Source organism: Hymenobacter sp. CRA2 (assembly GCF_002007105.1).
Classification (GTDB): Bacteria; Bacteroidota; Bacteroidia; order Cytophagales; family Hymenobacteraceae; genus Solirubrum.
Map to the genome: position 1 here is coordinate 56817 of NZ_MVBC01000015.1, position 56318 is coordinate 113134.

Consider the following 56318-nt stretch of genomic DNA (forward strand, 5'->3'; position numbering starts at 1 on the left):
TGCGTCAGCTCGGCACCCACGTCGTTGAGGGGCAGAAAGAACTTGCGCCGCTTGCTGGAAAGAAAGTTCAGGCACTCGTTGGTGGCGATGCGGTAAATCCAGGTGAAGAGCGAGGCATCCTGGCGGAAGTTTTCCAGGTGGTTCCACACCTTGATGAACACGTCCTGCGTGAGGTCGTCGGCGTCGTCGTGGTCGATGACCATCTTGCGCACGTGCCAATACACCTTGCTTTGGTACTTGCGCACCAGCTGGTTAAAGGCCACGTTGCGGGTGGCGGGTTCCCGGAACTTGAGGAGGATTTCCTGATCTTCCAAGCGGGCGAGGAGGGGAGAGGTGGAGGCGGTTGGCGTGGTGGGTTAGAGGCTGCCGCCGCCGCAAGGTTTAAGCCAACTGCATTTTTTTGCGCCCCGAAGCCGCGGCACACTTTTGAGCTTGATGAGTAGCTGCCATATTGTGGCGTTGGACAGGCGGCTGCGCGCAGTCGCCTCGTCCTGCTTTACTCGCACAAATACGCTTGCATAATCGATTCGCTGCAATGGATATCAACGAAGAATACCTGGCGGCTTTTTTCGGCCGCAATGCCGATTACTACCTTGGGAAGTGGCGCGCCTGGCAGGGCGGCCAGCGCATCAGCTTCAACGGCGGCGCCTTTTTTGCGGGCATCTTCTGGGTTCTGTACCGCCGCATGTACTGGGTGGCAGGCTTGATTATGCTCTGCCTCGTGGCCGAAGCGGAGGCAGAGGAGTGGCTGCTGCATCGTTTCAGCTTTCCGCTGGCGCCCGAAAGTCAAAGCCGCACCATCGTAGTCAATGTGCTGTCGGCCACCATTCTTTCGGCCTGCGCCAACTGGATGTACCTGGCCTACGCCCGGCGTAAAATCACGAAGGTGCTGCGCACGGAGACGTCCGAAGAAGCCATTCTGCGCAAGCTGCGGCGGCAGGGCGGCACCAGCTGGACGTTCTTCATCGTGGCCGCGGTGCTCGTCGTCGGAATTATGGGGCTAATCTGCCGGTATCCGCAGTATTTTCAGTAGCCCCTGGCGCGGGTATTTTGCGCACTATTGAATGAGAATAACGAAGGCATGATATGGCGAAATGCTACTTTTGGCCTTGCGACCAGTCTTTCCTCCTCCGCAGCTATGAGCAACATGATTCAGTTCGTCGCCAACCACGACGACCTCAGTACCGACAAAGGCTTCCAATTTAAGTTTTACTGCGACAAATGCCGCAACGGCCACATGTCGCGCTTTCACCCCAACAGCGTCGGCATTGCCGGCGAGCTGATGCGGGCCGCGGGCAGCCTGTTCGGCGGCATGTTTTCCGACGCGGGCAACGCGGCCTACCACGTGCAGCGTGCCATCGGCGGCAAGGCCCACGACGAGGCCCTGGACAAAGCCGTGCAGGAGGGCAAAACTTACTTCAAGCAGTGCACCCGCTGCGGCCACTGGGTATGCCCCGATGTGTGCTGGAACCACCAGGCCGGCCTCTGCGAAGACTGCGCCCCCGACGAGCACGAAGAGCTGGCCGCCCAGCAGCGGCAGGCCGCCCGCGAACAGATCTACACCAAAACCCGCGAGCAGAACTACACGCAGGAGCTGGATTTCCTGAACAAAGGCGGGCTGGTGCAATGCAGCAACTGCCAGACCAAGCTGGCCGCCGACCAGAAGTTCTGCCCCAGCTGCGGCACCTCCAACGCGGTGGCGCAGGCCCAAACCAAGGGCCGCTTCTGCGGCAACTGCGGCGCCGGCCTCAAGGCCGAGCAGAAGTTCTGCGCCGAGTGCGGCTCCAAGCAATAAACTGCTGCTGACCCGGCGCAAAAAAGCCCGCTTGCCGTCTTGGCAAGCGGGCTTTTTTGCGCCGGGCTACCGGGTGTAGGAAAAGCCCACCGTCAGGTTGTAGTTATCGGGGTTCTTGCCGGCCAGCACGCGGCTTTCGTGGGTGTAGTTGCTGGTGGCGTTGACGGCCAAGCGCTTGGTCACTTTGAACGTGACGGTGGCCAGCTGGCTTACGCGAAAGTCCGACAGCGTGGGAATGGATGGCTGGTAGTAGGTAAACGTCGACACGGTGAACTGCCGGAGCGTGTAGAGCAGCTTCAGCCGCAGCGAGTTGCGCGTGACGATACGCCGGCTGCCATCGACGTAGTAGGTGGCTTCGCGGATAAGCAGGTTGCTCAGGGCCACTTCGCGCGTGCCCAGCGAGTCGCGGTAGAACGACCAGCCCGGCCCGGCGCCCACCTGCACCCGGTCCTGAATGCCGCGCAGGTTGCTGCGCTCGTAGCCGCCGAGGCCGTAGGCGCGGAAGTGGCCTTTCCAGTAGTAGGGCGTGGCATTGATCAGGGCTTCCCGCTCCTTCAGCTGCCGGTCCTGCTTGCCGTACGTAAACGTGCCCGTCAGCGGCAGCCCGAAGTGCAGGCCGCGGGTGATGGTGGCTGAATGGGTGGTGGTGAGCAGCGTGCGGTATACACCCCCGGCCGACAGGGCGCCCGTGAGCGTGCCCGTGTAGTGAATAATCGTCGTGTCGGGGCGCTGCGCCTGGGCCGGAAGGACTCCCAGAACGGCGGCGCACAGGGCAAAGAGAAACGGGACAAGCAAGCGAAGCATACTGCAAAACAAGGCACTGCTGCCGAAAGCGGGCTATGCAGCCAGCCGGCGCGGCCTAGGAAGAGGTAGTCGAGCATACCTGCAGTGGCACAGCATTGAGTTGGAAACTAGCGAGATGGGTTGCCGGTGTGACGGGTGGCCGCCAGGCAAAGCAGCTTTTCAGATGGCTTGTAACCAGCGCGGCCGAACTTCGCACAGCGTTTCGCCTGTCGGGCTTACCGGCAACGGCGTTTTCTTCGTTGCTTACCAGCCTGTCTTACCCCGAATTCCTCAACTATGCGCCCCATTTTCTTGCTGCTGTTGCTGTCGTGGTTGAGTGCCGGTTCTGCCTGGGCGTTGCGGATACGGGAAGTACGGGTGCTGGGCGCTGCGCCGCCGGCCCGCTACCAGAAGCTGGAGCTGGGCGTGGCGCTGAACCCGGCTCGGTTCAACAATCCCTACGACCCCGCCGAAATCCGCGTCACGGCCGAGTTCATATCGCCCGAGGGCAAGGGCTACTGGGTGCAGGGCTTCTGGTACCAGGATTTTAAGCGCTGCCAGAACTGCCCCGCCCAACGCTCCCCCCAGGACACCTGCTACTACTGCAACGACTGCCCCGAAAACCCGAAGTACCTGCAGCCCGTGGCCACGCCGTTGCCCTGGCGGCTGCGCTTTGCGCCGCCCACGGCCGGCAAGTGGCGCTACCGCGTGGTGGTCATGCACGGCGACACCACCATCAGCACCGAGCCCGTGACCGTGACGGTGGCGGCCTCGGCTAACCCCGGCTTCGTGGGCAAGCACCCCAACAACCGCAACTTCGCCTTTGCCGATGGGAAAGTGTTTTTTCCATTGGGCCTGAACGTAACCAACACCTGGAACAACGGCCCCTACAACCGCTTGCCCTATCGCGACGCCCGCGTGGGCATTCAGCGCATTGCTGAGCAGGGCGGCAACTACGCCCGCGTGCTGCTGATTCCGGCCCAGTTCGGCATCGAGGGGCCCGACGGCCCGGCCGGCAGTTATGACCTGCGGCAAAACCGGGCCTACGACTTCGATGAGGTGCTGGAGCTGGCCGCCCGGCGCGGAGTGTATCTGCAAACGGTGCTCGTCACCCAGGACGAGCTGTTCGACTCCGAGAGCTTCGGCCGCGCCTGGCCCAAGCACCCGTACTACCAGCGGCTGCCGCCCGGCTCCCCCAACACGCGTTTCTTCGCCGATTCTGTGTGCCGGCAGCTACTGCGCCAGCGCATCCGCTACATCATGGCCCGCTGGGGCTATTCGCCGGCCCTGTTCGGGGTGGAGCTGATGGGGGAGGCCGACTGCTTCGGCGCGGGCACCAACGACCAGTTCTGGGACCGGGACAACCCGCGCCTGCTGCGCCGCTGGGCCGATGAAATGCTGGCTTACGCCCGCAGCCTCGCGCCCCAGCATCTGTACACCATCAACGTGGGCTATGCGTTCAGCGGCAACTACCCGCTCTCCGATACAAGCGCCGCCCCGTACTACTCGCCGCAGGTGGATTTTGTGCAGGACCACTACTACAGTTCCGACAAGAACGTGGAGTACCAACGGGCCTTTATGGCCCGGCGCGCGGCCGGGCTATATCCCTCGAAGCCCTATTTCGTGGGCGAGTTCGGCCTGGAGCAGAACGGCTGTTGGTACGGCTCCTCCAACTTCACCCGCAAGCTCTACCCGCCCGGCCTGCTCTACCACGACCTCAACGAGCTGCACAACACCCTGTGGTCGTCGGCATTCAACGGCTCGGGCGGCACGGCGATGTACTGGTGGGCCAACCAGGTGTTTGGCCTGTGCTTCGGCGGGCAGTACCACTACCTGAAGCCGCTGCAACAGTTCCTGAACGCCTGCCCCATCTTCGAGGAGCGTTACGAAGCCGTGGCCAGTCCGTGCCCGGGCGACGCCGGCCCCAAAGACGCCAAGCACGAGCCCACCTCGCCCGGCAACTGCATACCTATCTGGACGGTGGGCCGAGAAGACGGTGCCAACCCTGCCTTCCTGCCCACGGGTGCGCGCACCTCCACGCCCATGCTGGAAGTGTACGCCCTGCGCAGCCCGGCGCGGGTGGTGGGCTGGGTGCACAACCGGCACAACTACTGGTACAAGCTGCCCCACAGCGCCGGCCCGAAAGAGAATGCTGCCTGCAACGCCCTCAACGACAACCAACCCAGCACGCCCGATAGCATTCCGGCGCTGGTGGGCCAGCAGGTGACCATTGAGCGCCGCGTACGCCCCGGCCGCTACCGCTTGGAGTTCTTCAGCACCTACCCGTTCTACGACGTGAACCGTGATGGCAAAAAAGACCAGGGCGGCGTGATTCCACAGTTCACCACCGAGGTGCGCGCCTCCGCCGACAGCGCCCTTACCTTCACCGTGCCGCCACTACGCCCACTAGGCACCGCGCCCTACGCCCCGGATTATGGCTTCAAGGCTACCTGGCTGCCCGAAGCAGCACCGAAGCCGGCGTCGGCAGCACCCCGCAAGCCGTCTACCGCCACGAGGAGGGCCGCAACGGCGTCCCGGAAAGCCACGCCGGCAGCTCAGAAAAAAGGCAGCTCTTCGCCGCCAAAACGACCAGCTGGTCGGAAAAAGTAACAGTGTCTAGGCCATCGAAAGCCTACTTGGGTAATGCCAACAGTTGGGGCAATACGCAGTCCTGCGGCAGCATTGCATCGGGGCATTACTTCCATATGGACTGCTTCCATAGCCACTGCCATAGGTTCGGAAACGCTAGAACGTGCTGCCAAGCTCACCGCTCGGCAGCACGTTCCGTGGTGCCCGAGTCCCTTATTTAGCCGCTATTTAGCCGCTGCGGTATACCAGTTGCGCAGCCGCACGTCAATTTTCTTATTAGCCGCGTTGACGGTTTTCTTGAAGCTTTCCACGTCGCTCAGGCCGTTCTGGCCCCGGTAATGGTAAGGGTACACGATGGCCGGCTTGAAGGCCAGTACGCCCTGTGCGGCCTGTTGCACGTCCATGGTGTAAGGCAGGTTCATGCACACAAACGCCACGTCGATGTTCTTGAGGGCGCGCATTTCCGGAATGTCTTCTGTGTCGCCGGACAGGTACACGTTTTTACCGCCCAGCGTCAGCACGTAGCCGTTGCCGCGGCCTTTGGTGTGCATCGCGTCAGGTGCCTCGGGCAGGTTGTACATCGGTACGGCCGCCACCGTCATACCCAGCGTGTCGAGCCGCTGGCCGTTGCGCAGGACGCGCCGTTGAGCCTTGTACTCGGCCGGTAACTTCTCGGCCACGGCCGGCGGCACCACCAGTAGGGCCTTGCTCAGGGAAAGGCCGGCCAGCGTCTTCGGGTCCAGATGGTCGCCGTGAATGTCGGTAATCAGGACCACGTCGGGCGCGGCCAACCCGGCGTAGCCCTCGGCCCCGCCGTAGGGGTCCACGTAGATGGTTTTGCCGTTCCAGGTAAACACCACGCTGCCGTGCGTGATGGGTTGCACCGTAAGCGGGCCTTGCTTGGTCGTAATCTGGTCGGCGGCCACCCGCGAGGCGGCCGGTGCCGTTTGGGCCGATGCCCGAATAGTGAACGTAGCCAGAGCGGCCGTAAGAACAAGGGCAGACTGCATCTTCATGTAGACTGGTGGGTTTGGAGTTGGTGCTTGGAATTTGAGGATCAGGGGCGGTAGCCGCCATACTGGAAATGGTGATAGTAACCGGGTCGCCACCCACAAGTTTAGTTCGCCAAACCGCCGCAGCCCCCGTGCTGACCTCCGCGGCCGCTGTTCCCTGAACTGCAGCACGCCACCGCGCCGGACGGGGGCTGCCAGCATCCGACAAGCCAAAGTATATTGGCGACGCCGTAGGCTATCCGACCGTGCCCATTATGAAAGTCAGTTCCCTGGGGCTGTGCCTCGCCCTATCGTGGTTGGCCCTTGGCGTCCGTGCCCAGAGCCCAAATCAGAGCCTGAAAATTCTCAAGCCCACGCTGGGCTCCCGAAACGACTACTCCAAAGCCGAACAGGCGGCGTGGGAAAAAGCGCTGGCCACTAATGCGCAGCTGGAGGCGGGCAAGCTGAGCTACGAGAAGCTGCCGAAGGGTGAACGGCAGCGCATCGATCAGCTGGAGGATGGCGCCGGCCCGCTGACGCAGGGCCCCGGCTGCAGCTGGTACTGCGGCGGGCAGATGTACAAGGTCACGGCCAGCTCCCAGCTGCAGAACAAGGATGCCTACAAGCCCGACAACCTGCACGACTTCAGCCTGCTGACCGCCTGGGTGCCGAATACCGCCGCCGGAGTCATCGGGCAACGCATCAGCTTTTACTTCAAGCCTCTCTCGCCGCGGGTCAACCAAATAACCATTTACAACGGCTACCTCAAAAATCAGGAGCTGTACCAGGCCAACGCCCGCGTCAGGAAATTCAAGCTCTATCTCAACGGCACGTATTACGCCACCCTGGAGCTAGCCGACACTTCCGCCGCGCAGACGTTCAGCATTGCCCCAGTCCGCTCCACGGTCAAGGGCAAAGACCTGGTGCTGACGCTGGAAATTCAGGAAGTGTACAAGGGCGACAAGTACCCCGACGTGGCCGTGAGCGAAATCAACTTCAGCGGCCTCGATGTGCATTAGGGGCGCGATGAGTAGGGCAGTGGATGAAATACGGCTGAACTGCTGATTACCAAAAGAAGCCGCCCCGGCTGCCTGCTGGCAACCGGGGCGGTTTCTTTTTGATCCGAACCGGAATTACTTGCGGCGGGCCATTACTTTCTCCACGGCGGCCACAATGGCCTGCTCGTTGAGGCCGTACTTTTCCATCAGCTCGTCGGGCGTGCCCGATTCGCCGAAGGAGTCGTTCACGGCTACCATTTCCAGCGGCAGCGGCTCTACGCGGGCCAACAGCTGAGCAATGGAGTCGCCCAGGCCGCCGTTCATTTGGTGCTCCTCGGCCGTCACTACGCAGCGCGTCTTGCGGACCGAAGTCAGCACGGCTTCCTCGTCCAGGGGCTTGATGGTGTGGATGTTGATGATTTCGGCGTTGATGCCCTTGTCAGCCAGCAGGTGGCCGGCCAGGATGGCCTTCCACACCAGGTGGCCGGTGGCGAAGATGCTCACGTCGGTGCCCTCGTTCAGCATCACAGCTTTGCCGATTTCAAACTTCTGGTCGGCGGGGGTGAAGTTAGGCACCACCGGGCGGCCGAAGCGCAGGTACACCGGGCCTTCGTAATCGGCAATGGCCAGGGTAGCGGCTTTGGTCTGGTTGAAGTCGCAGGGGTTGATGACGCACATATGGGGCAGCATTTTCATCATGCCCACGTCCTCCAGAATCTGGTGGGTGGCGCCATCTTCGCCCAGGGTCACGCCGGCGTGCGAGGCACAGATCTTCACGTTCTTGCCCGAGTAGGCAATGCTCTGGCGGATCTGGTCGTACACGCGGCCCGTCGAGAAGTTGGCGAAGGTGCCGGTGAAGGGAATCTTACCGCCGATGGTCAGGCCGGCGGCCAGGCCCATCATGTTGGCTTCGGCAATGCCCACCTGGAAGAAGCGCTCCGGGAAATCCTTCACGAAGGCGTCCATTTTCAGGGAGCCGATGAGGTCGGCGCAGAGGGCCACTACGTTGGGGTTGGTCTGGCCGAGCTGGTGCAGGCCGGCACCGAAGCCGGAACGGGTGTCTTTTTTCTCGGTGTAGGGGAAGTCTTTCATATTGGAAGGGAGGAAGTTTCAGTTAGAAGAAAAGTGGCCTGCTTGTGGTGTCACGCAGACCAAAGTAGATAACCACTCTGTAGGGCCGGAATGCCGCGTCAGTGCGCCATGGTTATTTCCCAAAAATGCTGACCGACGTGGTTTGCCCACTACGGATGGTGAACGGCCGCACGTCCGTAAACCGGCTGCCCGTGGCGTTGCTGGTGCGGTACACCAGGCGGTACGGGCCCGGCTGCATAGGCAGGTTAATCTTGGACGAACCACCCTGCGGCAGGTCGTACACCCAGGTTTGCGAGTCGTCCTGGTTGAGGCGGTAGATGCTGCCGTAGCCTTTCAGGTCGCTGATGATGTTCAGGGTGCCCGGCGCGTCGTAGGTCACCGTGGTTTCCTGGCCCTGCTTCACGGTGATGCGCCGGATGATGCGCGGCAGCGTAAGGATTTCCACCTCGTAGTTGCCGGCCAGCAGCTTCTGCTTCGCCCCGAACGAGCGGGCCACCACCGTAGCCGGACTGGCCTGGGCGCGCACCACCGCCTGCACCACGCCGTAGGGGTTGGGCGAAAGGGGCGGGTTCTGCAGATTCAGCGTGCCCTGCGGGGTCTTGTAGGTCAGCACGTTGGCCTTGCCGGGCCGGATAGCCAGGTTTTGCTGGCGCACCGGCGGCACGGTGTTGATGACCAAGTCGTAGCTCTGCAGCGCGTCGATGTCGAGTACGTCGGGCTGGCCCTTGGCGTCGCGCCAGTGCACGTAGTTGTACTCCGGTTGGTCGGTGACGTTGTTGAGGAACGTCATGTTCACGTTCGACTCCACCGGCCGGCCCGTTTCGTCCGTCAGGTTCACGGCTACCGTGGTCTTGGCCAGGGTCTGGGCAATGACGTCGCCCAGGATGGCGCGGAACGTCTTCACGTCGGCCGCGTTGTAGTACTGGCCCAGGCACTTGAGCTGCTCGCCAAACTCGCGCTCCGCCCCGATACCGATGACGAAGGGCTTCAGAAACACGTGCTTGCGCTGCAGGGCCAGGGCCGTGGCGCACGGGTCGCCCTTGCACGATTCGAGCCCGTCCGTAATCAGGATGAGCACGTTGCGTGCGTTGCGGTCGGCCGGAAAGTCGCCTGCCGACTGCAGCAGCGAGTAGGTGATGGGCGTGTTGCCCTGCGGCGTCAGGGCCTGCAGCTTTTGCTTGATGGCGGCCGCGTTTTTGCGGGCAAAGGGCACCTCCAGGCGCGAGTCCTCGCAGTTGTTGTCCTTGTTGGGGTACTGATGGCCGTAGGCGCGCAAGGCCAGCTCCAAGTTGGGGTAGGCGTTGAGCGAGTCGGCCATCTTGGCCAGCAAGGACTTGGCTACGTTCCAGCGTGGCTGCCCTTCCCACGGCGCGTTCATCGAGCCCGAGGCGTCGAGCACGAAGAGGATGCGCGTGGTTTTGGGCTGGCCCGACGGGGCGCCTTGCTGGGCACGCAGCGGCCCGGCCAGCAGCCAAAAGGCCGCCAGCAGAACCAGCTTCCAGGTAAGAATGCGTCGTGCCATGTGCGCCTCACCCCCCGGCCCCCTCTCCGGAAAGAAGAGGGGGAGCCTGACGATGCAGGTACGAGAGGAGCCTAATGGTGAAAACAGTATTTACGCCGCGGCCATCAATGCCATCCAGGCCAGTTGAAGCAGCGCGGGGAATGGTTTAGTAGTCCGATTTTTCCTCCACGATAAGCTGCTGCAGCGCTTTTTCCAGCTGCTCGTCGTTCGGGGCCACGCCGTGCCACTTGTGGCTGCCCATCATGAAGTCCACGCCGTAGCCCATCTGCGTGTCCATCAGCAGCATCACGGGTTTGCCCTGGCCCAGCAGCGACAGAGCTTCGTCCAGCGCCGGCAACAGGGTTTCAAACTGGTTGCCGTCGGCTTCGAGCACTTGCCAGCCGAAAGCTTCAAACTTGGCGCGCAGGTCGCCCAGGCCGCCGATTTTGTCGGTCGGGCCGTCGATCTGCTGGCCGTTGCGGTCCACTACCGCAATCAGGTTGTCCACCTTGTGGTGCGGGGCGTACATGGCCGCTTCCCACACCTGGCCTTCTTCCAGTTCCCCGTCGCCCATCAGCACGAACACGCGGCGGTCGTCGTTGTTGAGCTTCTTGGCCTGGGCCGCGCCGATGGCCACGCTCAGGCCCTGGCCGAGCGAACCGGAGGCAACGCGCACGCCAGGTAGGTGCTCGTGGGTGGCAGGGTGGCCTTGCAGGCGCGAGTTCAGCTTGCGGAAGGTAGCCAGCTCACTCACCGGGAAGTAGCCCGAGCGGGCCAGCACCGAGTAAAATACCGGCGAGATGTGCCCGTTGGAGAGGAAGAACATATCCTGGCCGATGCCATTCATGTCGAAGGGCTCGGGGTGGTGCTTCATCACCTTGAAGTACAGCGCCACCAGCAGGTCGGTGCAGCCCAAAGAGCCGCCGGGGTGGCCGGAGTTGACGGCGTGCACCATGCGCACGATGTCGCGGCGTACCTGGGAGGCAATCTGCTTGAGTTCGGCCACGGAGCGCGTGGGAGTGGCGGCAGCGGGAGAAGGAGAAACGGACATATAGGGGAAGAGTGAAAGAGCGAAAATGTGAAAAATCAGGCCGCTAACGGCATTGCGCACAAAGTCTTACGGCGCGAATGTGGGGCGGTAGCGGCCGTAGCGGCAGGGGGCTAAGTTCGGCCGGGGGCGCGGTTTGCGCAACTACGGCCGGGCTGAACCCTACCGAAAACGAAACCGGCGGGCCCTGGGAGGGTCCGCCGGCGGCCAAATTACTTAAGCAGCTGTTCGGCGTGGTTTTTCGTGTCGGGGCGGCGGATAATGCGCTCCACGCGGCCTTCCGCGTCGAGCACAAACGTGGTGCGTGCCACGCCCCAATAGGTGCGGCCGTAGTTCTTTTTTTCCTGCCACACGCCGTAGGCTTCTACCAGCTGCTTCTCGGGGTCGGCCAGCAGTGGGAAGGGCAGTTCGTACTTCTCGGCAAAGCGCTGGTGCGAGGCCACGTCGTCGGTGCTCACGCCGAGCACCTGGATGCCGGCGGCTTTGAGCTGGGCCTCCCCGTCGCGCAGGGAGCAGGCCTGGGCCGTGCAGCCGGGCGTATCGTCCTTGGGGTAGAAGTACAGGGCCACGCGCTGGCCGCGGTAGTCCGCGAGGTGGTGCGTCTGGCCGTTTTGGTCCTGGGCCGTGAAGTCGGGGGCTTGGTCGCCGGGGCTAAGCGTAATCATCGGGCCCAAAGGTAAACGGTTGGCCCGGATGTAGTGCGCGTCGGCCACGGCTCATAGCCGTGGCCGACGCTTTTATGAACTACGCGTAGTCTGGGCTACTGCACGGGCGCCCCGCGTGGGGCCCCATGGTGCTAGGCCGTTTCCTGTTCGGGCTGCTGCGTGTAGATGAGGTTGCCCACATCGAAGCCCTTTTGCGCGGCCATTTCGATCAGGTTGCGCAGGGTGGGGTAGCCCAGATGCGGCGTGCGGCTCAGCACCCATAGGCCCGTGCGGTCGGGCGTACCCACGAGGGCGAAGCGGTAATCCTCGTCGAGCACCAAAATCCAGTAGTCGCCCTCGAAAGGCCACTGAAACTGCACTTTCAGCTTGGCGTTGGTCTCGGCATCGACCACGCGGGCCACGCCCCGTACCTTTTTAGCGGGTGCATTTACAGAGTCCTTGTGGCAGGTGTTATGCACCTCAATTTTGCCATCGGCCATGGGGCGGTACTCGGCCGTGACGTGGGTGCAGCGCTTCTCAAACCGTTGCGGCAGGCGGGCAATTTCGTACCACAAGCCGGCGTAGCGACGCAAATCGACGTGCGAGACAGTATCCAACTCTGGGTACCGGCGGCGGGTAAGGGCGTACACGGTGGCCCCGGCCAGCAGGGTGGCGGCGGTCCAAATAATAGGCTTACGGATGCGAGGGGTGGGCATGAAGGTGTGGGTTAGGTGTGGACAGGCCGTGTACGCAGCCCCCGCGCAGGCGTTCGAAAATGGCGGCCTGCCTTGAGTCTGGCAGGCTGTTTGTTGCGGGGCGAGGGGCCATGTTCCGATGCTTGCCTAAATTTGCCGACTGGCAGTCAACCAACACGGGCACGGCCGACTCTTCTTACCCGCTACCGGGTAGTAGCATTTGATATTCACACCTAACGCATACATGGCTTTCGACGCTACCAAACAGCAACTCTTCCTCCACACCGAGCAGCAGCTGCGCGAGCAGGGCTTCGGGATTGAGCGCCAGGATCAGACGCGGCCCTGGGGCGGGTTCTTCGTCATCGACGAAACCCAGGCCCAGCAGTTCGCCGATACCTACTTCGATGGCCTGTCGGTCGAGGAGCTGCGCATCTCGGGCAAGCTCAGCCCCAAGATTCTGATTGTGGCGCCGCAGCAGCGCCTCTCGTGGCAGTACCACCACCGCCGCGCCGAAATCTGGCGTGTGGTGCAGGGCCCGGTGGGCGTGGTCACCAGCGACACGGACGCCGAAGGCGAGGTGAAGACCTACCAGGTGGGCGAGCAGATTACCCTGCGCCAGGGCGAGCGGCACCGCCTCGTGGGCCTCGACGGCTGGGGCATCCTGGCCGAAATCTGGCAGCACACCGACGCCCAGCAGCCTTCCGACGAGGACGACATCGTGCGCGTGCAGGACGACTTCGGCCGGTAGGCTGGTTTAGACACGAGTATAGAGAACTGAGAAGCGAGACGCGGCGACATCACCGCTGATCAATCAACATCCCAGTCAATAGAAAAGCCCCGCCGGATTGTTCCGGCGGGGCTTTTTGCTGTATGAAGCCTGAAACAGAAGAACGGGATTCGTCTGGCTTCGCAGGCCTTCTAGCTCTTGCCTAAGCCTTCAGCGCGGCCGTCAGCTTACGCACCCCCTCGAGCGCGTTGGCGCCGAGGTGCACGCGCAGGGTGCGGCGGTCGTAGCTGCGCAGGGCTTCCAGGTCGCCTTGGGCCTGGGCGTCCTTCAGCGTGCCGAAAGTGTAGGAGCGGCCGGGCAGGGGCAGGTCGGGGTTGTTGTCGGCGGTGAGCTGCAGGAACAGGCCGGTGTTCGGCCCGCCCTTGTGGTACTGGCCGGTGCTGTGCAAAAAGCGCGGGCCGTAGCCGAAGGTGGTGGCTGCGTGCAGGCGTTGCTGCAGCGTGGCGCGCAGCTCGTCGATGGCGGCGTTCAGCTCAGGCGTCTCCGTCAGGTACGCCTGAATGGAAACGTAGTCGCCGGGGTTGGCCTGGAAAAACTGCCCGAGCAGGCCTTGGGCATCGGCGCCGGTAGTCGGGCCGTAGAAGCTCAGCCCGTCGGCCGCCAGCGCGGTAGACTCCTGGGGCAGGCTGCCTTTTTCAGCTACTTCTTTCATCAGCTTGTCGGTGGCGGTTTTAGCCGCCTGCACGTTGGGCTGGTCGAAGGGGTTGATTTCGAGCACGGCGCTGGCTACGGCCGTGGCCACTTCCCAGCGGAAAAACTCCTGTCCCAGATCCAGCGCGTCGTGCATACGAATGCTGATAACGGGGTGGCCAGCAGCCTCCAGGGTCTGCAGTTTTTGCTGGTTGTCAGCGTCGGCGTCGCCTGCGTAGCCCACGTACACGAACACGCGGTCATTGCCGTACAGGCTCACGTCGGCCAGCGGCTCGCCGGCCACGGGCAGGATGCCCACGCCGTGCTTGCCGGTGCTTTCGGCAATAAGCTGCTCCAGCCACAGGCCCAGGTCGCTCAGGCCTGCGGGCGTGATGAGCGTAAGCTTGTCGCGGCCCTGCTGGGCTAGTACGCCCAGGGCCACGCCCAGCTCCAGGCCGGGGTTGCTGGTTACGTCGCCATTCGAGCCGTTGGCCTGCATCATGCCCACCGAGCGGCGCAGCAGCTCCTCGATGTCGATGCCGTAGAGGGCGGCGGGCACCAGCCCGAAGTAGGAGAGGGCCGAGAAGCGGCCGCCTACCTCGGTGAAGTTCAGGAACACGCGGCGGTAGCCCAGGCTTTCGGCCGTAGCAATGAACTTGGAGCCGGGGTCGGTAATAGCCACGAAGTTTTCGCCGGCCTTGTCGCCTTTGATAGCTTTGATCCGGTCGTAGAAATAGTCGCCAAAGGCCAGGGGCTCGGCCGTGGTGCCCGATTTGCTGGCCACGATGCACAGCGTGGTTTCCAGCGGTACGGCCTTTTCAATCTGCTGCACCGTGCCCGGGTCGGTGGTGTCGAGCACCAGCATTTCCAGGCCGCCTTCGGTCTTGGGGAAGGACTTCTCGAACACAATCGGAGCCATAGAGGAGCCGCCCATACCCATGACGATGACGTGGGTAAAGCCGGCGGCCTTCACTTCCTGCACAAACTGCTCAATCTCGCCCACGCGCTCCTGCATGGTTTCGGCCACGCGCAGCCAGCCCATGTAGGCCCGCAGCTCGGCCTGGGCCTGCGGGTCCTGCACCCACAGGTCGGCCTGTTTCTGCCAGAAACCAGCGGTGAAATTCTTGGCGTTGAATTCGGCAATTTTGGCGTCGACGGCGGCCTGGTACTGGCCCAGGTGCAGCTCGGCGGCGGGCACGGATTGTTGCGTTTCTCCCATCGGGGTATGAAGTAGAAAAAGAATGACGTAGGGGCAGGCCGCCCAGGCCTTCAACGAAAGGCCAACCGCGGCGGCTGCGGGGGTAAAAATGCACCTCCTTTCCGAAACGATGGGGCTGGAAGCAGAATTTTCCGCCGGCAGAGGAAGATGGTATTTAGCAAGGCCTTGACTGCCACCGCGTAATTTGCCGACTCTGCCGCAGTGCTGGTCAGTCTGATATGCGAATAAGTTGCGTTGTTTATTTGGGCTTTTTATTGCTGATGCCCGGGTTGCTGCGGGCACAATCGGTGCCCCCTCCTAAAGGCTACAAGCTGCACCGGGTGCGGCGGCTACGCCCCGCGCCGCTGCCGCCCGGCGGACTGGTGCCGTACGACGGCTACTTCGAGTGGGGGCTGTCCGATACGCTGGGCCGGGTGTACGTGCAGCCCACGTTTCAGAACGAGCTTAAAGCCACGGCCGGGCCCTTCTGGCTGTCGGAGTGGGGATCTGTCACCACCACTTATCGGCGCAGCAGCCGGTGGAAAAACCAGCAAGGCGAATGGGAAATCTGGCTGAATGCCCGCGGGCAGTATCTGGTCGTACCGGCAGGTTTTGCCGCCTACCGCCAGCCTGCGGGCCAAGCCGCTGCGCCGCCACCTCACGGCCCCGCTGTACCGTTTCGAATCGGCTCTGGACACGGCCGCGCGTGGCCGGCGCTATTGGCACAACTGGCCCAGGGGCAAGGGCTGGGTGTACTCGCTGGGCGCCGATCTGTTCGCCGTGCGCGGCCCCAGCGGCCCGCGGTATGTCCGGCAGCTGCACCGCCGTAACCGCCGCCATCCGGTGCCGCACCCGCCGCCGGCGTACGGGCCCGCGCAGGCCCTGTTCGACAGCACCAGCCGCCGCCTCACCCCATACCGTTACGACCGGTTGCTGCCTATCAGCGACGGACGCATCCGCTTTGAGCGGTACGCGGCGCGGCGCACCTACGGCTACCTGGACCCGCGCGGCCGCGAAGTGCTCGGGCCGTACGATGCCGCCGGGCCGTTTTCCCACGGCCGGGCCGTGGTCGTGACAGCCGGTGCCCCCACGCCCAACGACGACCAGTACGCGCTTATCGACACAACGGGCGCGTACGTGCTGGCCCCGCAGCCGCGGCGGCTGGACGGCCCCGATGCGCTGGGCTTCGTGCGCCGCGCGGTGCCCCGGGCCGGCAAGGGAAACGTGGCCGAGTACCTGCGACCCAACGGGCAGCCGGCTTTCCCCGGTCGCTATTTTGGTTGGGGCGACGAATTCAAAACCGATTCCGCGGCCGTGCCCGACACGCTCGGCCGGCCCGGTATTCTCTACAGCGACGGCCGCTGGCTGCCCCGGCCCGCGCCCGCCAAGCCCATAATCAGGGCCGCGCCCCGGCCCACGGTGCAGGAGGCGCTTAACGACCGGTTCCGGCTGATCAAAAGTGACGGCCAGCCGCTCAACGCCGAAACCTACGCCTGGGCCAAGGCGCTAGCTGGTGACTGGTTTGCAGCCCGCCCAACGCCCGAGGCGGCTATGCTGCTACTTACGCCCGCCGGCCAGCCCTACCCGCTGCCGCCCGGCTACGAACCCGATCTGATGGAGCACAGCGTGGCCAATGCCGCCGAAGTGCCTTTCGCCAACGGCTTGTTGAAAGTGCGCTGGGGTAAGCCTTTCCGGGAAGGCGGGGAGCCTCGGCGCGAAGCCTACATGACCCGCAGCGGCCGCATTCTTACCAGCGACCTGAAGGGCGATTAAGCTCAGAAGCTAAATAGGAAAGCGGGTAGGGTATTTTCGGATGACTCGAAAATACCCTACCCGCTCCGTTGCGGCGCAAGCCGACCTACAGCTGCAGGTTAATCACGCGCTCGTTGCCGGCCTGGTCGGTGAGGCGCAGGCGGGCGGGGCCGCGCAGGGCCGGGCCCAGCGTGTCGCCGCGCTCGGTGAAAAGCGTGGCGTTCTTGTTTTCGTAGCGCAGCAGCCGGAAGCGTCCCCCGATTTCCAGCTGGTAGCTGGCCAAGCCCGAAAGATTGTCGCTGACTTTGAATACCAGCCCGCCGGCGCGGCTGATGAGACGGGCCGAGGGCGGAATCGTGTCGGTGAGGATGCGGAACTGGCCGTAGTTGCGGGTGTTGAAACTGAGCAGCTCACCGTCCCACTGGCCGCCGGCCCAGCTGGCCGTGCCGCCACGAATGAGGTAAGCCGCCGCGTGGGCTTTGTCGGTTACGGGCTCGGCGGGCTTCAGCGTCACGCGCATGGCGTGCTGAATGGGCGTGCGTGGGTTCTGGATGGTCCAGGTCTTGTCCTTGAAGCCCGTTTGCAGGTAAAGCGTGTCGTAGTTGGTACGCGGGGCGAAAATTACGTTCACCAGGTTGTTGGCAAACAGCTGCTCCTCGCCGGCCGGAATGGCCGCCACCCGGTCGAAGCGCTGGTCGTTGGCAATGCCGGGGAAGCGCAGGTACTCAGGCAGGCCGGCGCGCAGGTCGTAGAGGTACACGGTCCGGCTCTGGTCGGTGTAGCTGGGCTTGAGCTGCAATTGCCGGTCGCCGCGCAACAGAGTTAAGTTGGGGGCTTGGCGCGTGGTGTCGTCCACGGTCACGCGCAGGATGTTGCGCAGCACGTCGTAGCGCAGCGTGGGCTTGCGCACAGTCGCTGAGCGCGTCTGCCAGTAGTCGGCGGGCACGCCGCGCAGCACCACGTGCAGCGGGGTGGTGTTGCCGTAGGCGTCCTGCAGGCGCATTTCCACGTCGTAGATTTTGCCTGGTTCCACCCGCAGCTTGCCCTTGGAGGGTCCGGTGTGGTAGATCGGCAGGTCGTTGCCGTCATCCACCCACAACTTCTCGAAGGTGCGCCGTGCACTCATCAGGTACTCGTAGTCGATGTGCTGGTTGACCACCCGCGTTTCGTCCGGAAAGCCGATGCCGTTGATGACGTGCCCGTACAGCGGTTGCCCGTTCACCTGCACGTCCACTTTGTACAGCCCGTTCTTGTTCCAGGCGTTATCGAAGCGGTCAAACGCCTGCAGCAGCAGGCCTACGGTGCCGTAAGCCGGAATGGTATCGGCCACCGAGAAGCCGGTGCCCGCCTTGCCTACGGGCGTAAACAGGCGCTTCTCGAAGCGGCCCTGCACCCGCGCATCAATGCTTAGCGGCTCCACGGCCATGCCCACCACGGTGGGGGCCACGTGGTCCTGAATTTCGCTGAAGCCGCCCCACTGCAGCGGGTTGAGCTGATTGTCCTTGGCGTCGCGCACTTCCCAGTGCAGGTGCGGCCCGGCCGAGCCGCCCGTGTTGCCCGACAAGGCCACGATGTCGCCGCGCTTCACCGGGAACTGGTTGGGCTCGAAGAACAGCTCCAGCTCGTAGCTGCGCTTCTCGTACTGGCGGCGCAGCATTTCCTGTGCCACCGGGCCGCGGAAGTGGTTGAGGTGTCCGTACACCGTCGTCAGCCCGTTGGGATGGGTGATGTAGAGCACGTTGCCGTAGCCGAAGCTGCTTTGCTTCATGCGCGAGATGTAGCCGTCGGCGGCGGCGTACACCGGCAAATCCACCCCGCCGTTGGTCTTGATGTCGAGCCCGCCGTGGAAGTGGTTGGGCCGCAGCTCGCCCATGCTGGCAGCCAGCAGGTTGGGCTTGCCGGGCTGAATGGGGAAGAGGAAGTAGTCTTTGAGCGCGCTGCTGGTATCAGGCGGGGCCACGGCCGACTTGGCGGCCTGGGGCTTGTCGGTTTTGGCGTCGGGGTCGGCGGAGCAGGAGAGGGGCAGCGCCGGCAAGGCCAGCAGCAGCAGCTTGGCAGCAAGATGATTCAACAACACAGAGGCAACAACGGGCTTTGAGCGGCCAATGGGGTGGAGCCGCGGAAAGAAAAAATCAGGTAGGCTAAAGCCAGAAGCTAGTTCCCCTCCTCCGTTGAGGAGGGGCTAGGGGTGGTTGAAAGGCCAGGGTTAGCAATCTAAAAAACAGATGACGTCCATACGTCAAGGTCAACCACCGCCAACCCCTCCTCAGCTGAGGAGGGGAACTAGCTTCTGGCTTTAGCCTCTTTAGCTTGTTATTTCACGCTCACGTCGAAGAACTGCTCGTCCTCGATGTAGCCCACCAGCTGGTCGCCGACTTTGATCGGGCCCACGCCGCTGGGCGTGCCGGTGAAAATCAGGTCGCCCATCTTCAGGGTGATGAACTGGGAGATGTAGCTGATGATCTTATTGAAGTCGTGCAGCATCAGCGAGGAATTGCCCTGCTGGCGCACTTCGCCGTTGACCTCCAGGCGGAAGTTGATGTTTTTCAGGTCGCTGAACTCCGAAACGGGCTTGAAGTTGGCGCCCAGCGGAGCGGAGCCGTCGAAGCCTTTGGCCAGCTCCCAGGGCAGGCCTTTGCTTTTGAGCTTGCTCTGCAGGTCGCGCGCCGTCAGGTCCAGGCCCAGGCCGATGGCATCGTAGTACGTGTGGGCAAACTGCTCCTCGATGTGGCGGCCGTTCTTGCTGATACGCAGCACCAGCTCTACCTCGTGATGAATGTCCTGGGTGAAGTCGGGGTAGAAGAAGGGCTGGTTGCGCTGCAGCAGCGCCGTGTCGGGCTTGGCAAAGATGACGGGGGCGTCAGGCACTTCGTTCTGGAGCTCGGCGATGTGCTCGGCGTAGTTGCGACCGATGCAGAGGATTTTCATGGGCGAAGAAATTCAGCGGAAAAACGGGCCCCGAGGGCGCTGTAAGCAAAAGTACAGGATTGAAGCCGCCGGCAAAACCGCGCGGCCCGCGCCCCGCCTTACGCGAAAGCAACTGAACGCGTTAGGCCGTAATACAACATTTGCCCCGGCGTGCGTCGTATAGCACGCACCCGGCCGGACCGGCGCAGAATGCGTATTCTCGCCCCCGGAAGCGGTATTTCACCCGTTTGCCAACCCCGACACTTCTTCACCCCATGTTCAAAAAATTCCTACTGGCCGTGGCGCTGTGCGCAACCGCCGGCTGCTCGTCCGTGCCGATAACCGGGCGCAACCAACTCAGCCTCGTTTCCGACCAGGAAATCAACACGATGTCGGCCGACGAATACCAGAAAGTGCTGCAAACCAGCCGACTGTCGAGCAACGCCAGCCAAACCGCCATGGTGCGCCGCGTAGGCCAGCGCATTCAGCAGGCCGTAGAAACGTACTTCCGCCAGCAAAACCAATCGGCCCAGCTGGAAGGCTACCAGTGGGAGTACAACCTCATCGAAGACCCGCAGGAAAACGCCTGGTGTATGCCCGGCGGTAAGGTGGCCGTGTACACCGGCATTCTGCCCATTACGGAGGATGAAAACGGCCTGGCCGTAGTGCTGGGCCACGAAATTGCCCACGCCGTGGCCCGCCACAGCAACGAGCGGATGAGCCAGCAGATGGCGGCGCAAGGCCTCGGCGGCGTGCTGTCGGCAGCCGTGGGGCAGAACCCCTCGGCCACCCAAAACGTGTTTCTGCAGGCCGTGGGCGTTGGCTCGCAGGTGGGCCTGCTGAAGTTCAGCCGTACCCAGGAGTCGGAAGCCGACCACCTAGGCCTGATTTTTATGGCTATGGCCGGCTACAACCCCGATACGGCCGTGTCCTTCTGGCAGCGGATGGCGGCCAAGCAGCAGGCCGGCAACATCGAGCTGCTTTCCACCCACCCCTCCGATGCCACGCGCATTGCCGCCATCCAACGCGAGCTGCCCGAGGCGCGTAAGTACTACACCGCCCGCTAACGGGCCTTTTTGCCAGTGCTGAAATCACCACACCTGCGCCTCGCCCTTGCCGCCGTCACCGCGCTGACGTTGGGGCTGGGCGCCTGCGAAACCACCAAGCGCGGCTTCCCCGAATCCAGTACCCCCGGCACGGAAAGCGAGGAAACGGCGGCTGCCAACCCAAACGTGCGTCAAAACAAGCGCGAGCGTAAGGAAACCGAAGACCTGCGTATCCTCGACTCGCCCAACCGCTTAGTCGGGGCCGTGGTGGAAAGCAAAGTCCAGTACAAAGTGCCGCGCGAGATACTGATGCAGAACTTCAACCGGCAGTTCAGCGACGGCACCGTCATCGACAAAGCGCAGGTGCGCCCGGTGCAGGGCTCGGCCAAGGAAAAACCGACGTATTTCCTCGTCGGGATGGGCCTGCGCAACGGCATGTACCGCGCCATGGCCATTCCGCTGGCGCTGTCCACCGACAACGAGCTGTACCTCAGCTCCGATGCGGAACGCTACGTGGTGGAGGGCCGCGGCTGCCAGATGTGCTTCTTCAACTTCGAGCGCGGCGCCATTGTGGGCACTACCTGCGAGGATAACTCCGGCGGCTGCAACCTCACTATTGAGCGCAAAAACACCTTTTTCCCGCCCAAACGATGAGCCGCAAGTGGATCATGCGCCTGGCACTGACAGCGGTAGCGCTGCTGGTCACCACCGACCGGCGCCGCCGGGCCGAGCCGCCCAAACCGCCTAAGCCAGTAGATGAACCCGGCGACGACAAATAAAACGCGGGCCCGCGTTGGTTATAAGCTGAACACTGGTTATTCAAATCTATGCTGCGTCGCTTGCTGCTGGTTGCCTGTGTGGGCGGGCTCGGCATTCTGCTCTATGTCGTCGTTGCCGCGCCCTTCATGGTCACGTGGGGGCACCCAAAAGACACTTGGGTAAAGCTGGCCATGCTGATTTGCCACTTCCCAGTGCCCGAAACGTCTGGGCCCGATGTTTCCCTCTGGCCACTGGTGCTGAACAGCGTTATCTGGGCGTTGGGCTTATATGCGCTTTACGCGGGGCTAAAGCAGGCCACACGGAGAATTGTCGCTTTGGCTAAACGGTAGCCGCTGCAAACTCTCGAACGCGCAGCGCCAACCCCGGCAGGTCGGCGCGCTCCAGGGCGTGTATGGTGTTCGGCAGCACCTCAAACGTGGCATTCTGCAGGTAAGCAGCGAACTGCCGCGAGGCCTCTACGCCGGCCGTGGTATCCAGCTCGCCCACCAGCACCTGCAGCGGTATGGTCAGCTGCGACAAGTTTAGCTCATTGAGCGGCGGAGCCTCGCCCAGCTCGCGCAGCATGGCGGCCGTGGCTTCCACCACCGCGTGCCACTCCGTAGGGGCGTGCGTGCGCTGCAGGTGCTCCACGTACTGCGGAATTTTGGCCTGCATCTTGGCCGGGTCCAGCATCCCGGTTTCCGTGGCCACCGTTTCGGGCGACCAGTCGAACTTGGTGCCATAGGTAGTGATGCTGCGGATGCGGCCCGGGTCGGTGGCGGCGCTGAGCACGGCCGCGTAGCCGCCCATGCTGTAGCCGAACACGTGCACATCGTCGAGTTGGTGCTCGGCCAGGAAGTAGCTCACCTCGGCCGCAAAGTGCGTCATGGTGAAGTGCTCCGGGTCGAGCGGGCGGCCGCCGTGGCCCGGAAAGGAAAAAGTATGCACGGCAAAGTCGGCGGCCAGCGCGTTGGCCAGGGGCTGCAGCTGCTGGGCCGAGCCCAGGGCGCCGTGGAGGAGGAGAAGGGGCTGTTTCATGGCGGGGCTAAAGGTAGCGCGGGCCTGACCTTCCGCGGCTTCGGCCAAGCTACCCAAATGATGTGAGTAGTCTACGCCAAAACGGAAGGTCAGGCCCGCGTTGGGCTAGCCTGTTAGTTTATTCGCGGCTCAGTTGCCGGTCACCTGCCCCGCCAGTTGGGCCAGATCCAGCCCGTCGAAGGTGCCCGAGGTCATCATCAGCAGGTTGGCGTTGTGCCAGTCCTGCTGCTGCAGAAACTCAGCCAGCTGCCGGCTGTCGGTAAACACGCGCAGATCGGGGCGGTGGAAGGCCTCGGCCACCTGCACCTCGCTCAGCGGAGGCAGGCGCTTGTGGGCCAGCACCTGCGGGTTGAAGTACACCACGGCCACGTCGGGCGCATCGAAAGTGCCCTCGTACTGGGGCAGGAAGGCCGGGTTCAGCGAGCTGAAGGTGTGCAGCTCCAGGCAGGCCACCAGCTTGCGCTCCGGAAACTGCCGCTTCAGGGCCGCCGAGGTGGCTTTCAGCTTGCTGGGCGCGTGGGCAAAGTCCTTGTACACCACCGAGGAGGTGCCCTGCTTCACCAGCTCCAGCCGGCGCGCCGCACCACGGAAGGAGGCAATGGCTTCGTAGAAGTCCTTGCCCTTGATGCCCAGTTGCTTGCACACCTCGCGGGCGGCCGAAATATTGCGCAGGTTATGCTCGCCAAACACCTGAATCGGCACCAGCTCGTCCTTTTTGGTGATGAGGAAGGTCTGCCCGTTTTTGATGATGTTTTCGTGCGGGCCGTAGCCCACGTACTTCACGTCGGGGTTGGAGGGCACGCTTACCAGCTGGGCCTGCTCGTCGTCCTGATCGAAGATGAGCACGCCGGCCTTGGGCGTCATCCGGGCGAAAATGGCGAACTGCTCGCGGTAGATTTCCTCGGTGGGGAACACGTTGATGTGGTCCCAGCTGATGCCGGAAATCACCCCGATGTGGTGCTGGTAGAGGTGAAACTTCGGCCGGCGGTCCACCGGCGACGAGAGGTATTCGTCGCCCTCGATGACGATGATGGGCGCGTCGTCGGAGAGCTGCACCATCAAATCGAAGCCCTCCAGCTGGGCGCCCACGGCGTAGTCGAACCGGCGGCCGTGGTGGCGCAGCACGTGCAGAATCAGCGAGGTAATGCTGGTTTTGCCGTGCGAACCGCCGATGACGATGCGCTGCTTGTCCTTCGAGGCCTCGTGAATAAACTCGGGGAAGGAAAAGATGCGCAGGCCCAGCTCCTGGGCGCGGTGCAGCTCGGGGTTGTCGGGGCGGGCGTGCATGCCCACGATGACGGCGTCGAGGTCCGGGGTGATGCGTTCGGCATTCCAGCCCATCTCGGCCGGTAGCAGCCCGGCCTGTTGCAGGCGGGTGCGGGCCGGGTCGAAGATTTCGTCGTCGGAGCCGGTGACGTGCACGCCTTGCTGGTGCAGGGCCAAAGCCAGGTTGTGCATGATGCTGCCGCCCACCGCAATGAGGTGGACGCGCCGGTACGTGGGGTGAGCCATGCGGGCAGTCGGAGTACGCTACGTAGTGGAGACGCCGGCCATAAAGCCGGCCCGGCCGTAAACAGCCGGGCGGCAAAGATAGACTGCAGATATAAACAGATGATTTGAACGGATAAAACGGGTGTTTCCCAAGCAGGAAGCGGGTTTGGCCAGCCTATGGTTTGTTGGGCCGAATCCGTTTCATCCGCCAAGCCCATCTGTTTTCATCCGAGGCCGGGGAAAGTAGCGAAAACTACGTCCGCAATCAACGCCAATAAATAGCCGGCTCGGCCGTATTTTTGACACCCCTTTCCGTATTTTCGGACCGAGAGGAGCAGCCGCACGATGATGGACGAGAGCAATAGCCGCGTTAAACAACTGGCCGCCAGGGCCCACAAAGCCTGGAACCGTCCGGTGATGCCCGCCGCGCCCACCGGCAAACTGCCCCCGCAGGCCCTCGACCTCGAGGCCGCCGTGCTGGGCGCGCTGATGCTGGAGAAAGACGCGCTAACGAGCGTCATCGACATCCTCAAGCCCAAGAGCTTCTACAAGGAAGCCCACCAACAGATTTTCCAGGCCATTCTGAGCCTGTTCGACAAAACCGAGCCCATCGACATCCTGACGGTGACGCAGGAGCTGCGCGCCATGGGCACGCTCGAAATGGCCGGCGGCCCGCAGTACGTGGCCCAGCTCACCTACCGCATTCAGTCGGCGGCCAACATCGAGACGCACGCGCGCATCATCACCGAGCACGCCATCAAGCGCGAGCTGATTGCCATTGCCTCGAACGTGCACCGCGACGCCTACGAGGACACCCAGGACGTGTTTAACCTGCTCGATCAGACCGAGCAGGCGCTGTTCGAGGTGTCGGAGTCGAACATTCGCAAGAACTTCGACGACATGCGCAGCCTGATGGGCAAGGCCATCAAGGAGCTGGAAGAGAAGAGCAAGCAGACCGGCGGTCTTACAGGCGTCACGTCGGGCATGATGGCCCTGGACCGCGTCACGTCGGGCTGGCAGAAGTCGGACCTGATCATCATCGCGGCCCGCCCGGCCATGGGTAAGACGGCCTTCGTGCTGTCGTGCATGCGCAACGCGGCGGTGATGGACAAGAAAGCGGTGGCCTTCTTCTCGCTGGAAATGTCCTCGATTCAGCTCGTGAACCGCCTGATTTCGGCCGAGGCCGAGCTGGATTCCGAGAAAATCAAGAAGGGCAACCTGGCCGACTACGAGTGGCAGCAGCTCAACCACAAGATTGCCACGCTTTCGAACGCGCCCATTTTCATCGACGATACCCCCGGCCTGAGCATCCGCGAGCTGCGCACCAAGTGCCGCCGTCTGAAGTCGCACCACGACATTCAGATGATCATCATCGACTACCTGCAGCTGATGACCGGCAACGGGGACGGCAAGCCCGGCGGCAACCGCGAACAGGAAATTGCCTCGATTTCGCGCGCCCTGAAGGGCATTGCCAAGGAACTGAACATCCCCGTTATTGCCCTCTCGCAGCTCTCGCGCTCGGTGGAAACCCGCGGCGGCGACAAGCGCCCGCAGCTCAGTGACCTGCGCGAATCCGGCTCCATCGAGCAGGACGCCGACATGGTAATGTTCCTCTACCGCCCCGAGTACTACGGCATCACCGAGGACGAAATGGGCAACCCCACGCAGGGCGTGGGCGAGGTTATCATCGCCAAGCACCGTAACGGCGGCCTCGACAACGTGCCGCTGAAGTTTATCGGCCGCTTCACCAAGTTCCAGGACCTTGACGATATGGGTGGCGGTTTTGCGCCCGAGGCCAGCTACAACACCGGGCAGCTGCCGGCCAGCACCTTCGACGAGCCCGACCCGGGCTTCGCGCCGAACACCATCCGGCTGGGCTCACGCATGAACGACTCGTCGCCCTCGCCGCAGCCTTTCCCCAAAAGCAACTTTGGCAACGAAGACCCACCGTTTTAAGCCTCGGCCAGAAATTCGAACTTGTAACCCGCGCCGCAAACTGTGGCGCGGGTTTTTCTTTGCCGTAGCGGCTGGCGCCAGAGCCGTGCAGCCTACCGGCGGAGCCCTTGTCAGTGGCACTACCTCCCTAACCTTCCTGCCGATGGCCTTTTTTACGCGTGCTGACTTTCGGAAATGTGTCGTTGCCGGGCACCTGCTGCTGGGTATTGGCCTGGCGGCTGGGCCGGTTCCGGTCGGCGCCCAGGCCATAACTGCTGCCTCCAAGCAGAGCTCCGCGGCATTGCGCCAGACGCTACAGGCCAAGCTCGACGAGTTGCACCGCAACGGGCATTTTCCCGGTGCTACCGTGGGCGTGGTGCTGGCCGATGGCAGCAGCTTCGCGCTGGCTACCGGGCTGGCCGATAAAGAAGCCAACCGGCCCATGAAGCCGACGGACCTGATGCTGCAGGGCAGCGTGGGCAAGACGTACGCCGCCGCACTGGCCATGCAGCTGGTAGCGTCGGGACAGCTAAACCTGGATGCGAAAGTGGCGCAATACCTGGGCACCGAGCCGTGGTTCAGCCGCTTGCCCAACGCTCAGGATATTACCGTCCGCATGCTCATGAACCACACCAGCGGCTTGGTGCGCTACGAGTTCAAGGAGCAGTTTTTGAAGGACCTTAAGGCCCAGCCCGACAAGGTGTGGCAGCCCGCCGAACTGCTGGCCTACCTCTTCGATGCGCCGGCGCCCTTTGCCGCGGGGCAGGGCTGGGACTATTCCGACACGAACTACATCGTGCTGGGTATGATCATCGAGAAAGTAACCGGAAAAAATTATTACGACTTGGTGGCGCAGCGGCTACTGAAACCGCTAAAGTTGCGCCACACCGTGCCCACCGACCGCCGCCGGATTCCGGGCGTGGTGCAGGGCTACGCGGGACCCAATAACGAGTTCAGCGGCACCGATGCCATGCTGCAGAACGGCCGCTTCGTTATCAACCCGCAGTTTGAGTGGACGGGTGGCGGCATAGCCTCCACCACCGAAGACCTGGCCCGCTGGGCCAAGGCCATGTACGAAGGACGGGCGTTCGACGCGAAAATGCTACCCGAAATGCTGACCGGCGTGGCCGCGCCCATGCTCGGCAACGAAGCCAAGTACGGACTGGGCGTCATTCTGCGGCCCACCAGCCTTGGGCCGAGCTACGGGCACAGCGGCTTCTTTCCCGGCTACCTGACGGAAATGATTTACCTGCCCGAACAGAAAATGGCCCTGGCTGTGCAGTTCAACAGCAGCACGCCCAAAGCCATTGGTAAGTCGCCGTTCCGGTTCCTAGTGGAACTGGCCGAAGCAGCACAGTAAAGGCTGATATTCGCAGCGGCCACAGCCTTGATGCGACGGGGCCGCACGGGTAAACCGGTGGTAGATTTGTCTCTGACGGACGTTCAGCGCATGGTTGCGGCTAGTTAAGCAACATAGTTGTCCCCCGTTTCTAAGCGAACCGGCCCGGCCAGCTTCGTCACGAAGCTGGCCGGGCCGGTTTTACTTATTCGCTGCCGTGATTAAGCCGTAGCCACTACTTGCTGCTTGCGCGTCTTCTTACGCTCTTTCTTCAGGCGGTTCAGCCACATAATCACGCCCGTTACCGGGAACGTCACGCCGAGTACACACACCACGAGGGCAATAATCTTGGAGGGCATACCGAAGATGGCGCCGGTGTGCACCGGCTTGAAGGTGCGGCGTACGCGCTGGCCGAGGTTGCGGTCCTGGAAGTCCAGCTTGCCCAGCGGCCGGCCCGTGTACTGGTCGAGGTACAGCTCATCGGTGGCGCCTTCGTAGGCGGCGTTGGCCGTGGTGGTCATCACGCGCACGGCTTCGGCCGAGTCCTTCGGGAGGCTGATGGCGTAGGAGAGGGCACCCGGTACCTGCTGCTGGGCCACCGTGTAGGCCTGATCAAAGCCCAGTTTGCCTGCGCCAAGCACCACTTCCGACTTCGGGGCTTCGGGGCCCTTCGGGTTGGAATTCGTTACGGCGAAGATGCCGTTGTTGAACCACTCAAACGACCACGCCAGGCCGGTGAAGGCGAAGACGAAGAGGAACAGGGCCGAGTAGAAGCCGAGCACGATGTGCAGGTCGTGGTTGAGGCGCTTGAAGCTTGCGTCCCACTTCACCAGCAGGCGCTGCTTCAGGATTTTGCCCGTGGCCGGCCACCACAGCACGATGCCGGTGGCGATGATGAAGAGGAACAGCAACGTGCTCACGCCCACGATGAGCTTGCCCACCGGGCCGCCCACCATGCCGCGGTGCAGGGCCATCATGGTGAAGAAGAACGTGTCGCGGTACACGTAGGGGCCCACCACGGCGCCGGTGTAGGGATTCACGAAGTACTGCGGGCCGCGGCCACCCTCACCGCCTCCGCCTTTGCCACCTTTCTCGCCACCCTTGCCTTCACGGCCGCCTGCGTTTGCCTGCTCACCACCGCGGCCCGCGCGGTGCTCCCTGCCGCCTTCGCCGCGGCGCATGCTGCCCTCACGGCCTTCCTTGCCGCCAGGGCCACCGCCGGCCAGCGTAATTTCGGCCGTGCGCAGCGGGTCGGCGTACAGCTTGAGGCTGGTCACCTTGGCCTTGGGCACTTTGGCCTGCACGGCGGCCACCAGCTGGGCGGGCGAGAGGCGCTGCGCCCCGGCCTGCTCCACGAAGTAACGCTCCGGGTGCAGGGCCTGCTCCAGCTCCTTTTCGAAGACGAGCACGGCGCCGGTGAAGCACACCACGGCGATGATCAGGCCCGATATCAGGCTGAGGTAGAGGTGAATGTTGCGGAAGAAAATCTTCATGGCAGGGCTGCGGTGGCTAGGTGTGCCAAACCCACCGAGCCCGGTGGATAACCGGAGCCCGATGGGTTGGCGGCACTAAATCAGGGAGAGGTAAAGTTACAGCTTGTAGGAGAGCGTGGCCGAGAAGTTGCGCGGTGCGATGGGGTTCACGCTGTTGTCGTCGTGCAGGTTGTAGCTCAACTCATTCAGCAGGTTGGCGAGTTTCACCCGCAGCGAGAAACGCTGATAGGTGTAGCCCACCGAGGCATCCAGCTGCACGTAGTTAGGGATGGTGATGAGCTTGAAGGCGTCGCCGTTGGCCCAGGGCATACCCGTGGCGGGGTCGTAGGTGCGGGAGTTGCGGCCGGCCAGCTTGTCGCCCACGTAGTAACCGGTCACGCCCACGTTCAGCCCCTTCAGCGCCGAGTTGTCGAAGGTGTAGAACAGGCTCAGGTTGGCCGTATGCGCGGGGTTGTAGCGCAGGCGGCTGTTGTTTTCGTAGATGTTGCTCTTGGTGTAGGCCGTGTGGTTGTAGCTGTAGCCGGCAATGACCGACCAGCCCAGGTAAGGCTTGCTTTGCACGTCTACTTCCACGCCCTTGCTGGTTACTTCGCCGGCCAGCTCCTTCACGTTCGAGTCAAGGTTCTGCTTTACGGAGCCGTCAGGATTGAGCACCGGCTGGCCGTTGGCCAGTACCGGGCCGAGGTAGGTCTGGGCCAGGTTGCTGTTCACGATGCGGTAGGCCGTCACGTTAGCCGAGAGCAGGCCGTTGAACAGGTCGTTCTTGATGCCCACTTCGTACTGGTCGAAGGTCGACGGGGCGAGCGTCGCGCCGTAGGCGTCGCGGCCGGTGTTGGGCTGGAAGGAGTTCGAGTACGAGGCAAACACCGAGGTCGTCTTCAGCGGCTGGTATACCAAGCCGAGGCGTGGCGAGAAGGCGTTGTCGAAACGGCGAGTGGGCGCGTAGGTCACCGTGCCGGCTGCGTTGTTGTAGGTGAACAGGTCGCTCGGCGTTTCCTGGTAGCTCCAGCGCAGGCCGGCCAGCACCTTGAGCTTCTCCGAAATGCTCAGCAGGTCCTGCACGTAGAAACCGGCGCGGCGGGTATTGCCCTTGGTCAGGGTGTTGCGCAGCAGCGCGTCGTAGCCGGTCACGCGGTTGTTGGGCTGGCCCAGCACCTTGTTGGGGTTCAGAACGTTGATCGAATCATACGCCTGCGCAACGTAGGCCAGGGAGTTGGTCTGGTACTGGTCGGCATCGGCACCCACCAGCAGGGTGTGGCCCAGGAAGCCGGTGTGGAAGTTGCCGGTCAGGTCCAGCTGCGCCAGGTAGTAGTTCTCGGTGGTTTCGCTGCGCTGCAGGTTGCGGCCCCAGTCGCCGTAGAGGCTGGGCTTGGGGTGCTTGGGCGAGACGACCACGCTGCCGCGCTTCACCTCGGGCATGGTGCCGTTGTTGATGTTGGTGGGGCGGGCCGCCGAGCGCAGCTCGTTGTCGTAGCGCTGGAAGCCGCCCACAGCGCGGATTTGCCAGGCGTCGCTGATACGGCTGGTGAGCGTGGCGGTGGCGCTGGTCTGGGTGGTGGCGTTGCGGGCGTCGGGCAGGTTCAGGAAGCGGCTGCGCGAATCCAGAATCACGTAGTCGATGGCGCCAATGCCGAAGTCCGGCGTGCGGTTGTCACGCAGGTAGTCGCCCTCCAGTACCAGCGTGGTTTTGGGCGTGAGCTTGAAAAGCAGGGAAGGGTTCACATAGAAGCGCTCCGACTGCACCTCGTCGCGGTAGCTGTTGCCTCGCTCGTAGGTGGTGTTCAGGCGGTAGGCCACCTTGTCGCTCTTGCCCACGGCGCCGTACACGTCCACCATCGGCTTCCAGAAGCCAAACGAGCCAACGCGCAGGCCCACGGCGCCGCCTTGCTCGAAGCGCGGCTTCTTGGTCACCAGGTTCAGCACGCCGCCGGCGGCCACGTTGCCGTATAGGATGGCGGCGCTGCCCTTCAGTACTTCCAGGCTTTCGAGCGAGGAGGCTTCGGGCATGATGCCGTTGTTGAAGCGGACCCCGTTCTTGAAGGTATTATTCGAGCCGTAGGAGAAGCCGCGGCTGCCCAGCTCTTCCTGGGTGCCGCCGGTGGTGCTGGTCACGTAGATGCCGGGTGCATTCACGATGGCGTCGCTCAGGCGCAGCACCTGCTGCTGCTCCAGGGTTTCCTGGTTGATGGTCACCACGGCCTGGGGCAGGTCCAGCGGGCGGATGGGCATTTTGCTCACGCCCGTGGGCCGTTGGTTGATGGTGCGCGCCTCGGTGATTTTGACTTCGGTCAGCTGGTTGGTGCTCTTCACCAGCGTCACCGTCGGTACGCTCACGGTACCGCGGGTGGGCACTTCGATTTCCACTTCCTGCGTCACGTAGCCCAGGTAGGCAATGGCCAGCGTTTGCTTGCCTGCCGGCAGGCGCAGCCGGAAGGAGCCGTCGGCTTCCGTGCTGGTGCCAATGGTGGTACCCTTCACCATCACCGATACTTGCTCGGCGGACTCGCCATCGGCTAGTGCCACGCGGCCGACTGCTTGGCCGTGAGCGGGTTGGGGGGCGGTGGGCTCGTCGCCACCGGGTTGGCTGATATAGCTAAGTTTGGTCTGGGCAGTGACGGCCAAAGGAGCCATTGCCAATAGCAAGAAAGGTAGGGAGCGGGTCATTCAGTTATTTAGACTGATTCAAAAGTGATGCAAAGCAACGCACTGTTTAGATTCCGTCCAAACAAACCTCGCTACAAATTGAAACTTTTCTAAATAAGCTGATGAAAATCACCTTGAACGGTAGTCGCCAAAAAGAGAACCGCGCCGGAACCAGTTGGCCCGACGCGGTTTAGGTGTCATCAGAAAGGTTACGCCAGCTAGACCGTTGCCGCCACCAGAGCCAGCTCGAAGGCTTCCGCGAGCAGCTGATAGGAGCGGAGCCGATCCTCGAAGTCGGCCGTGATGGTGACCACCACGATTTCCTCGACTTGGTAGCTGCGGGCCAGCTCGGTAAGCTGCCGGTGTAGCTGTTCGGGCGTACCGCTCAGGATGCGGCCGCGGTTGTAGGCCAGCCGGCCGCGTTCCTCGTCGGTATACGGGTAGTCGCGGGCTTCCTCGTAGGTGGGGAAGGGGCCGCGACGGTTCTGCTCGATGCGCAGCATCTGCAGCTCCATGGCGGCGCGCAGCTCGTTGGCCTTCTGCTCGGTATCGGCGCAGAGCACGAACACGGCCACGTTGGCGGTGGGCTGCTGAAAAAACGCCGACGGCTGAAACCGGTCGCGATACAGCTGCATGAGCTTGGGGCCGCTGTTGGGGTTGATGAACTGCGCGAAGGAAAACGCCATGCCCAGGTGAGCCGCGAACAGGCCGCTCTGGCCACTGGAGCTGAGCAGCCACGGCTCGGGCACGGTGGGCGCCTGGGGCATGGCCTTTACCTTGGCGTGCACCGTGTCGGGCACTTCCTCGTCGAAGAGGTAAGCCTTCAGGTCCATCAGCTGTTCGGCAAATTCCTCGTCGCTGAACTGGTTGCCGGGGTTGAGCACGTGCGCGGTAAAGCGGTCGGAGCCGGGCGCGCGGCCAATGCCCATATCGATGCGGCCGGGGAAAAGCGTTTCGAGCATGCGAAAGTTCTCGGCCACCTTCAGGGCGGAGTAGTGGGGCAGCATCACCCCGCCCGAGCCCACGCGGATGCGCTCCGTCTGGCCGGCCAGATGAGCAATGAGTACTTCCGGCGTGGTGCCGGCCAGAAACTGCGTGTTGTGGTGTTCCGAAACCCAAAAGCGCGTGTAGCCGAGGCGGTCGGCCAGCTGGGCCAGCTGCACCGTTTCCAGAATGGCTTGTCGGGGCGTGGCGCCGGGGCGTACGGGCGACTGGTCGAGCACGCTCAGGCGGAGGGGCGGGGTGGTTTCCATAGCTGCGGGGTGAATGGCTAGGGAAGCATAACCGTCGGGCCCGGGCGGTGGTTCAGCCGATGTCCTTGCCCATTACCCGCACCGGATGACGTACCGTCCGCCCGATATTGCGCTCTATGAACTCCTTCGCGCCCCAAGCCGTGCTCCTCGATTACTTTCGTCAGCACCTGTCGGATGCCACGGCGGCGCAGCTCACGGCTATCGAGGCCATATTTGAGCCGCGCCATCTGGCCCGGCACGAAGAGCTGGTGCGCGCGGGCGACGTCGCGCGCGTGGGCGCGTTCGTAGCGCGCGGGTGCCTGCGTTCCTTCGTGGTCGATGGCAAAGGCAAGGAGCACATCATTCAGTTTGCGCCCGAGCACTGGTGGATATCCGATCCGAACAGCCTCAGCCGCCGCGAGCCCGCCCAGTTTACCATCGATGCGGTGGAAGATTCCGAAGTGCTGCTGTTCGACGCGACCTTCTTCCGCAAGCTCAGCCAGATTACGCCGGCTTTCACCGAGTTCTTTCACCAGCTGCTGCAAAATAACGTGCGCACCCTGCAGCGGCGCCTGGTGCTCACGCTCAGCGCTTCGGCCGAGCAGCGCTACGTGGATTTTCAGCACACGTATCCCACGCTGGCCCGGCGCCTGCCCCAGCGCATGATTGCCGCGTATCTGGGCGTCACGCCGGAGTCGTTGAGCCGCATCCGCCGCGAGCTGGCGGGGCACTGAAGGGACGCTGGCTCCGCGGCCGCGTGAAAGGTAGGCGCGCGACGCAAGGTGCGTCGCGAAGTCGAAGTGCCTCAAAGTGCCTCAGTTAGCTATGAGAACCGGCTGGTGCGACGGGGGTAAACTGCTCGATCAGCTCCTGCCACTGCGGAAACTCCCCGTTCAGGGCTGCCCGGCTGGCCAGTTCGAAATCGGCGAAGTCAAAGCCTGGAGCCACCGTGCAGCTCACCAGGGCGAAGCCCGCGCCGTGCCGGACGCGGGCCCCAAACCACGCGCCGGCCGGCACGACGGCCTGAGGCACTTCGCCGCGGGCGAAATCGGAACCCAGAATGATGCTGGTAGCCTGCTGGCCGCTTAGCACGACGATTTCCAGCGGCTGGCCCTGGTGAAAAAACCACAGCTCGTCGGACTTGATGCGGTGGAAATGGGATTTGTCGGCGTTTTCCAGCAGGTAGTAGATGGCCGTGCTTACGTTGCGCGTCTGACCGACTTCATCAGCTGTGGTATGCGCCGAGCGATACGTTTCGCGGTAGTAGCCGCCCTCCGGGTGGGGCGTAAGGTGCAGGTGCCGGATGATTTCCTGAGCCGTCATGGAGTAAGCTGGAAGCGGATGGGAGCGGGAAGATACTGTAAGCCTGAGCAAGCTGCTGCGGCCGGGTGCAGGCGTGGTCTACCTGCTGCCGGCGGCCATTTCTTACCATACATCAAGGCGCGGGCCTACGGGGCGGGGTACCTTTGTCATGTACCAACTCGGAAGCTGCCCGATGGACCGCAAAGCCTTCCTGAAAGCCCTGGCGCTGCTTCCCTTTGCTTCGGCCATGAACCTGCAAAACCTTCATAAAGTATCCTCGTCGTTTCAGCGCAGCACCAAGATGCCCGTGCTCTTTATCGGGCACGGCTCGCCGATGAATGCGCTGGAAGACAACACGTTTACCCGCGCTCTGAAGAAGATGGGTGAGGATATTCGCCAGCGGCAAAAGCCCAACGCCATTCTTGTCGTGTCGGCGCACTGGCTCACGCGCGGCTCCTTCGTGACGCTGAACGAGCGGCCCGAAACCATCCACGACTTCGGCGGCTTCCCGCAGGAGCTCTTTGCCATGCAGTACCCCGCGCCCGGCGCGCCCGAGTACGCGCAGCAAACCATGGCCCTGGTGCCCGACCTGCACGGCTCCGACGAGTGGGGCCTCGACCACGGCACCTGGACGGTGCTGCACCACCTGTTCCCGGCCGCCGACGTGCCCGTGTTCCAGCTCAGCCTTGACGTGCACAAGACGCCCGCGCAACACTTCGCTCTGGCCGCCCAGCTGCAAGAGTTGCGGAAGCGCGGCGTGCTCATCATCGGCTCGGGCAACGTGGTGCACAACCTGCGCCAGAGCATGCAGAAGCTCATGGCCGGCGACGCCTCGCCCTATGCCTGGGCGGTAGAATTCGACGAATGGGTGAAAGGCCGCATCGATCAGCGCGACTTTACGGCCCTGTTCGACGTGCAGAAAGCCGGTGCCAGCGGCCCGCTGTCGGTGCCCACGCCCGACCACTACTGGCCGCTGCTTTACTCCCTGGCGCTGGCCGACCGGGACGAGCCCATCAGCCACGCCTTTGAGGAAGTCAGCTTCGGCGGGCTGAGCATGCGCACGGTGGCCATCGGGTAAGTTCGAGCTACGAACAGGCCCGGCGCCCCGCCGCGGCCAGCCATTACCTGCCGTGTCACGGCCATGGTTGGGCTTAGCAATGCCAATACCAAAACGGAAATGCCTGCCTAAGCGCTTAGGCAGGCATTTCCGTTTTGACAACGTTGGTCTACAGGCTTAGGCAAGCATTGTCAAAACGGAAACGTTGGTCTAAGCCCTTAGCCTGCCGTTGTCAAATGCGCATGCCACCCCTAAGCGCTTAAGGGGCCGTAGCGAAAACGGAAATGCTGTTCTACACCTTTAAGAGCAACTGGCGGGCAACGTGCCTTGTCTTGGCAAGCCATTGACAGGCCTTGCAGACTCGGCGCGTAAGAAGCAGCGCCGCCTACCGGCACCAGCGGAATCAATGGCCGCGAAACCGCCACACGGGCAGCACCTCGCCGGTCCGAAACTCCGTCAGCTCGGCCGGTAGTTCCACGAATCCGTCGCTGGGCAAGAGGCTGGCCTGGTCGCCGGAACCGTGGGCGCGCTCGGGGTAGGCCATGAGGCGGCCATCGGGGCCGGGGCGCAGGCTCACCAGCAGAAAATGCGTCAGGCGGGGGCGGAAGATGACGTCGGCGGCCAGGGCCGCTAGCTCGGGAGCGGCAAAGCGCGGCGCGGGCAGCTGCACGGCCCGCAGCCAGGGCGCGGCGTAGCGGTAATAGTTGATGAACGTCGATACGGGGTTGCCGGGCAGGGCAAACACCACGGCGCCCGTGGGGTGGCGGCCAAACCAGAATGGCTTGCCCGGCCGCTGCTGCACCTCGTGAAAAATCTGCGCGGCGCCGGCTGCTTGCAGGGCCGCGGGCAGGTAATCGGCCTTGCCCTTCGACACACCGCCGCTGAGCAGCACCGCGTCGTAGTCGCGCAGCAGTGGCGGCAGGCCCGTGGCCAGTGCCGCGGGGTCGTCGTCGAAGTGCAGGATGGTGGCTTCGGCTCCCGCCTGGCGCACGGCGGCCAGCAGCATGTAGGCGTTGGAGCGGCGAATCTGGTGCGCGGCCGGCTCCTCCGTGATGTCCACCAGCTCGTCGCCGGTGCTTACCACGGCCACGCGGGGGCGGCGGGCTACGTCCAGCATGACGGCCCCGACGGTGGCGGCCACGGCAATTTCGGCCGGACCGAGCACGGTGCCCGCCGGCAGCAGCAAGTCGCCCTGCGGCCGGTCGGAGCCGCGGCGGTGCACGTTGTGGCCCGCGGCGGGCGGCGGTACCTGCACCACGGCCACGCGGGGGCCGTCGGGCTGCTCCTCGATGCGCAGGTCTTCGTAGCGCACCACCGTATCGGTGCCCGGCGGCAGCACGGCCCCGGTCATGATTTCGACGGCCGCCTGCATGTCGGTGAGCGGCTCGGGCGCCTGCCCGGCAAACTGCGTGCGTTCGATAACGAAGCTGGTCTGGCCGGCGGCCACGGCGGCGTGATTCAGCGCGATGCCGTCCATCGTTACCCGGTCGAAGGGCGGAAAGTCGCGGTCGGCGTGCAGCGGGGTGCGCAGTACCCGGCCGGTGGCCTCGGTGAGCAGAATGCGTTCGGGGGGCAGCGGCGCGGCGGTAGCCTGCACGAGGCGGGTGGCTTCTTCAACGGAAATCATGCGGGCAAAGCGGAAAAGCAGCAATTCGGGGCCGGAAGGTAGCGCCCGGGGCCGGCTTTACGTATCCGAAGCCGGGGCGGCCGCGCCCGGCGGCGCGTCTTGGCGGGCCGGGTTACCTTTGGCCGCCTTGGTTGTTATCATTCTGCGCCGCGGCCTGCGGTGCCCGGCTGCTTTGCTTATGTCCGATTCTAGTTCCTCCCCCAAACTAACCCACCTCAACGCCGCCGGCCAGCCGGCCATGGTCGACGTGGGCCAGAAGGCTGCCACGCGCCGCGTGGCCCGGGCCCGCAGCCGCGTGGTGCTCGGCGCCGATATCCTGGCGCTGGTGCAGCAGGGCGACCTGCCCACGCGCAAAGGGCCGGTGTTTCAAACGGCCATCCTGGCCGGCATCATGGGCGCCAAGAAAACCGCCGACCTGATTCCGCTCTGCCACCCGCTCGGCCTCGACAACTGCCAAGTAACCGTGACCGTAACTCCGCCCGACGCAGTGGTCATCGAGTGCACGGCGACGGTGACGGGCAAAACCGGCGTGGAAATGGAAGCCCTGACCGGTGCTTCGGTGGCCGCCCTGACCATCTACGACATGTGCAAGGCCCTCTCGCACGACATCGTCATTGAGCAGACGCGCCTGCTGTCGAAAACCGGCGGCAAGAGCGACTTTCTGCACGTAGACAAAGCAGAGTAGAAAAGAACGCGCTGTCGAGTAGTTGTCAGTGCAGTGCCAGCAGTCTATCAAAGACCGTCATGCAGAGCGCAGCGAAGCATCTTGCGTGCTTCGTTGCACGGCGAAATAATAACGTCATGTCGAGCGAAGTCAAGACAGCTCGCCGGATAGTAACTCCCTCTGTTGAACAGGAAGTTACTATCGGCCGTCAGCACGCGAGATGCTTCGCTGTGCTCTGCATGACGGTCTTTCCCAGGTTGTTCAACGACGCCTGCGAGCAGCTTGACTGCGCCGCTACATGACGCCCTGATTTTATCATGGAACCTCAGAATCTCAAGACCCACCAAAAACACGCCGCTCTGGCCCGGCCGGATATCGGCGAGTTCGGCCGCCACGAGCTGGGCATCCTCGGCGCGCCCTGCGGCGTCATCAAGGAGCTGGCGGCGCGTCTGCTACCGCTGCTCACGCCCGCTTTGCGCGTGGCTTACGTCGATGCCGACCACGCCGCCGGCGACGAGGCAGAGGCTGGCGGCAGCGGTGGGGCCGATGCTATTCTGCAAGCTGGTGCCACGGCCGAACTGACCGACAAGATTCATTTCCGCCGCCTCGATGTGCGCCGCGGCATGGATAAGTTTATCCAGCCGCAGTGGCTGAACGAGCAAAGCCTGGTGCTGGTCAACGGCAACCACTTCCGCGCCCGGCAGCAGGTGGTTATCATCGACCCGCGCAAGCCCCTGGACAAGAAGCTGGACCGGCTGACCGACGTGCAACTCGTGCTGTTGTCGGAAGGGCAGACGGAGGTGCCGGCCGTGTTGCAGCACCATTTGCCCATCGGGGCCCCGCTGACCGTGCTGCCGCTGGCCGATACGGCCGCCATTGCGGCCTGGGTGCAGCAGTGGCACCAGCGCCACCAGCCGCCGCTGCGCGGCCTGGTGCTGACGGGCGGCCGCAGCCAGCGCATGCAGGAGGACAAAGACCGCCTGCGCTACCACGGCCACGAGCAGCGGCAGCACGCCGCCGCCCTGCTGGCGCCCTTCTGCCAGGAGGTGTTTATTTCCTGCCGCCCCGAGCAAGCCGCTGAGCTACCTACTGGCCTCACTCCGCTGCCCGACCAGTTTCTGGACCTCGGCCCGATGAGCGGCATCCTCTCAGCCTTCCGCCACGACCCCAACGCCGCCTGGCTGGTGGTAGCCTGCGACCTGCCTTTTCTGACGCAGCAGACCCTGCAGTACCTGGTGGCGCACCGCAACGCCGGCCGCGTAGCCACGGCCTTTCAGAGCCCCGACAACGAATTTCCGGAGCCGCTCATCACCATTTGGGAGCCGCGCAGCTACCCTGTGCTGCTGCAGTTTCTGGGGCTGGGCTATTCCTGTCCGCGCAAAGCCCTCATCAACTCCGATACCGAGCTGCTGACCGCGCCCGACCCGGCGGAGTTGCGCAACGTGAATACGCCCGCCGAGCGCGACGCCGCCCGGCAGGAGCTGGGGCCGCTGGCACAGTAGCCTAGGTTTCAACGCCCGATTGCAACCCGTCCCGCGACTGAATTCCTGCTAGGGGAATTCAGTCGCGGGACGGGTTGCCTTCTTCTAACGCTGTTCTTACCGGGTAAGCAGGGGCAGGATGATTGAGAATCAGGCAGCAGCTGGACGGTTGGATTCGGGCGTGGTAGGTCGCTATAGTCCAACGAATAGTGCGCAAAACCCAACGCCAGCGCTGATAGACGCGTAATCCGGGCTATTGGGTTGTCGTAAGGGTTAGCTTGACTGCCGCACGGGCCCACTACCGTCCTCTTATCCCAACCAAGCGCCTTTATGAGCACAGTTTCCACATCCAGCGCCGCGGATGACCAGCTGCGGCCCCCCGTACCGCCAAGCTCCGTCACGCTGCGCATCAACGGCGAGGACCGCACCTTGCACATCGCGCCCTGGACCACGCTGCTCGATGCGCTGCGCGAGTACGCCGGCCTCACCGGCACCAAGAAAGGCTGTGACCACGGCCAGTGCGGCTCCTGCACCGTGCTCGTCGACGGCAAGCGCATCAATTCCTGCCTCACGCTGGCTGCCCTGCAGGAAGGCTCCGACATCACCACCATCGAAGGCCTGGGCCAGGAAGGCCAGCTGCACCCGCTGCAGCAAGCTTTCCTCGACCACGATGCCTTCCAGTGCGGCTACTGCACGCCGGGCCAGATCTGCTCGGCCCAAGGGCTCATCAACGAGGGCAAGGCGCGCACCGAAGACGAAATCCGGGAGCTGATGAGCGGCAACATCTGCCGCTGCGGTGCCTACGTGGGCATTCTGAACGCCGTGAAGGAAGTAGTGGACGCCCAACAAGCCAGCCGCCGATGAACCCGTTTACCCTGAACCGCCCCGAGACGGTGGACGCCGCCGTGCGCAGCGTCACCGGCTACCTGCGGCCCGCCTTTATTGCCGGCGGCACCAATATCCTCGACCTGATGAAGGAAAACGTGGAGCATCCCACGCACCTCATCGGGCTGAACAAGCTGCCGCTGAACACCATCGAAGCCACCGCCGACGGTGGGCTACGGCTGGGCGCCACGGCCACCAACGCGGATACCGCCTGGCACCCCGAAGTGCAGCAGCGTTACCCGCTGCTGAGCCAAGCCATCCTGGCCGGAGCCTCGCCGCAGCTACGCAACATGGCCACCAACGGCGGCAACCTGATGCAGCGCACCCGCTGCTACTACTTCTACGACACGGCCACGCCCTGCAACAAGCGGGAGCCCGGCTCCGGCTGCGGCGCCATCGGCGGCTTCAACCGCATTCACGCTATCCTGGGCGCCTCCAAACACTGCATTGCCACACACCCCTCCGATATGTGCATTGCCCTGGCCGCGCTCGAAGCCGTGGTACACGTGAAGAGCAAGGACGGGGAGCGGCAAATCAAGTTCGAGGACTTCCACCGCCTGCCCGACGACCAGCCCGAGCGCGACAACACCCTGGAGCCCGGCGAGCTGATTACGGCCATCGAGCTGCCCGCGAAGGGCTTCGCCGAGCACTTCAGCTACCTCAAGCTGCGCGACCGGCAGAGCTACGCCTTTGCGCTGGTGTCGGTGGCCGCCGCGCTGGAGCTGAACGGCAACACCATCACCGATGCGCGCCTGGCGCTGGGCGGCGTGGCCCACAAGCCGTGGCGCGACAAGAAGGCCGAGGCCCTGCTCATCGGGCAGCCGGCCACTGAGGCGACGTTCCGCCAAGCGGCCGAAGCCGTGATGAAGGACGCAGTAGGGCAGGGGCTCAACGACTTTAAGATCGAGCTGGGCAAGCGCGCCATCGTGCGCGCCCTGAAGCAGGCCACCGCCGGGGAGCATAAAGCAGCCGACATCTTTACCAACAGCAATCCATGAGCACCAGCAGCAGCAATACCAACTACGTCGGCAAAGCCCCGAACCGCGTCGAGGGCCCGGCCAAAGTCACCGGCGCGGCCAAGTATTCGGGCGAATTTGAGGTGCCCGATCTGGTGTACGGCGTGGTGGTGAGCAGCCCCATTGCCAAAGGCAAAATCCTGAAAATCCACGCCGATAAGGTGCTCAGCCTGCCGGGCGTGCTACAGGTGTTTTCGCACGAAAACGTGCCCCATCAGGCGTGGTTCGACCGCAACTACAAGGACGACGTGGCTCCCGGCGGCTCGCCCTTCCGCCCCCTGCACGACGACGAGGTGAAGTTCAGCCAGCAGCCCGTGGCCCTGGTCGTGGCCGATACCTTCGAAGTGGCCCGCTACGCGGCTAGCATCCTCGAAATCGAGTACAAGGAGGAAAAGCACGAAACCGACATCGAAAGCCAGCGCGACAAGGGCCACGCCCCGAGCAAGGGCAAGTCGGGATACAAGCCGCCGTCCAGCCGCGGCAACGCCGCCAAAGCCATTGAGAAGGCCGAGCACCGCATCCGCCACGAGTACATCCATGGCACGCAGCATCACAACCCCATGGAGCTGTACGCCAGCACGGTGCACTACCACCCCGACGGCAAGCTGACCATCTACGACAAAACCCAGGGCGTGCTGAACTGCCAGCAGTACGTCACGAAGGTATTTGGGCTGAGCAAGGACGAGGCGCGGGTTATCAACCTCTACAACGGGGGCGCTTTCGGCTCGGGCCTGCGCCCGCAGTACGAGCTGTTCCTGTCGGTAATGGCTGCGCTGGAGCTGCGGCGCTCGGTGCGCGTCACGCTCACGCGCCAGCAGATGTTTTCCATCGGCCACCGCCCGCACACCCTGCAGACGCTGGAAATGGGCACCAACCCCGACGGCACGCTGGCTGGCCTGAAGCACTACGCCCTGCACGAAACCTCGCGCTTCGAGGAGTACACCGAAAACGTGGTGAACTGGTCGGGCATGCTCTACCAGTGCGACAACGTGCAGCTGGGCAATCAGGTGGCTGCGCTCGACGTGTACACCCCCCAGGACATGCGCGCGCCCGGCGCCGCCACCGGCTCCTTTGCCCTGGAAGTGGCGATGGACGAAATGGCCTACGCCGCCGGCCTCGACCCGGTGGATTTCCGCCTGCGCAACTACGCCGAAACCGACCAGAGCGAAAAGCTACCCTTCAGCAGCAAGCGCCTGCGCGAGTGCTACCGCCAGGGCGCCGAAAAATTCGGCTGGGACCGTCGTCCGCTCAAGCCGCGCTCCATGCGCGAGGGCAACAAGCTCGTGGGCTGGGGCATGGCCGGCGGCGTATGGGACGCGCAGATGCAGAAAGCTGCCGCCAAAGCCAGCATCACGGCCGATGGCAAGCTGACGGTGACCAGCGCCGCCGGCGAAAACGGCACCGGCACCTACACCATCATGACGCAGATTGCGGCCGAAACCCTGGGTCTGCCCCTGGAAGCCGTAACCTTCAAGCTCGGCGACACCGACATGCCCGAAGCCCCCGTGCAGGGCGGCTCCTGGACGGCCGCCTCCGTGGGCACCGCCGTGCAGAAAGCCTGCCTCGCCGTAGCCGACAAGCTGCTGAAGCAAGCCAAAAAGATGGACGACTCCCCCCTGAAAGGCGCCGACCTGGAAGACGTGGAGTTTGTCAACGGCCTGATCCGGCTGCGCAAGGCGCCCGAGCAGTCGGTGGTGCTGCGCGACGTGCTGCAAGTCAGCGGCGAGCGGCAGATAGAGGCTGACTCCACGGCCATTCCGAACCTGCTGAACATGGCCCGCTACTCCATGCACTCCCACAACGCGGTATTCGCCGAAGTGCAAGTAGACGAGGAGCTAGGCACCATTCACGTCACGCGGGTAGTCAACGCGCTGGCCATCGGGCGGGTGCTCAACCCGAAGACCGCCCGCTCGCAGGTGCTCGGCTCGGTGGTGTGGGGCATCAGCATGGCCCTGATGGAGGAAACCGTGACCGACCACCGCTTCGGTCGCTACATGAACCACAACCTCTCGGAGTACCACGTGCCCACCAACGCCGACATCCGCGACATCGACGTGATTTTTGTGGAGGAGGAAGACCCCTACGTGAACCCGCTGGGCGTGAAGGGCGTCGGCGAATTGGGCCTGCTGGGCGTGGCCGCCGCCATCAACAACGCCGTCTTCCACGCCACCGGCAAGCGCGTCCGCGACCTGCCGATTTATATCGATAAGCTGCTGTAGAAATCCTAGCGCGTGCTGCAGGGCTGAAACAATGTCCTGAGCACGCGCTATTAATCTAAAATATAGGATTGTATTTTATGAACTGCCAGATATTTAGATAATGTTGAAGTATATCTTCTGTTATTAACAGCTTGTCTATTGTTGTTAGGTTTGAAAAAACGTTATCTGTGAGAGGTACGTCTGTTGTGCTAATTCTATTAATTGATGCAGATAATATGGATTTATAATTTTTGGATTTTGTGGATTTAAATCCTAGGTATAACGGTAGTGAGTTAAATAAATTATTCGTGTTTTCTTCTAATTGAGTGTTTTTATGCTCTGATATTCGTTTCAGGAATGAATTTAAGGTTTCGGAGGATGAATCCATTAAGTTTTCAGGTTTGCTGTGAAAGCCGACTTTTAATTCTTTGCAATAAGAATAATGGTGGCTGGTGTTTTTGTCGTATATTTTGCTGTGAGGTGGGATGGTTAATGAATTTTTAAAAACCTTTACGTTGTCAAAATTATGTGCATAAGAAGAGCTGTCTAGAATAATAATATTGTGGAAGTGCGTTGGTATTACATCTTCTCTATATTGCTTTATAGACAACAAGTCCTGTTTCTTGTAAAATAATGGTGCGACATAAGCTGCGTGGTGCTTTTGTGATAATTCATGCATAACGTTGTGTTGTTTGTAGCCATTTTCTTTTTTCAATAATTCAAAAGCGAAAAACCCTTTTTGAGTAGGTAGGCTGATCTTATTTCTATCTGAAAGTAGTTTGCCTGAAAAACTTGGGGTAAAAAAATATGACCTTTTAAATTGAATATAGAAGGGTACTATTGTAGTTAGTACGCCGTCATAGCCAAGTTCATTTTCATCTGCTTGGGAAATTCTGCTAATGCCAACGCTTTTGTCTTTATAATAAAAGGTTCTGTTTAGGCCTGTCTCAAGAGCAGATATAAAGTCTTCCTCGATGAAATCAGGTTTGTGTGTTTCTCCTTTTTTTAGTAATGAAGTCAATGTTCTTCGTTTAAGAGGTGGAGGTATATTTGAGTGACTTGGTTTTATTGCAACAATAAGTAGGTATGATTATTGATAAATCATATATTATTTGCAATGGGTTTGGTTGTTTTTCGGGTTAATTTTGTATGTATTTTTAAGAGGCGTTTGTGGTTGAATAATACTTGTGCTGAATAGTTCTTCTGACTAAAGTAATATGATTGCCCACGTTGCTTGGTATATTTGATGGCAATATACTTTTCGTAACTGACTTTTATGATATACCTCCCCGCCGCCACTCGCTACCGTGATATGACCTACCGCCGCTGCGGCCGCAGCGGGCTGAAGCTACCCGCCGTGTCCCTGGGCCTGTGGCACAACTTCGGCGACGTGGACCAACTGGCTACCGGCCGCGCCACCCTGCGCCGGGCTTTCGACAGCGGCGTGACACACTTCGACCTGGCCAACAACTACGGCCCGCCGCCCGGCTCGGCCGAGCTCAACTTCGGCCGCATCCTGCGCGAAGACTTGGCCACGTACCGCGACGAGCTGATCATTTCCACCAAGGCCGGTTACCACATGTGGGAGGGGCCTTACGGCGAGTGGGGCTCGAAGAAATACCTGGTCAGCAGCCTCGACCAGAGCCTCAAGCGCATGGGCCTGAACTACGTGGATATCTTCTACCACCACCGCCCCGACCCCGACACGCCGCTGGAAGAAACCATGGGTGCCCTCGACCTTATCGTGCGCCAAGGCAAGGCCTTGTACGTGGGCATCAGCAACTACCAGCCGGCCGAAGCTGCCGAGGCCTTCCGCCTGCTGCGCCAGCTAGGCACGCCCTGCCTGATTCACCAGCCCAAGTACTCCATGTTCGAGCGGTGGGTGGAAGACGGCCTGCTCGATTTGCTCGGCCAGGAAGGTGTCGGCTGCATTCCGTTTTCGCCGCTGGCCCAGGGCCTGCTCACCGATAAGTACCTCGGCGGCATCCCCACCGACTCGCGCGTGGCTAAGGGCGTGGGCTTCCTCACCGAGCAGCAACTGACGCCGGAACGCCTCACGCAGGTGCAGCGCCTAAATGAGCTGGCCCAGCAGCGTGGCCAAAGCCTGGCACAGATGGCCCTGGCTTGGGTACTCAAGGACGAGCGGGTGACGTCGGTACTCATCGGGGCCAGCCGCCCCGAGCAGCTCAGCGACTCCCTGCGCTGCCTCGACAATCTACAGTTCACCCCTGAAGAGCTAGCCGCCATCGAACAGGTTCTGGCTCAGTAAGCGGAGAAACAAGCTGCTACGTCACGCTGAACGCCGGCGGCGCAGCCCCACTGATTGGTCAGGGCGTCTTGGTCGTCATGTCGAGCGCAGCCGAGACATCTCGCCGGATAGTAATCTGCTCGTTGAGTTACTACCTCACATCAGCCCGCGAGATGTCTCGGCTATGCTCGACAGGACGGGCTTATTGCTTGGATTATCCAAAGCGGTAAGAACGAGTCTACAAGCAGGCCATAGGTGGCGCATAGGCTTATGCTGTTTGCGTAATCTTCAAATAAACTGCAGCTGCAGGTTCGTCAAAAACAAGCGCGCGGCGGCCAATTCCGGACGGGCAGTTTCGGCGGCCGGCGCTACGGTCAGCAATTGCTGGTAGTAGAGGGTGGCTTTTTTAGATTGGCCGGCTTTTTCGGCGGCGGTGGCGGCGCCGTAAAGGGCGTTGAAGCGGTTAGGGTGTTTCTGTAAGGTGGCCTCGTAGGCGGCCAGGGCAGCGGCGGGCTGCTGCAGCTCCAGCAGCATGTCGGCCAGTAGCTCCCGGGCGGGCAGCACTTCGCTGGGCGTCACGGGGTGCTTTTCGGTTTGATCTTCCAGGTCGGCGGCTTGCTGCATGCGCTGCAACGCGGCGGCATGTTTGCCTTTGGCCAGTAGCAGCCAGGCCTCGGCGGCGCGTTGCTGCACATCGACCTGCCGGGCCTTGTACGCGTCGTGCTGCTGGAGCAGCGCCGCGTGCAGGGCACTCAGCTGCGCCACTTCGGTACGGGCCTGCGCGGCGTGGCCGGTGCGGGCTGAGCCCAGGGCGCGGGCAAAGTGCGTGATGGCGCGCTGCCAGGGAAACTCGTCCCAGGCGAAATTGGCCGGCCGCAGCGGCATTTGCGCGGCCGCGTCCCACTGCTTGGTTTCCAGCACGCAGCGGGCCGGAATGGCCGCGTAGGCGTACGCGACTTTAAAGGTGACCGGCGTCACCTGCCGGATGGTGTCGAGGTAGCGCCAGTAGGAGCGGGCCCGCTGGGTGTCGCCCTGCTGCAGGTAAGCGTACACGAGGTAATCCAGGCTGTGCAGCTCTTCGTCCCAGTGGCCCGGCAGCCCGGCGCTTTCGGCGTAGCACTGGGCCGAAGCCGCCGCGGCCAGGTTGGAACCGATGCATTCCTGCCACAGGCCCAGGCGGGTGAAAATGTGCGAGGGCATGTGCAGCGCGTGGGCCGACGACGGCGCTACCGAAGCGTAGTGGCGCGCCGCGGGCAGGGCCAGGGCCGCCAGCTCGGGGTAGTCGTAGGTGTGGATGAGGTAGTGCACGATGCCCGGATGATTGGGCTGCTGCCGCTGCAGGCGTTGCAGCAGGGCGCCGGCTTTGCGCTGGTTGCGGAAGGTTTTGTCGGTGGGCGCAGCGGAGGCGTCGAGGGCCAGGGCGTAAAAGATGGTGGCTTCGGTATCGCGCGGAAAGTTGGTGGCGAGGCGCGTCATGGCCTGCGCAAACCGCACGCTGCGGGTGTGGTGGTCGGTCCGCTGATGGTCGGCGTAAAAGGCCGTTAGAGCGTCGATATAAGCTGTTTCACGGGCTGATTTGCCCGGTAGCTGCTGCGCCAGGGCCACGGCGCGGGCCCCCTTGGCCAGCTCGGCCGGGGTGGGCGGCGTCCAGAGCGGGTGGTAATTGCACATGGCCACGCCCCAGTAAGCCATGGCGCAGCCCGGGTCCTGATCGATGATGCGGGCGAAAACTTTTTCGGCCGCGTCGTACTCGAAAGAGTGAAGCAAGGCCACGGCCAGGGAAAAGTCTGCCTTGATCTTATCCGAGCCCGTCACCTCGAAGGCCACGCTACCAAACTGCTTGTCGGCCGGGCCGCACAGGGAGATGTTGCCGCGCTTGAGGTCAAGGGCAGTGAGCGTCGCTGACGACACGGTTTGGCTTTTTCGCTCGCAGGCCGTAAGCAGCGTGCACATACCGAAACCCAGCCACCAGGCAAATTTGAGCGCGTTGGTCATAGTCAGGAAGCATTAATAGAAGGGCGTAGCCCGGCAGCCCGCGAAGCGCGGCCCGGTAGGGCCACTGGGCCGCATAGCTGGGGCCCGAGGACTATTTTTCGCCGTAAACCACCACGGTGCCGTAGGTCAGGGCCGTGTCGCCGTCGGTGCACTGCTGGTCGATCAGCGCAAAGACGTCCTGCTTGATGGCGGCCTGCGTAGACTCGTCGGCCTGGGCCAAGGCGGCTACTACCGGCGCGGCCACCTCATTCATAAACTGCCAGTACTCCTCCTTGCTGCGGCAGCGCAGCCGGCCGGTCACGGGCGTTTCGGTCGCGTTGCGGAAGCCCGCCTCGCGTAGCAGCCCGGCCAGAAAGCCAGGCCGGCCGCAGCGGAACATGCCCGGCGCCTCGGGAGCTGGCGCCGGCAGCGGCAGGTAGCGGCCGATAGTGCTCATGATGGCCGTAATCCAGGTGTTTTCCTCGGGCACGCTCCACACGGAAGCGGCCAGGCGCCCGCCGGGCTTGAGCACGCGGAGCATTTCGCGGGCCGCCAGCCGCATATCGGGGAAGAACATGAAGCCGAAGCGGCAGCTCACGGCGTCGAACAGCTCGTCGGCGAAGGGCAGCGCGCACACGTCGCAGGCCACGGTTTCGTAGTTCCGGATGCCGCGGGCCGCTGCTTTGTCGCGGGCCACCGCCAGCATGTTTTCGGAGAGGTCCGTCAGGATGACTTTGCCGTCGCGGGCCAGGGTGGCAATGCTCAGGCCCGGCTCCCCGGTGCCGGCTGCCACGTCGAGCACCAGATCGGTGGGGCGCAGGTGCAGGTCGCGGATGATTTCCTCGCCCATGGGCCGCAGCCAGTCCATGGTAAAATCATCCCATTTGCGCCAGCCAGCCGAGAACTTATCCCAGGTAGCTTTTTGCTGTTCACGAATTTGTTCGAGTTGTGCTTCCATCGCACAGGGGTGTTTGGAGTGGGAAAGGGGGGAGGCGGAGGCAGCAAGAGAAATCCGCCCGGCGAAGTCAGCGTTGACGAAGCCGAGGCAGCTCGGAGCCCAATAGATGGGCAAGGCGCAGGTTTCCAGAAGTTAAGAGAAAATTTGGAAACCGAAATATTATCCCGGGTAGTGTCGGTTCGTCGAACGACGTGGGAAAGGTTCGTCCTGTCGAGCGCAGCCGAGACATCTCGCGTGCTGATGTCCGATAGTAACCTCAACGAGAAGAATACTATCCGGCAAGATGTCTCGACTGCGCTCGACATGACCAACTTTCCCGAATCGGCTAAAGCCAGTATGCGAGCTGCTGCATGCGTCCGACAGGGCGGGCTGGAACTCAACGAAGCAGCCAAAATGCTTGCCCACGCCAATCTTCGGTCCGACAAGCGGGCGACAACACGGCGCAGGACGTGCTGCTTGCCTGCTGCCTCCCTTAAGGTGGCAGTTCGGTGCTGAGCACCCAAACCACCCCAGGCGGCGCACAACCGCTACCGGCGCGGCGGCGTACTGCCCTACAATCATTCTGCCCGGCTGGGAAGAAATGGCGAGCCGCTTGTTGTTTCCCGCGCGGCTATTATCGTCTCGGCCTGCTCCACTCCACACCATGACCGAACTCCAACGCCTGCTCGCCGCCTACGACGACTACCAAGCCGCCGGCCGCGCCTGCGCCCTGGCCACGGTAGTGGAGGTGGAAGGCTCGGCCTACCGCCGTCCCGGCGCCCGCATGCTCGTCACCGACGACGGCCACCTGACCGGGGCCATTAGCGGCGGCTGCCTCGAGGGCGACGCCCGCCAGCGTGCCCGCCAGGCCCTGCAGCGCCGACAGCCCGCGCTGGTCACCTACGACACCTCCGACGAAGACGACCCCCGTCACGGCCTGGGCCCCGGCTGCCAGGGTGTGGTGCGTATTCTGCTGGAACCGCTGGATTTTCAGGACCCCGACAACCCGCTGGAGCTGCTGCGCGGCTTTGCCCGCCACCCCGAGCCGGCCGTGCTGGCCACCGTGTTTCGCTGCGCCGCCGGCCAGGCCACGGCCGACCTGGGCCAGCGTCTCTTGCTCATGCCCGATGGCCAAGTGCGCGGCTCCGTCCTCGACAACCTCGACCTCACCGCCCAGCTCCGCCGCGACGCCGACCAAGCCCTGCAGCAGGATCAGTCGCTGATCCGCGAGTACCCGGCCCCAAACAGCAGCACGGTGCGCGTGTTTCTGGAGGTGCTGCGCCCGCCGCTGCGCCTCACGGTGTACGGCGCCGGCAACGACGCCCAGCCGCTGGTGCGCCTCGCCGCCTCGCTCGGCTGGCACGTCACCGTTATCGACGGCCGCCCGCGCCAGGCCGCGGCGGAGCGTTTCCCCGAAGCTGCCGCCGTGCAGGTGGTACCGCTCGGGGAAGTGCCCGCCCTGCCGCTCTCCGCCGACTACGCCGTGCTGCTCACCCACAACTATGCCTACGACCTGGCCGTGCTTCAGCGCCTCCTCGGCGCGCCCACCAGCTACATCGGCCTGCTAGGTCCGCGCCAAAAGGCGGCCCGCCTGCTCGAAGAGCTGAGCCAGGAAGTGCCCGATGCGGAAGCGCGTCTGCAAGGGCGGCTCTACAGCCCTATCGGCCTGAATCTGGGTGGCGAAACGCCCGAGGAAATTGCCCTGTCCATCGTGGCCGAAATTCAGGCCGTGCGCCAGGGCCGCCCCGGGGGCATGCTCACCCGCTCCAACGACCCTATTCATGCCCGCCCCACCCACGTAGCCGCGCCCGATTCGGAAGCGGCCGGGGCAGGCAAGCAGCCGCGCTACCGCCACGTGGTGGTGACGGAGCCTAGCTGCGGCGTCTGATTACATTTCCTTAAAAATCACGGAGGCCACCCCAGCTGCATAATTATGTAGCTGGGGTGGCCTCGGTAGTTACTCTGGCGGCGGTTACACGCCCGTGAATTTTACCGTGACGATGGGCTGGGTTTCGTCGCAGCAGACGAGGTGGGGCTGGGTAGCCAGCAACGCTGCGGAGTCTTTGTACGCGAAGTCGAATTCCTGCAGAATGCTGCTGTCGAAGTCGCCCTGGCGGTTGAGCAGCTCCGAAAAGCGGTGCCGGTAAGCGTCCTTGTCCGCTTTTTTGAGCGAGTGCCAGTGCTTGAGCGTATCGGTGCGGCTGTAGCGGCGGCCGGCGCCGTGGGCGCAGCTCCACAGCGCCTGCTTGGTGCCCGCGTGCCAGCGGTTGGGCTTCACGATCAGCGAGCCACGGCTCATGGACAGCGGAATTACCACCTCGCCGTCGGCGACCAGCTGCGTGCTACCCTTGCGGTGAATCACGCCCTCCGGCCGAAACTCCAGCAGGTTGTGGCAACTATCGGCAAACGTGGTAGTACCGGCGCGCACGTAGCCGTTGCGTTGCAGGAAGTCATACGTTTTGTCAACGAATTCCCGCCGGCGGCTGGCCGCGTAGCGCAGCACCCGCTCGTACTCCTGCACGTATTCGGGCGTGGCCAGCTCGATGGGCAGAAAGTCGTGGCCGGGGTTGTGTTCGTGCAGCAGGCGCAGGTTCTCCTGGTACATGTAAATGCCCAGGTTGCGGCTGCCCGTGTGCACGATGATGTACAGGTAGTCAACCGACTCTTCCAGCGACAGAAAATGATTGCCGCCGCCCAGGCCTTCGTTGGTCATGCCGTGCACCGCCCGTTCCAGGGCCCGGTAGTGCCGGATTTTATCGAAGGGGCGCAGCACGTCGGGGCGAGGAATGCGCAGGTAGGCCACGCCGCAGCCCATATCCTTGCCCGTAACCAGCGGATAAAATACGTCGGTGGTCTGGAAGGCCACGCCTACCGGGATGGACCGCTCTGAGCAGAAATGGATATCGGGGAATACGGCAATCCGCCCGATGGTGGGGTTTTTCTCGAATGCGAGAAGGGACTGTAGCGCGTTCTGCTCCACGGCGCTACTATCCGTAAAATAGACCGTTTTCACGCTGTCTGTTTTACGAGTTAGAAAAGGAAGAAGGCGCGCCGGGAGCAGCCGCAAGAAATGCGCGCGGTATCAGGACCTCAGCAATAGGTCAGAGGCAAAGGTAGAAAATGGTAATCAGTTGATACCAACCGGTCATCTATTGTGTGTCATCCTGAGCTAAAGGCGAAGGACCTTACTACGGCTGAACGAGTCGTTAAAACGGTTGTCGTTCATTGGTGATAAGGTCCTCCGCGTGCCGCTCAGGATGACAGAAGCTAAAGGCTTCAGGTCGTTCCCGGGTAGAGGCTTATGGGTGCGCGGCCACCCACACGGTGCCGTCCTCGTACTCCTCTTTTTTCCAGATGGGCACCACTTCCTTCAGGGTGTCGATGATGTACTGGCAGGCAGCAAACGACTCGGCGCGGTGCGGGGTCGATACGGCTACCACCACGGCCACGTCGCCGATTTCCAGCGTGCCTTTGCGGTGCACCACCGCTACTTTTTGCAGCATGGGCCACCGCTCCATGGCCTGCTCGGCCACCTTGCGCAGCTGGTGCACGGCCATCTGGTCGTAGGCCTCGTAGTGCAGGCGCACCACGCGGCGCCCGGTGCTGCGGTTGCGGATGGTACCGATAAAGGAGTTGACCGCCCCGGCGCCGTCGGCCTGTACGGCGTCGAGCACGGCGGCCACGTGGATGGGCTGGTCGGTAAGTTCGATGAGCATGGGGAGGAAGGAAGAATGAGGAATGAAAAAGGAAAAAGGGTAGCAAGCTCGCCGAGCTCATCCTTCCTCACTCTCCCTTCCTCATTAAGATTTAGCCGCCGCTGACGGGCGGAATCAGGGCTATTTCGTCGCGTTCGTGCAGCGGGGCGTCGGGCTGGGCGTATTCGTTGTTGACGGCTACGGCGAGGCTGCGCAGCTCGCCCAGCGCCGGGTACGTCTGCTGCAGCCCGGCCAGCAGCTGCTGCACCGATTGGCCCTCGGGCACGGTCAGCTCCAGCTGGGGCTGGCCCACGATTTCGCGGGTGATGCCAAACAAGGCAATGGATAACTTCATGGGCACTTAACCGGAAAAGTCGGTTCTTGGGTTGCGAAAATCGGCGAAATCGAACACAATTGCCGCCTGCACGTTGTTTGGGGTGCAGCGCTGCCGCCTGGCAGCGCCTGGGCCTTTCCTCGCCATGTCTGATTTTACCCCGTCCGCGCTCTTCGACAACCACGGCCGCCCGCTGGAGTACGTGCGGCTGGCCGTAACGGACCGCTGCAACCTGCGCTGCTTCTACTGCATGCCCGAAGAGGGAATTCAGTACCTGCCCAAGCGCGAGCTGCTCAGCTACGAGGAAATGGAGCGGCTGGTAAGCATCCTGGCCGGGCTGGGCGTGCGCAAGGTGCGCCTTACCGGCGGTGAGCCGTTCGTGCGCCGTGACCTGGTGCCCTTCATGGAGCGCCTGAGTCAGATTCCCGGCATCGAGGAGCTTACGCTAACCACCAACGGCGTGCTCACCGCTCCGCACGTGCCCGCGCTGGCCCGTATGGGCGTGCGCTCGGTCAACCTCAGCCTCGACACGCTGGACCGCACCCGCTTCGCCCGCATCACGCGCCGCGACGAGCTGCCGCGCGTGCTCGACACGCTTTACGCCCTGCTGGCGGCCGATATCCGCGTCAAAATCAACGCCGTGGTGATGGACGGACAGAACACCGAGGACCTGCTGCCCCTGGCCGAGCTGACGCGCGAGCTGCCCGTGGACGTGCGCTTTATCGAGGAAATGCCCTTCAACGGCGGCTCGCACGAAGCCACGCCCGCCACCTTGCCCTGGAACCACCGCCGCATCCACGAGCATCTGGAGCAGCACTTCGGCGCGCTGGTGCCCGAGGCTGGCCGCCCCGGCGACACGGCCGCGCACTACGCCGTGGCCGGCCACCAGGGCCGTTTGGGCATCATCGCGGCGTACTCGCGCACGTTCTGCGGCTCCTGCAACCGCATTCGGCTCACGGCCGAGGGCGGCGTCAAAACCTGCCTCTATGACCAGGGCGTGCTCGACCTGCGCGCCCTGCTGCGCAGCGGCGCTACCGACGACGAGATTCGGCAGGCCCTAACGCAGGCGTTCCGCCACCGCGCCGCTAACGGCTTCGAGGCAGAGCAGCGCCGCCCCGTGCACCAGCTCAGCTTCGAGTCCATGTCGACGATTGGGGGGTAGAGCGCGCCGCTCGTATTTTGCTGGCCTAGTCCGCCTTGTCCGTCGATGAAATTCCTGGCTATACTGCTGGCCATAGCCGCTGCGCTCTACGTGCTCGTCTGCCTGCTGCTCTATTTTCAGCAGGAGCGGTTGCTGTTTTTTCCCGATAAGCTCCCGGCTGATTACCGCTTCCGCTTTCCCGGCCGCTTCGAGGAGCGGTGGGTGCGCGCCGCCGATGGTACCCGCCTGCACGGCCTGCTTTTTCAGGCCGATGAGCCGCGCAAAGGCCTGATTTTCTATCTGCACGGCAACGGCGGCGCCCTCGACAGCTGGGGCGACGTGGCACCCATCTACACCCGGCTGGGCTTCGACGTGTTCCTGCTCGATTACCGCGGCTACGGCAAAAGCGAGGGCCGCATCAGCAGCGAAGCCCAACTGCTCGGTGACGCAGACGCGGCTTACCGCCAACTGCTGCCTGAATACCCCGAAGCAAAAACCGTGGTGCTGGGCTATTCGCTCGGCACGGGGCTGGCGGCGTGGGTAGCGGCCCGCCACCACCCGGGGCTATTGATTTTGCAGGCGCCTTACTATAGCATGCAGGATATGGCCCGCAGTCATTACCCGTGGGTGCCGGGCTTTTTGGTGCGCTATCCGCTACGGACCTACCAGGTGCTGCCGCAAGTGCAGGCGCCGGTGGTGCTCTTCCACGGCGAGCAGGACGAAGTCATTTATCCCGGCTCCTCGCACAAGCTGCGGGCGCTGCTGCCGGCCACGGCGGAGCTGATTATGCTGCCCGGCGCCGGGCACAACGGCATGACCGATAATCCGCAGTACCAGCGGGCGTTGCGGCAGCTGCTCAGGGGAGAGTAGCTGCCTCGCCCATCCGTTGTCTATGCCGGCTCGACTGGTGATTTTCGGCTACCCTCGTACATTCGCCTACGGCCACCTCTTCGATCCACACCATGCCTATTCCCTCGCGCCCCGATTTTAAAGCCGCCCTGCGTACCCACGCGACCAGCCAGACCACTCCCGAGCAGTTCGACGAGCTGCTGCAGCCGCTGCTGGCGGCCTGGGAAGCCGTGTTGGCATTTCAGCCGCTGAGCACGATGCCGGTGGCGCCGCCGTGGTCGGAGCCGGCGCTGGCCTTCGAAGCAGCTTGGGCCGATACCAACTCTTTGATTGTGGCCGTACGGGTGAAGGCCGAGCACGGCACGCCCGCCCAAATCATGCTGCGCCGCGCCGGGCAGCTCGAGTACGCTTTCGGCACCAGCTACGAGCACCTGGCCGAAGCCATTCAGCAGCGCCTGAGCCGTCACCACGTCAAGCGGACCGCCAGCACCGCCCCGGCCGCTACGGACGACGCCTCGGCCGACCAATAACAGCCCGTACCTCAGCGGCGCAGCGCCAGCCCGGGCAGGGCCAGCGCTGCGCATTACTTACCCAGGCCCACCCAGCCGCGCTGCATGGCGTAGTACACCCCCGTGCCCACTACCAGCCCCACCAGGTAGCCGTAGGGAAGGCCGCTACACAGCAGCCCGACGAGCAGTGCCACCAGCAAATCGGTGCGCGAGCCGGCAATGTCGCGCACCAGGGCCGCCAGCGTCAGGGCTTCGAATAGCAGCAGCACGCCCAGAATCGGCAGGGGAAAAATCTGAACGATCTGCTGAAAGCCCTGGCTGAAAAACAGGCCCAGTACCAGAAACAGGCTGCCGTAAAGCAGCACCGAGCCGCCCGTGCGCGCCCCAAAGGCGTAGTGACCCACCAGCCCGCCCGAACCGTGGCACACCGGAAAACCGCCGAGGAAAGGGTTTACCAGGTTCATCAGCGCGTAGGTAAAGCTGATTTGGCGGATGGTGACCTGCCGCTCCGGGAAATGGTCGTGCAGCACCTGCCGGGTAGCCAGAATGGAATTGCCGAGGGAAAGGGGAATCTGCGGCAGGGCCAGCAGCACGGCGCCGGTCAGAATATCGGCGGGAACGGGTACGCGCGGCGTGGGCAGGTGCAGGCCGATGGCGCGCTGGGCCGTAGCCAGGTCGAGCTTGAATAGCAGGCCGTAAGCTACGCCGAGGCCGATAACCAGCAGGGCCGCCGGCACGCGCCGGTTGCCGAGCAGCACCACCGTAATCAGAAAGCCAGCCGCTGCCAGCGCGTAGCCGCCGAGGCCATCGGCGGGCACGTACTCTTTCAGGGCCAAGGTGGTGAGCTGCAGGGCCAGGCCGAACTGAATGCCGCGCACCACGGGCTTGGGCACCAGCCGGGCCAGGGCGTCAATCAGCCCCGTGGCCGTCAGCACCAGCATGCTCACCCCGATGGCCAGCCCGCCGCCGTAGATGACGCGGCCCGGCAGCTTTTGGGCAATGACCAGGGCCGCAAAGGCCTTGAGCGGTTGCACCGGCATGGGCAGCCCGTACCACAGCCCCGAAAACACCTGCATCAACCCGAACATGACCAGCACGCTGGCGCTATCCACGCCCGAGGCCGCGATGATGCCGATGAGCAGGGGCAAGTCGGTCCCCAGGTCGCCGAAGGCGCCGGCCAGCTCGTTGCGGTCGAAGCGGATGCGCGGGCGGGTAGGAGTAAAGGTGGTTTGCGGCATGGGTGCGTTACGGGCGTCGGTTTAGCCGCAAAGTGGCGTAACTGAGGCCGGAAATTGAGCAGGTTTACAACCTGCATGGAGCACTTGGGCGGTTTGGGAAAATATGCAGGCCGAAAGCCCGCCTGATGTTAAGCATCGGTTGCGCCTACGGCTAAACCGGCGCCAGCGGATAGCAGATAAGCCTACTCCGGCCAGGCCAGAATGCCACCGTCGAGGTTCAGCAGGTTGGTGTAGCCAAACTCCGTTTGCAGTTGGGCAATGGCCTTGGCGCTACGTGCCCCGGAGCGACAATACACTACCACTGGCTGATGGCGCGGAATGGCCCCGGCTGCGCTGCGCAAGGTGCCCAGGGGCAGCAGCGTAGCGCCGGGCAGGTGCCGCGTCTCAAACTCGGCCGGCTCGCGCACATCGAGCAGGAAGGGCGGCGCATCGGACTGCAATTGGGTGAGCAGCTCGGCGGCACTGATGCTGGCCGGGGCGGCGCAGCTCGGGTCGGCGTAATCGGCGGGCGGGGCCGAGTCGAGGGTGATTTGGCTGTACTCCGGGTGGCGGGCAAAGCGCAGGGTACGCGTCTGGAACGTCAGCGCGTCGAGCACCCACAGGCGCCCACTGAGCACGTCGCCGAGGTCGAGGATGACTTTAAGCGCCTCGGTGGCCTGGGCCGTACCAATGAGGCCGGGCAGCACGCCGAGTACGCCGGTGGCGTCGCAGTTGGGGGCTTCGGCCGGGCCGGGCGGCTGCGGAAACAGGCAACGGTAGGTGGGGCCGCCGCGGTA

At 63.2% G+C, this 56318-nt stretch carries 50 protein-coding genes (2 of these 50 cut by a window edge); 24 read left to right on the forward strand and 26 right to left on the reverse strand.

What is annotated here, in order from left to right; all coding sequences use genetic code 11:
• On the reverse strand, positions 1-314 hold the 5' portion of the coding sequence (locus B0919_RS20295) for an RNA polymerase sigma factor (RefSeq protein ID WP_078014123.1). 232 nt of this gene lie to the left of the window's left edge; the window shows 314 of its 546 coding nt (coding positions 1-314); the start codon lies at positions 312-314; its stop codon lies off the left edge, out of view.
• Positions 315-535: 221 nt separating this feature from the next.
• Here B0919_RS20295 and B0919_RS20300 point away from each other — a divergent pair, with 221 nt between their 5' ends.
• Complete coding sequence (locus B0919_RS20300) at positions 536-1033, forward strand: DUF2628 domain-containing protein (protein WP_078014124.1); 498 nt, start codon at positions 536-538, stop codon at positions 1031-1033.
• 105 nt (positions 1034-1138) lie between these two features.
• Positions 1139-1795 carry a zinc ribbon domain-containing protein gene (locus tag B0919_RS20305; protein ID WP_139362285.1) on the forward strand — a complete coding sequence of 219 codons (657 nt, stop codon included), beginning with the start codon at positions 1139-1141 and terminating at the stop codon, positions 1793-1795.
• Between the two features lie 66 nt (positions 1796-1861).
• Here the strand turns inward: B0919_RS20305 and B0919_RS20310 are convergent, their stop codons facing one another.
• The gene (locus tag B0919_RS20310) at positions 1862-2599 is read right to left on the reverse strand and encodes a DUF481 domain-containing protein (RefSeq protein ID WP_078014125.1); all 738 of its coding nucleotides are present in this window, start codon (positions 2597-2599) and stop codon (positions 1862-1864) included.
• Between the two features lie 276 nt (positions 2600-2875).
• Between B0919_RS20310 and B0919_RS20315 the strand changes: the two genes are divergently transcribed.
• Positions 2876-5188: a DUF5060 domain-containing protein gene (locus B0919_RS20315; protein WP_078014126.1), complete on the forward strand. Its 2313-nt coding sequence runs from the start codon at positions 2876-2878 to the stop codon at positions 5186-5188.
• A 203-nt stretch (positions 5189-5391) separates the two neighbouring features.
• On the opposite strand, the gene B0919_RS20320 is transcribed toward B0919_RS20315, so the two are convergent.
• A complete protein-coding gene (locus B0919_RS20320; RefSeq protein WP_410503634.1) occupies positions 5392-6183 on the reverse strand; it encodes an MBL fold metallo-hydrolase in 792 nt (263 codons plus the stop codon).
• 251 nt (positions 6184-6434) lie between these two features.
• Between B0919_RS20320 and B0919_RS20325 the strand changes: the two genes are divergently transcribed.
• Positions 6435-7178: an NADase-type glycan-binding domain-containing protein gene (locus B0919_RS20325; RefSeq protein ID WP_139362286.1), complete on the forward strand. Its 744-nt coding sequence runs from the start codon at positions 6435-6437 to the stop codon at positions 7176-7178.
• A gap of 114 nt (positions 7179-7292) precedes the next feature.
• Here the strand turns inward: B0919_RS20325 and B0919_RS20330 are convergent, their stop codons facing one another.
• The 5 genes from B0919_RS20330 to B0919_RS20350 form a co-directional block, all read right to left on the reverse strand.
• Positions 7293-8249, reverse strand: coding sequence for a transketolase family protein (locus tag B0919_RS20330; RefSeq protein WP_078014128.1), 957 nt, complete (start codon positions 8247-8249; stop codon positions 7293-7295).
• 112 nt (positions 8250-8361) lie between these two features.
• The gene (locus B0919_RS20335) at positions 8362-9771 is read right to left on the reverse strand and encodes a vWA domain-containing protein (RefSeq protein WP_078014129.1); all 1410 of its coding nucleotides are present in this window, start codon (positions 9769-9771) and stop codon (positions 8362-8364) included.
• Positions 9772-9916: 145 nt separating this feature from the next.
• Positions 9917-10801 (reverse strand): transketolase, encoded by an 885-nt coding sequence (locus B0919_RS20340; RefSeq protein WP_078014130.1) that lies wholly within the window; start codon positions 10799-10801, stop codon positions 9917-9919.
• A gap of 209 nt (positions 10802-11010) precedes the next feature.
• Complete coding sequence (bcp, locus tag B0919_RS20345) at positions 11011-11460, reverse strand: thioredoxin-dependent thiol peroxidase (RefSeq protein WP_217701052.1); 450 nt, start codon at positions 11458-11460, stop codon at positions 11011-11013.
• Between the two features lie 134 nt (positions 11461-11594).
• Positions 11595-12158 carry a lipocalin family protein gene (locus tag B0919_RS20350; protein WP_078014132.1) on the reverse strand — a complete coding sequence of 188 codons (564 nt, stop codon included), beginning with the start codon at positions 12156-12158 and terminating at the stop codon, positions 11595-11597.
• Between the two features lie 223 nt (positions 12159-12381).
• On the opposite strand from B0919_RS20350, the gene B0919_RS20355 reads away from it, so the two are divergent.
• Positions 12382-12885, forward strand: a complete 504-nt coding sequence (locus B0919_RS20355; RefSeq protein WP_078014133.1) for a phosphoheptose isomerase — start codon at positions 12382-12384, stop codon at positions 12883-12885.
• A 181-nt stretch (positions 12886-13066) separates the two neighbouring features.
• Here the strand turns inward: B0919_RS20355 and B0919_RS20360 are convergent, their stop codons facing one another.
• Positions 13067-14773, reverse strand: a complete 1707-nt coding sequence (locus tag B0919_RS20360) for a hypothetical protein (protein WP_078014134.1) — start codon at positions 14771-14773, stop codon at positions 13067-13069.
• Between the two features lie 555 nt (positions 14774-15328).
• Between B0919_RS20360 and B0919_RS20365 the strand changes: the two genes are divergently transcribed.
• Positions 15329-16525, forward strand: a complete 1197-nt coding sequence (locus B0919_RS20365) for a WG repeat-containing protein (RefSeq protein ID WP_139362287.1) — start codon at positions 15329-15331, stop codon at positions 16523-16525.
• A gap of 85 nt (positions 16526-16610) precedes the next feature.
• On the opposite strand, the gene B0919_RS20370 is transcribed toward B0919_RS20365, so the two are convergent.
• On the reverse strand, positions 16611-18575 hold the full coding sequence (locus tag B0919_RS20370; protein ID WP_078014136.1) for a M23 family metallopeptidase: 1965 nt from the start codon (positions 18573-18575) through the stop codon (positions 16611-16613).
• 242 nt (positions 18576-18817) lie between these two features.
• Positions 18818-19432 carry a fumarylacetoacetate hydrolase family protein gene (locus B0919_RS20375; protein WP_078014137.1) on the reverse strand — a complete coding sequence of 205 codons (615 nt, stop codon included), beginning with the start codon at positions 19430-19432 and terminating at the stop codon, positions 18818-18820.
• A 254-nt stretch (positions 19433-19686) separates the two neighbouring features.
• On the opposite strand from B0919_RS20375, the gene B0919_RS20380 reads away from it, so the two are divergent.
• From B0919_RS20380 to B0919_RS20390, 4 genes are read left to right on the forward strand one after another with little or no spacing between them, the layout of a single operon-like run.
• Positions 19687-20478 carry a M48 family metallopeptidase gene (locus tag B0919_RS20380; RefSeq protein ID WP_078014138.1) on the forward strand — a complete coding sequence of 264 codons (792 nt, stop codon included), beginning with the start codon at positions 19687-19689 and terminating at the stop codon, positions 20476-20478.
• 15 nt (positions 20479-20493) lie between these two features.
• Positions 20494-21111 carry a hypothetical protein gene (locus B0919_RS20385; protein ID WP_078014139.1) on the forward strand — a complete coding sequence of 206 codons (618 nt, stop codon included), beginning with the start codon at positions 20494-20496 and terminating at the stop codon, positions 21109-21111.
• Complete coding sequence (locus B0919_RS25890; protein ID WP_262490558.1) at positions 21108-21236, forward strand: hypothetical protein; 129 nt, start codon at positions 21108-21110, stop codon at positions 21234-21236. The genes B0919_RS20385 and B0919_RS25890 overlap by 4 nt, the downstream gene beginning before the upstream one ends.
• A gap of 48 nt (positions 21237-21284) precedes the next feature.
• On the forward strand, positions 21285-21566 hold the full coding sequence (locus B0919_RS20390; protein ID WP_078014140.1) for a hypothetical protein: 282 nt from the start codon (positions 21285-21287) through the stop codon (positions 21564-21566).
• Here B0919_RS20390 and B0919_RS20395 read toward each other — a convergent pair.
• Together B0919_RS20395 and B0919_RS20400 are read right to left on the reverse strand one after the other, a co-directional pair.
• The gene (locus B0919_RS20395; RefSeq protein WP_139362288.1) at positions 21556-22254 is read right to left on the reverse strand and encodes an alpha/beta fold hydrolase; all 699 of its coding nucleotides are present in this window, start codon (positions 22252-22254) and stop codon (positions 21556-21558) included. The genes B0919_RS20390 and B0919_RS20395 overlap by 11 nt on opposite strands.
• Positions 22255-22383: 129 nt before the next feature.
• Entirely contained in the window at positions 22384-23766 is a 1383-nt protein-coding gene (locus B0919_RS20400; protein WP_078014142.1) for a UDP-N-acetylmuramate--L-alanine ligase, read from the reverse strand.
• Between the two features lie 396 nt (positions 23767-24162).
• On the opposite strand from B0919_RS20400, the gene dnaB reads away from it, so the two are divergent.
• A complete protein-coding gene (gene dnaB, locus B0919_RS20405) occupies positions 24163-25701 on the forward strand; it encodes a replicative DNA helicase (RefSeq protein WP_410503635.1) in 1539 nt (512 codons plus the stop codon).
• 142 nt (positions 25702-25843) lie between these two features.
• The gene (locus B0919_RS20410) at positions 25844-27040 is read left to right on the forward strand and encodes a serine hydrolase domain-containing protein (RefSeq protein WP_078014143.1); all 1197 of its coding nucleotides are present in this window, start codon (positions 25844-25846) and stop codon (positions 27038-27040) included.
• A gap of 200 nt (positions 27041-27240) precedes the next feature.
• Here B0919_RS20410 and B0919_RS20415 read toward each other — a convergent pair whose 3' ends face one another.
• The 3 genes from B0919_RS20415 to B0919_RS20425 form a co-directional block, all read right to left on the reverse strand.
• Positions 27241-28512: a PepSY-associated TM helix domain-containing protein gene (locus tag B0919_RS20415; RefSeq protein ID WP_078014144.1), complete on the reverse strand. Its 1272-nt coding sequence runs from the start codon at positions 28510-28512 to the stop codon at positions 27241-27243.
• Positions 28513-28608: 96 nt separating this feature from the next.
• Entirely contained in the window at positions 28609-31143 is a 2535-nt protein-coding gene (locus B0919_RS20420; RefSeq protein ID WP_254846634.1) for a TonB-dependent receptor, read from the reverse strand.
• Between the two features lie 230 nt (positions 31144-31373).
• Positions 31374-32408, reverse strand: coding sequence for an LLM class flavin-dependent oxidoreductase (locus B0919_RS20425; RefSeq protein WP_078014146.1), 1035 nt, complete (start codon positions 32406-32408; stop codon positions 31374-31376).
• Positions 32409-32524: 116 nt separating this feature from the next.
• Here B0919_RS20425 and B0919_RS20430 point away from each other — a divergent pair, with 116 nt between their 5' ends.
• On the forward strand, positions 32525-33121 hold the full coding sequence (locus tag B0919_RS20430; RefSeq protein WP_078014147.1) for a Crp/Fnr family transcriptional regulator: 597 nt from the start codon (positions 32525-32527) through the stop codon (positions 33119-33121).
• 85 nt (positions 33122-33206) lie between these two features.
• On the opposite strand, the gene B0919_RS20435 is transcribed toward B0919_RS20430, so the two are convergent.
• The gene (locus B0919_RS20435) at positions 33207-33710 is read right to left on the reverse strand and encodes a cupin domain-containing protein (protein ID WP_078014148.1); all 504 of its coding nucleotides are present in this window, start codon (positions 33708-33710) and stop codon (positions 33207-33209) included.
• 172 nt (positions 33711-33882) lie between these two features.
• Between B0919_RS20435 and ygiD the strand changes: the two genes are divergently transcribed.
• On the forward strand, positions 33883-34767 hold the full coding sequence (gene ygiD, locus B0919_RS20440; RefSeq protein WP_254846635.1) for a 4,5-DOPA dioxygenase extradiol: 885 nt from the start codon (positions 33883-33885) through the stop codon (positions 34765-34767).
• 382 nt (positions 34768-35149) lie between these two features.
• Here the strand turns inward: ygiD and B0919_RS20445 are convergent, their stop codons facing one another.
• Positions 35150-36373: a molybdopterin molybdotransferase MoeA gene (locus tag B0919_RS20445; RefSeq protein ID WP_078014185.1), complete on the reverse strand. Its 1224-nt coding sequence runs from the start codon at positions 36371-36373 to the stop codon at positions 35150-35152.
• A 178-nt stretch (positions 36374-36551) separates the two neighbouring features.
• Between B0919_RS20445 and moaC the strand changes: the two genes are divergently transcribed.
• The 5 genes from moaC (at position 36552) to B0919_RS20470 (ending at position 42638) form a co-directional block, all read left to right on the forward strand.
• The gene (gene moaC, locus B0919_RS20450; RefSeq protein WP_078014149.1) at positions 36552-37058 is read left to right on the forward strand and encodes a cyclic pyranopterin monophosphate synthase MoaC; all 507 of its coding nucleotides are present in this window, start codon (positions 36552-36554) and stop codon (positions 37056-37058) included.
• A 296-nt stretch (positions 37059-37354) separates the two neighbouring features.
• Positions 37355-38539: an NTP transferase domain-containing protein gene (locus B0919_RS20455; RefSeq protein WP_078014150.1), complete on the forward strand. Its 1185-nt coding sequence runs from the start codon at positions 37355-37357 to the stop codon at positions 38537-38539.
• A 309-nt stretch (positions 38540-38848) separates the two neighbouring features.
• On the forward strand, positions 38849-39382 hold the full coding sequence (locus B0919_RS20460) for a (2Fe-2S)-binding protein (RefSeq protein WP_078014151.1): 534 nt from the start codon (positions 38849-38851) through the stop codon (positions 39380-39382).
• Positions 39379-40401 carry an FAD binding domain-containing protein gene (locus B0919_RS20465; RefSeq protein ID WP_078014152.1) on the forward strand — a complete coding sequence of 341 codons (1023 nt, stop codon included), beginning with the start codon at positions 39379-39381 and terminating at the stop codon, positions 40399-40401. Before B0919_RS20460 ends, B0919_RS20465 begins: the two co-directional genes overlap by 4 nt.
• On the forward strand, positions 40398-42638 hold the full coding sequence (locus tag B0919_RS20470; RefSeq protein WP_078014153.1) for a xanthine dehydrogenase family protein molybdopterin-binding subunit: 2241 nt from the start codon (positions 40398-40400) through the stop codon (positions 42636-42638). The genes B0919_RS20465 and B0919_RS20470 overlap by 4 nt, the downstream gene beginning before the upstream one ends.
• Before the next feature lie 55 nt (positions 42639-42693).
• On the opposite strand, the gene B0919_RS24895 is transcribed toward B0919_RS20470, so the two are convergent.
• Complete coding sequence (locus tag B0919_RS24895) at positions 42694-43638, reverse strand: hypothetical protein (protein ID WP_139362290.1); 945 nt, start codon at positions 43636-43638, stop codon at positions 42694-42696.
• Positions 43639-43893: 255 nt separating this feature from the next.
• On the opposite strand from B0919_RS24895, the gene mgrA reads away from it, so the two are divergent.
• A complete protein-coding gene (gene mgrA, locus B0919_RS20475; RefSeq protein ID WP_078014154.1) occupies positions 43894-44886 on the forward strand; it encodes an L-glyceraldehyde 3-phosphate reductase in 993 nt (330 codons plus the stop codon).
• Between the two features lie 267 nt (positions 44887-45153).
• On the opposite strand, the gene B0919_RS20480 is transcribed toward mgrA, so the two are convergent.
• Both B0919_RS20480 and B0919_RS20485 read right to left on the reverse strand, forming a co-directional pair.
• Positions 45154-46860: a hypothetical protein gene (locus B0919_RS20480; protein ID WP_217701050.1), complete on the reverse strand. Its 1707-nt coding sequence runs from the start codon at positions 46858-46860 to the stop codon at positions 45154-45156.
• Between the two features lie 91 nt (positions 46861-46951).
• Complete coding sequence (locus tag B0919_RS20485; protein WP_078014155.1) at positions 46952-47797, reverse strand: class I SAM-dependent methyltransferase; 846 nt, start codon at positions 47795-47797, stop codon at positions 46952-46954.
• 643 nt (positions 47798-48440) lie between these two features.
• Between B0919_RS20485 and B0919_RS20490 the strand changes: the two genes are divergently transcribed.
• A complete protein-coding gene (locus B0919_RS20490; protein WP_176133153.1) occupies positions 48441-49664 on the forward strand; it encodes an XdhC family protein in 1224 nt (407 codons plus the stop codon).
• 84 nt (positions 49665-49748) lie between these two features.
• Here the strand turns inward: B0919_RS20490 and B0919_RS20495 are convergent, their stop codons facing one another.
• From B0919_RS20495 to moaD, 3 genes are all read right to left on the reverse strand, one after another.
• Complete coding sequence (locus B0919_RS20495) at positions 49749-50789, reverse strand: RtcB family protein (RefSeq protein ID WP_078014157.1); 1041 nt, start codon at positions 50787-50789, stop codon at positions 49749-49751.
• A 286-nt stretch (positions 50790-51075) separates the two neighbouring features.
• Positions 51076-51492 (reverse strand): molybdenum cofactor biosynthesis protein MoaE, encoded by a 417-nt coding sequence (locus B0919_RS20500; protein ID WP_078014158.1) that lies wholly within the window; start codon positions 51490-51492, stop codon positions 51076-51078.
• A 91-nt stretch (positions 51493-51583) separates the two neighbouring features.
• Positions 51584-51826 carry a molybdopterin converting factor subunit 1 gene (moaD, locus tag B0919_RS20505; RefSeq protein WP_078014159.1) on the reverse strand — a complete coding sequence of 81 codons (243 nt, stop codon included), beginning with the start codon at positions 51824-51826 and terminating at the stop codon, positions 51584-51586.
• Positions 51827-51950: 124 nt separating this feature from the next.
• On the opposite strand from moaD, the gene moaA reads away from it, so the two are divergent.
• The 3 genes from moaA to B0919_RS20520 all read left to right on the forward strand — a co-directional run bounded on the left by moaA (position 51951) and on the right by B0919_RS20520 (position 54325).
• The gene (moaA, locus tag B0919_RS20510; RefSeq protein ID WP_078014160.1) at positions 51951-52967 is read left to right on the forward strand and encodes a GTP 3',8-cyclase MoaA; all 1017 of its coding nucleotides are present in this window, start codon (positions 51951-51953) and stop codon (positions 52965-52967) included.
• A gap of 45 nt (positions 52968-53012) precedes the next feature.
• Entirely contained in the window at positions 53013-53816 is an 804-nt protein-coding gene (locus tag B0919_RS20515; protein ID WP_078014161.1) for an alpha/beta hydrolase, read from the forward strand.
• Between the two features lie 92 nt (positions 53817-53908).
• The gene (locus B0919_RS20520; RefSeq protein WP_078014162.1) at positions 53909-54325 is read left to right on the forward strand and encodes a hypothetical protein; all 417 of its coding nucleotides are present in this window, start codon (positions 53909-53911) and stop codon (positions 54323-54325) included.
• Between the two features lie 53 nt (positions 54326-54378).
• Here the strand turns inward: B0919_RS20520 and B0919_RS20525 are convergent, their stop codons facing one another.
• Both B0919_RS20525 and moeB read right to left on the reverse strand, forming a co-directional pair.
• Entirely contained in the window at positions 54379-55542 is a 1164-nt protein-coding gene (locus B0919_RS20525) for a putative sulfate/molybdate transporter (RefSeq protein WP_078014163.1), read from the reverse strand.
• Positions 55543-55724: 182 nt separating this feature from the next.
• Positions 55725-56318, reverse strand: the 3' portion of a protein-coding gene (gene moeB, locus B0919_RS20530; RefSeq protein WP_078014164.1) for a molybdopterin-synthase adenylyltransferase MoeB. It continues 489 nt past the right edge of the window; the window shows 594 of its 1083 coding nt (coding positions 490-1083); its start codon lies off the right edge, out of view; the stop codon is at positions 55725-55727.

What these genes read in the sequence shown, in the direction of transcription:
- B0919_RS20300 (WP_078014124.1), top strand. Translation starts at nt 536, where the DNA reads ATGGATATCAACGAAGAATACCTGGCGGCTTTTTTCGGCCGCAATGCC.
- B0919_RS20305 (WP_139362285.1), top strand. Translation starts at nt 1,139, where the DNA reads ATGAGCAACATGATTCAGTTCGTCGCCAACCACGACGACCTCAGTACC.
- B0919_RS20310 (WP_078014125.1), bottom strand. Translation starts at nt 2,599, where the DNA reads ATGCTTCGCTTGCTTGTCCCGTTTCTCTTTGCCCTGTGCGCCGCCGTT.
- B0919_RS20315 (WP_078014126.1), top strand. Translation starts at nt 2,876, where the DNA reads ATGCGCCCCATTTTCTTGCTGCTGTTGCTGTCGTGGTTGAGTGCCGGT.
- B0919_RS20320 (WP_410503634.1), bottom strand. Translation starts at nt 6,183, where the DNA reads ATGAAGATGCAGTCTGCCCTTGTTCTTACGGCCGCTCTGGCTACGTTC.
- B0919_RS20325 (WP_139362286.1), top strand. Translation starts at nt 6,435, where the DNA reads ATGAAAGTCAGTTCCCTGGGGCTGTGCCTCGCCCTATCGTGGTTGGCC.
- B0919_RS20330 (WP_078014128.1), bottom strand. Translation starts at nt 8,249, where the DNA reads ATGAAAGACTTCCCCTACACCGAGAAAAAAGACACCCGTTCCGGCTTC.
- B0919_RS20335 (WP_078014129.1), bottom strand. Translation starts at nt 9,771, where the DNA reads ATGGCACGACGCATTCTTACCTGGAAGCTGGTTCTGCTGGCGGCCTTT.
- B0919_RS20340 (WP_078014130.1), bottom strand. Translation starts at nt 10,801, where the DNA reads ATGTCCGTTTCTCCTTCTCCCGCTGCCGCCACTCCCACGCGCTCCGTG.
- B0919_RS20350 (WP_078014132.1), bottom strand. Translation starts at nt 12,158, where the DNA reads ATGCCCACCCCTCGCATCCGTAAGCCTATTATTTGGACCGCCGCCACC.
- B0919_RS20355 (WP_078014133.1), top strand. Translation starts at nt 12,382, where the DNA reads ATGGCTTTCGACGCTACCAAACAGCAACTCTTCCTCCACACCGAGCAG.
- B0919_RS20360 (WP_078014134.1), bottom strand. Translation starts at nt 14,773, where the DNA reads ATGGGAGAAACGCAACAATCCGTGCCCGCCGCCGAGCTGCACCTGGGC.
- B0919_RS20365 (WP_139362287.1), top strand. Translation starts at nt 15,329, where the DNA reads ATGCCCGCGGGCAGTATCTGGTCGTACCGGCAGGTTTTGCCGCCTACC.
- B0919_RS20375 (WP_078014137.1), bottom strand. Translation starts at nt 19,432, where the DNA reads ATGAAAATCCTCTGCATCGGTCGCAACTACGCCGAGCACATCGCCGAG.
- B0919_RS20380 (WP_078014138.1), top strand. Translation starts at nt 19,687, where the DNA reads ATGTTCAAAAAATTCCTACTGGCCGTGGCGCTGTGCGCAACCGCCGGC.
- B0919_RS25890 (WP_262490558.1), top strand. Translation starts at nt 21,108, where the DNA reads ATGAGCCGCAAGTGGATCATGCGCCTGGCACTGACAGCGGTAGCGCTG.
- B0919_RS20390 (WP_078014140.1), top strand. Translation starts at nt 21,285, where the DNA reads ATGCTGCGTCGCTTGCTGCTGGTTGCCTGTGTGGGCGGGCTCGGCATT.
- B0919_RS20395 (WP_139362288.1), bottom strand. Translation starts at nt 22,254, where the DNA reads ATGAAACAGCCCCTTCTCCTCCTCCACGGCGCCCTGGGCTCGGCCCAG.
- B0919_RS20400 (WP_078014142.1), bottom strand. Translation starts at nt 23,766, where the DNA reads ATGGCTCACCCCACGTACCGGCGCGTCCACCTCATTGCGGTGGGCGGC.
- dnaB (WP_410503635.1), top strand. Translation starts at nt 24,163, where the DNA reads ATGCCCGCCGCGCCCACCGGCAAACTGCCCCCGCAGGCCCTCGACCTC.
- B0919_RS20410 (WP_078014143.1), top strand. Translation starts at nt 25,844, where the DNA reads ATGGCCTTTTTTACGCGTGCTGACTTTCGGAAATGTGTCGTTGCCGGG.
- B0919_RS20415 (WP_078014144.1), bottom strand. Translation starts at nt 28,512, where the DNA reads ATGAAGATTTTCTTCCGCAACATTCACCTCTACCTCAGCCTGATATCG.
- B0919_RS20420 (WP_254846634.1), bottom strand. Translation starts at nt 31,143, where the DNA reads ATGGCTCCTTTGGCCGTCACTGCCCAGACCAAACTTAGCTATATCAGC.
- B0919_RS20425 (WP_078014146.1), bottom strand. Translation starts at nt 32,408, where the DNA reads ATGGAAACCACCCCGCCCCTCCGCCTGAGCGTGCTCGACCAGTCGCCC.
- B0919_RS20430 (WP_078014147.1), top strand. Translation starts at nt 32,525, where the DNA reads ATGAACTCCTTCGCGCCCCAAGCCGTGCTCCTCGATTACTTTCGTCAG.
- B0919_RS20435 (WP_078014148.1), bottom strand. Translation starts at nt 33,710, where the DNA reads ATGACGGCTCAGGAAATCATCCGGCACCTGCACCTTACGCCCCACCCG.
- ygiD (WP_254846635.1), top strand. Translation starts at nt 33,883, where the DNA reads ATGGACCGCAAAGCCTTCCTGAAAGCCCTGGCGCTGCTTCCCTTTGCT.
- B0919_RS20445 (WP_078014185.1), bottom strand. Translation starts at nt 36,373, where the DNA reads ATGATTTCCGTTGAAGAAGCCACCCGCCTCGTGCAGGCTACCGCCGCG.
- moaC (WP_078014149.1), top strand. Translation starts at nt 36,552, where the DNA reads ATGTCCGATTCTAGTTCCTCCCCCAAACTAACCCACCTCAACGCCGCC.
- B0919_RS20455 (WP_078014150.1), top strand. Translation starts at nt 37,355, where the DNA reads ATGGAACCTCAGAATCTCAAGACCCACCAAAAACACGCCGCTCTGGCC.
- B0919_RS20460 (WP_078014151.1), top strand. Translation starts at nt 38,849, where the DNA reads ATGAGCACAGTTTCCACATCCAGCGCCGCGGATGACCAGCTGCGGCCC.
- B0919_RS20465 (WP_078014152.1), top strand. Translation starts at nt 39,379, where the DNA reads ATGAACCCGTTTACCCTGAACCGCCCCGAGACGGTGGACGCCGCCGTG.
- B0919_RS20470 (WP_078014153.1), top strand. Translation starts at nt 40,398, where the DNA reads ATGAGCACCAGCAGCAGCAATACCAACTACGTCGGCAAAGCCCCGAAC.
- mgrA (WP_078014154.1), top strand. Translation starts at nt 43,894, where the DNA reads ATGATATACCTCCCCGCCGCCACTCGCTACCGTGATATGACCTACCGC.
- B0919_RS20480 (WP_217701050.1), bottom strand. Translation starts at nt 46,860, where the DNA reads ATGACCAACGCGCTCAAATTTGCCTGGTGGCTGGGTTTCGGTATGTGC.
- B0919_RS20485 (WP_078014155.1), bottom strand. Translation starts at nt 47,797, where the DNA reads ATGGAAGCACAACTCGAACAAATTCGTGAACAGCAAAAAGCTACCTGG.
- B0919_RS20490 (WP_176133153.1), top strand. Translation starts at nt 48,441, where the DNA reads ATGACCGAACTCCAACGCCTGCTCGCCGCCTACGACGACTACCAAGCC.
- B0919_RS20500 (WP_078014158.1), bottom strand. Translation starts at nt 51,492, where the DNA reads ATGCTCATCGAACTTACCGACCAGCCCATCCACGTGGCCGCCGTGCTC.
- moaD (WP_078014159.1), bottom strand. Translation starts at nt 51,826, where the DNA reads ATGAAGTTATCCATTGCCTTGTTTGGCATCACCCGCGAAATCGTGGGC.
- moaA (WP_078014160.1), top strand. Translation starts at nt 51,951, where the DNA reads ATGTCTGATTTTACCCCGTCCGCGCTCTTCGACAACCACGGCCGCCCG.
- B0919_RS20515 (WP_078014161.1), top strand. Translation starts at nt 53,013, where the DNA reads ATGAAATTCCTGGCTATACTGCTGGCCATAGCCGCTGCGCTCTACGTG.
- B0919_RS20520 (WP_078014162.1), top strand. Translation starts at nt 53,909, where the DNA reads ATGCCTATTCCCTCGCGCCCCGATTTTAAAGCCGCCCTGCGTACCCAC.
- B0919_RS20525 (WP_078014163.1), bottom strand. Translation starts at nt 55,542, where the DNA reads ATGCCGCAAACCACCTTTACTCCTACCCGCCCGCGCATCCGCTTCGAC.